At 68.2% G+C, this 55,472-nt stretch carries 58 protein-coding genes and 1 pseudogene (2 of these 59 only partly in view); 33 read left to right on the top strand and 26 right to left on the bottom strand.

Annotated elements, in window-relative coordinates; translation table 11 throughout:
• Positions 1-294, top strand: the 3' end of a protein-coding gene (locus NKJ07_RS12510) for an acetamidase/formamidase family protein (RefSeq protein WP_318567153.1). It extends 1,014 nt beyond the left edge of the window; 294 of the gene's 1,308 nt are visible here — the last part of the coding sequence; its start codon lies off the left edge, out of view; its stop codon occupies positions 292-294.
• Positions 295-333: 39 nt separating this feature from the next.
• Here the strand turns inward: NKJ07_RS12510 and NKJ07_RS24590 are convergent.
• From NKJ07_RS24590 to NKJ07_RS12495, 3 genes and pseudogenes are all read right to left on the bottom strand, one after another.
• A pseudogene (locus NKJ07_RS24590) lies at positions 334-1,346 on the bottom strand (DUF7972 family membrane protein).
• A gap of 60 nt (positions 1,347-1,406) precedes the next feature.
• Entirely contained in the window at positions 1,407-1,718 is a 312-nt protein-coding gene (locus tag NKJ07_RS12500) for a MoaD/ThiS family protein (RefSeq protein ID WP_318567151.1), read from the bottom strand.
• Between the two features lie 85 nt (positions 1,719-1,803).
• Complete coding sequence (locus tag NKJ07_RS12495; RefSeq protein ID WP_318567150.1) at positions 1,804-2,946, bottom strand: guanosine monophosphate reductase; 1,143 nt, start codon at positions 2,944-2,946, stop codon at positions 1,804-1,806.
• Between the two features lie 180 nt (positions 2,947-3,126).
• Here NKJ07_RS12495 and NKJ07_RS12490 point away from each other — a divergent pair, with 180 nt between their 5' ends.
• Entirely contained in the window at positions 3,127-4,716 is a 1,590-nt protein-coding gene (locus NKJ07_RS12490) for a methyl-accepting chemotaxis protein (protein ID WP_318567149.1), read from the top strand.
• A gap of 37 nt (positions 4,717-4,753) precedes the next feature.
• Here the strand turns inward: NKJ07_RS12490 and ubaA are convergent, their stop codons facing one another.
• Positions 4,754-5,563 (bottom strand): SAMP-activating enzyme E1, encoded by an 810-nt coding sequence (gene ubaA / locus NKJ07_RS12485; RefSeq protein WP_318567148.1) that lies wholly within the window; start codon positions 5,561-5,563, stop codon positions 4,754-4,756.
• Positions 5,564-5,608: 45 nt separating this feature from the next.
• Complete coding sequence (locus NKJ07_RS12480; protein WP_318567147.1) at positions 5,609-6,346, bottom strand: hypothetical protein; 738 nt, start codon at positions 6,344-6,346, stop codon at positions 5,609-5,611.
• A 423-nt stretch (positions 6,347-6,769) separates the two neighbouring features.
• Between NKJ07_RS12480 and dgoD the strand changes: the two genes are divergently transcribed.
• From dgoD to NKJ07_RS12465, 3 genes are all read left to right on the top strand, one after another.
• The gene (dgoD, locus tag NKJ07_RS12475; RefSeq protein WP_318567146.1) at positions 6,770-7,921 is read left to right on the top strand and encodes a galactonate dehydratase; all 1,152 of its coding nucleotides are present in this window, start codon (positions 6,770-6,772) and stop codon (positions 7,919-7,921) included.
• Positions 7,922-7,996: 75 nt separating this feature from the next.
• On the top strand, positions 7,997-8,749 hold the full coding sequence (locus NKJ07_RS12470) for an IclR family transcriptional regulator (protein WP_318567145.1): 753 nt from the start codon (positions 7,997-7,999) through the stop codon (positions 8,747-8,749).
• Between the two features lie 432 nt (positions 8,750-9,181).
• Positions 9,182-9,859, top strand: a complete 678-nt coding sequence (locus NKJ07_RS12465; RefSeq protein ID WP_318567144.1) for a class II aldolase/adducin family protein — start codon at positions 9,182-9,184, stop codon at positions 9,857-9,859.
• Between the two features lie 17 nt (positions 9,860-9,876).
• Here the strand turns inward: NKJ07_RS12465 and NKJ07_RS12460 are convergent, their stop codons facing one another.
• From NKJ07_RS12460 to NKJ07_RS12440, 5 genes are all read right to left on the bottom strand, one after another.
• Positions 9,877-11,457: a TCP-1/cpn60 chaperonin family protein gene (locus NKJ07_RS12460; RefSeq protein WP_318567143.1), complete on the bottom strand. Its 1,581-nt coding sequence runs from the start codon at positions 11,455-11,457 to the stop codon at positions 9,877-9,879.
• A gap of 83 nt (positions 11,458-11,540) precedes the next feature.
• Positions 11,541-12,398: an ABC transporter permease gene (locus NKJ07_RS12455; protein ID WP_318567142.1), complete on the bottom strand. Its 858-nt coding sequence runs from the start codon at positions 12,396-12,398 to the stop codon at positions 11,541-11,543.
• A 1-nt stretch (position 12,399) separates the two neighbouring features.
• Complete coding sequence (locus NKJ07_RS12450) at positions 12,400-13,191, bottom strand: ABC transporter ATP-binding protein (protein WP_318567141.1); 792 nt, start codon at positions 13,189-13,191, stop codon at positions 12,400-12,402.
• A 1-nt stretch (position 13,192) separates the two neighbouring features.
• A complete protein-coding gene (locus tag NKJ07_RS12445) occupies positions 13,193-14,014 on the bottom strand; it encodes an ABC transporter permease (RefSeq protein ID WP_318567140.1) in 822 nt (273 codons plus the stop codon).
• Position 14,015: 1 nt separating this feature from the next.
• Positions 14,016-15,311: a hypothetical protein gene (locus tag NKJ07_RS12440; RefSeq protein ID WP_318567139.1), complete on the bottom strand. Its 1,296-nt coding sequence runs from the start codon at positions 15,309-15,311 to the stop codon at positions 14,016-14,018.
• Between the two features lie 216 nt (positions 15,312-15,527).
• Between NKJ07_RS12440 and NKJ07_RS12435 the strand changes: the two genes are divergently transcribed.
• Positions 15,528-15,725: a hypothetical protein gene (locus NKJ07_RS12435; RefSeq protein WP_318567138.1), complete on the top strand. Its 198-nt coding sequence runs from the start codon at positions 15,528-15,530 to the stop codon at positions 15,723-15,725.
• A gap of 10 nt (positions 15,726-15,735) precedes the next feature.
• Here NKJ07_RS12435 and NKJ07_RS12430 read toward each other — a convergent pair whose 3' ends face one another.
• A complete protein-coding gene (locus NKJ07_RS12430) occupies positions 15,736-15,921 on the bottom strand; it encodes a hypothetical protein (protein WP_318567137.1) in 186 nt (61 codons plus the stop codon).
• 240 nt (positions 15,922-16,161) lie between these two features.
• On the opposite strand from NKJ07_RS12430, the gene NKJ07_RS12425 reads away from it, so the two are divergent.
• Entirely contained in the window at positions 16,162-16,893 is a 732-nt protein-coding gene (locus NKJ07_RS12425) for a fumarylacetoacetate hydrolase family protein (RefSeq protein ID WP_318567136.1), read from the top strand.
• A 570-nt stretch (positions 16,894-17,463) separates the two neighbouring features.
• Here NKJ07_RS12425 and NKJ07_RS12420 read toward each other — a convergent pair.
• The 3 genes from NKJ07_RS12420 to NKJ07_RS12410 all read right to left on the bottom strand — a co-directional run bounded on the left by NKJ07_RS12420 (position 17,464) and on the right by NKJ07_RS12410 (position 21,305).
• Positions 17,464-18,054, bottom strand: coding sequence for a 50S ribosomal protein L15e (locus NKJ07_RS12420; RefSeq protein ID WP_318567135.1), 591 nt, complete (start codon positions 18,052-18,054; stop codon positions 17,464-17,466).
• Between the two features lie 321 nt (positions 18,055-18,375).
• Positions 18,376-18,711, bottom strand: a complete 336-nt coding sequence (locus NKJ07_RS12415; RefSeq protein ID WP_318567134.1) for a DUF7344 domain-containing protein — start codon at positions 18,709-18,711, stop codon at positions 18,376-18,378.
• 53 nt (positions 18,712-18,764) lie between these two features.
• Complete coding sequence (locus NKJ07_RS12410; RefSeq protein ID WP_318567133.1) at positions 18,765-21,305, bottom strand: PAS domain S-box protein; 2,541 nt, start codon at positions 21,303-21,305, stop codon at positions 18,765-18,767.
• 92 nt (positions 21,306-21,397) lie between these two features.
• Between NKJ07_RS12410 and NKJ07_RS12405 the strand changes: the two genes are divergently transcribed.
• Entirely contained in the window at positions 21,398-22,324 is a 927-nt protein-coding gene (locus NKJ07_RS12405) for a DNA methyltransferase (protein ID WP_318567132.1), read from the top strand.
• A gap of 17 nt (positions 22,325-22,341) precedes the next feature.
• Here the strand turns inward: NKJ07_RS12405 and NKJ07_RS12400 are convergent, their stop codons facing one another.
• The 4 genes from NKJ07_RS12400 to NKJ07_RS12385 all read right to left on the bottom strand — a co-directional run bounded on the left by NKJ07_RS12400 (position 22,342) and on the right by NKJ07_RS12385 (position 26,029).
• Complete coding sequence (locus NKJ07_RS12400; protein WP_318567131.1) at positions 22,342-23,304, bottom strand: L-lactate dehydrogenase; 963 nt, start codon at positions 23,302-23,304, stop codon at positions 22,342-22,344.
• Positions 23,305-23,470: 166 nt separating this feature from the next.
• Complete coding sequence (locus NKJ07_RS12395) at positions 23,471-24,376, bottom strand: serine/threonine-protein kinase RIO2 (protein WP_318567130.1); 906 nt, start codon at positions 24,374-24,376, stop codon at positions 23,471-23,473.
• Positions 24,377-24,595: 219 nt separating this feature from the next.
• Positions 24,596-25,153: a sugar O-acetyltransferase gene (locus tag NKJ07_RS12390; protein ID WP_318567129.1), complete on the bottom strand. Its 558-nt coding sequence runs from the start codon at positions 25,151-25,153 to the stop codon at positions 24,596-24,598.
• Positions 25,154-25,366: 213 nt separating this feature from the next.
• The gene (locus NKJ07_RS12385; RefSeq protein WP_318567128.1) at positions 25,367-26,029 is read right to left on the bottom strand and encodes an AIM24 family protein; all 663 of its coding nucleotides are present in this window, start codon (positions 26,027-26,029) and stop codon (positions 25,367-25,369) included.
• Between the two features lie 169 nt (positions 26,030-26,198).
• On the opposite strand from NKJ07_RS12385, the gene NKJ07_RS12380 reads away from it, so the two are divergent.
• Positions 26,199-27,014, top strand: coding sequence for a lipoate--protein ligase family protein (locus NKJ07_RS12380; RefSeq protein WP_318567127.1), 816 nt, complete (start codon positions 26,199-26,201; stop codon positions 27,012-27,014).
• Positions 27,015-27,021: 7 nt separating this feature from the next.
• Here the strand turns inward: NKJ07_RS12380 and NKJ07_RS12375 are convergent, their stop codons facing one another.
• Positions 27,022-27,594, bottom strand: a complete 573-nt coding sequence (locus NKJ07_RS12375; protein WP_318567126.1) for a redoxin domain-containing protein — start codon at positions 27,592-27,594, stop codon at positions 27,022-27,024.
• Between the two features lie 131 nt (positions 27,595-27,725).
• On the opposite strand from NKJ07_RS12375, the gene NKJ07_RS12370 reads away from it, so the two are divergent.
• The 6 genes from NKJ07_RS12370 (at position 27,726) to NKJ07_RS12345 (ending at position 32,854) form a co-directional block, all read left to right on the top strand.
• A complete protein-coding gene (locus NKJ07_RS12370) occupies positions 27,726-28,595 on the top strand; it encodes a deoxyribonuclease IV (RefSeq protein WP_318567125.1) in 870 nt (289 codons plus the stop codon).
• Between the two features lie 133 nt (positions 28,596-28,728).
• Entirely contained in the window at positions 28,729-29,040 is a 312-nt protein-coding gene (locus NKJ07_RS12365) for a hypothetical protein (protein ID WP_318567124.1), read from the top strand.
• A 5-nt stretch (positions 29,041-29,045) separates the two neighbouring features.
• Positions 29,046-29,435, top strand: coding sequence for an IS200/IS605 family transposase (gene tnpA, locus NKJ07_RS12360; RefSeq protein WP_318567123.1), 390 nt, complete (start codon positions 29,046-29,048; stop codon positions 29,433-29,435).
• On the top strand, positions 29,432-30,667 hold the full coding sequence (locus tag NKJ07_RS12355; RefSeq protein ID WP_318567122.1) for an RNA-guided endonuclease InsQ/TnpB family protein: 1,236 nt from the start codon (positions 29,432-29,434) through the stop codon (positions 30,665-30,667). Before tnpA ends, NKJ07_RS12355 begins: the two co-directional genes overlap by 4 nt.
• 31 nt (positions 30,668-30,698) lie before the next feature.
• Entirely contained in the window at positions 30,699-31,991 is a 1,293-nt protein-coding gene (locus NKJ07_RS12350; protein WP_318567121.1) for an FAD-binding oxidoreductase, read from the top strand.
• A gap of 50 nt (positions 31,992-32,041) precedes the next feature.
• Positions 32,042-32,854, top strand: coding sequence for a class I SAM-dependent methyltransferase (locus NKJ07_RS12345; protein ID WP_318567120.1), 813 nt, complete (start codon positions 32,042-32,044; stop codon positions 32,852-32,854).
• A gap of 88 nt (positions 32,855-32,942) precedes the next feature.
• On the opposite strand, the gene NKJ07_RS12340 is transcribed toward NKJ07_RS12345, so the two are convergent.
• The gene (locus tag NKJ07_RS12340; RefSeq protein ID WP_318567119.1) at positions 32,943-33,164 is read right to left on the bottom strand and encodes a zinc ribbon domain-containing protein; all 222 of its coding nucleotides are present in this window, start codon (positions 33,162-33,164) and stop codon (positions 32,943-32,945) included.
• Positions 33,165-33,265: 101 nt separating this feature from the next.
• Between NKJ07_RS12340 and NKJ07_RS12335 the strand changes: the two genes are divergently transcribed.
• Positions 33,266-33,466 (top strand): DUF8143 family protein, encoded by a 201-nt coding sequence (locus NKJ07_RS12335; protein WP_318567118.1) that lies wholly within the window; start codon positions 33,266-33,268, stop codon positions 33,464-33,466.
• Positions 33,467-33,479: 13 nt separating this feature from the next.
• Here NKJ07_RS12335 and NKJ07_RS12330 read toward each other — a convergent pair whose 3' ends face one another.
• The gene (locus NKJ07_RS12330) at positions 33,480-34,127 is read right to left on the bottom strand and encodes a DUF7095 family protein (RefSeq protein ID WP_318567117.1); all 648 of its coding nucleotides are present in this window, start codon (positions 34,125-34,127) and stop codon (positions 33,480-33,482) included.
• Between the two features lie 365 nt (positions 34,128-34,492).
• Here NKJ07_RS12330 and ncsA point away from each other — a divergent pair, with 365 nt between their 5' ends.
• Positions 34,493-35,458 (top strand): tRNA 2-thiolation protein NcsA, encoded by a 966-nt coding sequence (ncsA, locus tag NKJ07_RS12325; protein WP_318567116.1) that lies wholly within the window; start codon positions 34,493-34,495, stop codon positions 35,456-35,458.
• 327 nt (positions 35,459-35,785) lie between these two features.
• Here the strand turns inward: ncsA and ftsZ are convergent, their stop codons facing one another.
• The 3 genes from ftsZ to NKJ07_RS12310 form a co-directional block, all read right to left on the bottom strand.
• A complete protein-coding gene (ftsZ, locus tag NKJ07_RS12320) occupies positions 35,786-36,994 on the bottom strand; it encodes a cell division protein FtsZ (RefSeq protein WP_318567115.1) in 1,209 nt (402 codons plus the stop codon).
• A 2-nt stretch (positions 36,995-36,996) separates the two neighbouring features.
• Complete coding sequence (locus NKJ07_RS12315) at positions 36,997-37,176, bottom strand: ribbon-helix-helix domain-containing protein (RefSeq protein ID WP_318567114.1); 180 nt, start codon at positions 37,174-37,176, stop codon at positions 36,997-36,999.
• A gap of 226 nt (positions 37,177-37,402) precedes the next feature.
• Positions 37,403-37,957, bottom strand: a complete 555-nt coding sequence (locus NKJ07_RS12310) for a double zinc ribbon domain-containing protein (protein ID WP_318567113.1) — start codon at positions 37,955-37,957, stop codon at positions 37,403-37,405.
• A gap of 141 nt (positions 37,958-38,098) precedes the next feature.
• Between NKJ07_RS12310 and NKJ07_RS12305 the strand changes: the two genes are divergently transcribed.
• The 15 genes from NKJ07_RS12305 (at position 38,099) to yqeC (ending at position 52,283) form a co-directional block, all read left to right on the top strand.
• The gene (locus NKJ07_RS12305) at positions 38,099-39,082 is read left to right on the top strand and encodes an aldo/keto reductase (RefSeq protein WP_318567112.1); all 984 of its coding nucleotides are present in this window, start codon (positions 38,099-38,101) and stop codon (positions 39,080-39,082) included.
• A gap of 87 nt (positions 39,083-39,169) precedes the next feature.
• Positions 39,170-39,865 (top strand): HAD family hydrolase, encoded by a 696-nt coding sequence (locus NKJ07_RS12300; protein ID WP_318567111.1) that lies wholly within the window; start codon positions 39,170-39,172, stop codon positions 39,863-39,865.
• A complete protein-coding gene (gene cbiB / locus NKJ07_RS12295) occupies positions 39,856-40,752 on the top strand; it encodes an adenosylcobinamide-phosphate synthase CbiB (RefSeq protein ID WP_318567110.1) in 897 nt (298 codons plus the stop codon). The genes NKJ07_RS12300 and cbiB overlap by 10 nt, the downstream gene beginning before the upstream one ends.
• Positions 40,743-41,504: an adenosylcobinamide-GDP ribazoletransferase gene (cobS, locus tag NKJ07_RS12290; RefSeq protein ID WP_318567109.1), complete on the top strand. Its 762-nt coding sequence runs from the start codon at positions 40,743-40,745 to the stop codon at positions 41,502-41,504. The genes cbiB and cobS overlap by 10 nt, the downstream gene beginning before the upstream one ends.
• Complete coding sequence (locus NKJ07_RS12285; protein ID WP_318567108.1) at positions 41,489-42,151, top strand: NTP transferase domain-containing protein; 663 nt, start codon at positions 41,489-41,491, stop codon at positions 42,149-42,151. Before cobS ends, NKJ07_RS12285 begins: the two co-directional genes overlap by 16 nt.
• The gene (locus NKJ07_RS12280) at positions 42,142-43,158 is read left to right on the top strand and encodes a nicotinate-nucleotide--dimethylbenzimidazole phosphoribosyltransferase family protein (protein WP_318567107.1); all 1,017 of its coding nucleotides are present in this window, start codon (positions 42,142-42,144) and stop codon (positions 43,156-43,158) included. The genes NKJ07_RS12285 and NKJ07_RS12280 overlap by 10 nt, the downstream gene beginning before the upstream one ends.
• A complete protein-coding gene (cobD, locus tag NKJ07_RS12275; RefSeq protein ID WP_318567106.1) occupies positions 43,148-44,152 on the top strand; it encodes a threonine-phosphate decarboxylase CobD in 1,005 nt (334 codons plus the stop codon). Before NKJ07_RS12280 ends, cobD begins: the two co-directional genes overlap by 11 nt.
• Positions 44,153-44,222: 70 nt before the next feature.
• Entirely contained in the window at positions 44,223-44,933 is a 711-nt protein-coding gene (locus NKJ07_RS12270) for an adenosylcobinamide amidohydrolase (RefSeq protein WP_318570454.1), read from the top strand.
• On the top strand, positions 44,930-46,249 hold the full coding sequence (locus NKJ07_RS12265) for a cobyrinic acid a,c-diamide synthase (protein WP_318567105.1): 1,320 nt from the start codon (positions 44,930-44,932) through the stop codon (positions 46,247-46,249). The genes NKJ07_RS12270 and NKJ07_RS12265 overlap by 4 nt, the downstream gene beginning before the upstream one ends.
• A gap of 64 nt (positions 46,250-46,313) precedes the next feature.
• The gene (locus NKJ07_RS12260) at positions 46,314-47,609 is read left to right on the top strand and encodes an MGH1-like glycoside hydrolase domain-containing protein (RefSeq protein WP_318567104.1); all 1,296 of its coding nucleotides are present in this window, start codon (positions 46,314-46,316) and stop codon (positions 47,607-47,609) included.
• 275 nt (positions 47,610-47,884) lie between these two features.
• A complete protein-coding gene (locus NKJ07_RS12255) occupies positions 47,885-48,508 on the top strand; it encodes a DUF7504 family protein (protein ID WP_318567103.1) in 624 nt (207 codons plus the stop codon).
• Between the two features lie 48 nt (positions 48,509-48,556).
• Positions 48,557-49,312: a cob(I)yrinic acid a,c-diamide adenosyltransferase gene (locus NKJ07_RS12250; protein ID WP_318567102.1), complete on the top strand. Its 756-nt coding sequence runs from the start codon at positions 48,557-48,559 to the stop codon at positions 49,310-49,312.
• Positions 49,313-49,385: 73 nt separating this feature from the next.
• The gene (locus tag NKJ07_RS12245; protein WP_318567101.1) at positions 49,386-49,715 is read left to right on the top strand and encodes a DUF7999 family protein; all 330 of its coding nucleotides are present in this window, start codon (positions 49,386-49,388) and stop codon (positions 49,713-49,715) included.
• A 154-nt stretch (positions 49,716-49,869) separates the two neighbouring features.
• Positions 49,870-51,417: a cobyric acid synthase gene (locus tag NKJ07_RS12240; RefSeq protein ID WP_318567100.1), complete on the top strand. Its 1,548-nt coding sequence runs from the start codon at positions 49,870-49,872 to the stop codon at positions 51,415-51,417.
• Positions 51,418-51,518: 101 nt separating this feature from the next.
• Complete coding sequence (gene yqeC / locus NKJ07_RS12235; RefSeq protein ID WP_318567099.1) at positions 51,519-52,283, top strand: selenium cofactor biosynthesis protein YqeC; 765 nt, start codon at positions 51,519-51,521, stop codon at positions 52,281-52,283.
• Between the two features lie 53 nt (positions 52,284-52,336).
• Here yqeC and NKJ07_RS12230 read toward each other — a convergent pair whose 3' ends face one another.
• Positions 52,337-52,960, bottom strand: coding sequence for a molybdenum cofactor guanylyltransferase (locus NKJ07_RS12230; RefSeq protein WP_318567098.1), 624 nt, complete (start codon positions 52,958-52,960; stop codon positions 52,337-52,339).
• Between the two features lie 180 nt (positions 52,961-53,140).
• On the opposite strand from NKJ07_RS12230, the gene NKJ07_RS12225 reads away from it, so the two are divergent.
• Positions 53,141-54,988 carry an aldehyde ferredoxin oxidoreductase family protein gene (locus tag NKJ07_RS12225; protein ID WP_318567097.1) on the top strand — a complete coding sequence of 616 codons (1,848 nt, stop codon included), beginning with the start codon at positions 53,141-53,143 and terminating at the stop codon, positions 54,986-54,988.
• Between the two features lie 81 nt (positions 54,989-55,069).
• On the opposite strand, the gene fdhF is transcribed toward NKJ07_RS12225, so the two are convergent.
• Positions 55,070-55,472, bottom strand: the 3' portion of a protein-coding gene (gene fdhF / locus NKJ07_RS12220) for a formate dehydrogenase subunit alpha (RefSeq protein ID WP_318567096.1). The gene runs 1,715 nt beyond the window's last position; 403 of the gene's 2,118 nt are visible here — the last part of the coding sequence; its start codon lies beyond the right edge, outside the window; it ends in the stop codon at positions 55,070-55,072.

The following is a 55,472-nucleotide window of genomic DNA, read 5'->3' as shown; positions in this document are numbered from 1 at the left end:
GCGGCGGGCCGGGCGCTCGCCGCGGAGTACGACGTCGACCTCGTCGAGGACGTGGGGCCGATCCAGGTGATCGGCAGCGGCGCGACGATCAACGACGCGACCGACAACGCCTTCGAGCGCGCCGGGGCGCTCTTGGACATGTCCGAGGGGGAGATCCGCGCCCGGTGTACGTTCACTGGTGGCGTCGAGATCGGCCGTCTGCCGGGGGTCGTCCAGCTCACGATGCTCGCGCCGATGGACCGACTGGACGCACGCGGTCTCGGCCACCTGGTCCGCGATCAGTACGGACGCTGACGGCCCGGCCGAGCCGACTACTCGCTGCCGTCCGCCGCCTCAGTCGAGCTGGTTCGTGAACGGGTACATCGAGGCGGTGCGCTTTGCGATCGTCGCGAGCCGGAGGATGTACGCCGCGAGCAGGATGATCGGGGCGAAGCCGACGGTCACGACCGTCGGGATGAGGAGCCGGTGCGTCGCGGGCGCGACGGCGGTGCCCGCCGGCGCGGTGAACAGGAGCATCAGGACGACGGTGCCGACCTGGACCGGGATCCCGATGTAGAGGAGGGTGCGCGAGAGCGCGGCGAGTTCGGACTGGATGAAGGCGGTCTTGAACATCCGCCTGGCGACGTCGACCTGTTCGAGGCCCTCGACGAGGCCGTCGAGCGCGTCGACGACCGCCTCGGGCAGGGCGTCGGCGTGTTCGGTTCGGAGCCGCCACGCGCCGTAGATGTACCGCTCGTACTCCGCGTTCAGCGTGGCGAACAGCGCGTAGTTGAGTCCAGTGTTCGGTCGGGTGAGGTGCGCGATCACGTACTCGACGTGTTCGTCGAGTCCCGCGACGAGCGCGTCGACCTCGGCCACGAGTCGCTCCGACTCGGGCGACGCCGCCTCGTCTGCGGCCAGTTCCGCCGAAAGCGCCTCACCTTTCGGGTCGATGCTGCGGAACAGCAGGAGCACGAACTCCGAGGGGGCGATCGGGACGACGCGCTGGTGGTCGTCGCGCCCACCTCCCGTCGGTACTGCACCATCTCGTCCATCTTCTCGCGGATCTCGCCCGGCGATTCGAGGTGGCGCGCGAGGACGAACTGACTGATCGAGATGACGATGGTGATGAGCGTGAAGTTCCCACTGATCAACGCGAACAGGAGGTAGAGGATCGGCGTCTGTCGTTCGAGCGGTGAGAGCCCCGTCGCGACGGCGGTCCAGACCGTCGCGGAGACGACGAGCAGGCCGAGGCCGGTGACGGCGAGTCGGCTGCCGCTGAGGAGGAACCACTCGCTCGGTCGGTACTTCAGGGCGTACCACTCGACGGCGAACTCGAACCGCGCGTCGTCCAGGCGCGTCGCCATTCGGCCGCCGGTTGGCGCCGTGGGTGGTAACTGGTGGCGGTTCGTTACCTCTCCCCACCCTCAGCCGCCGCGCATCGCGGGGAACAGCGAGACCTCACCCGTCACGCGCGCCGTGAGCGGCCGCCGTTCGCCGTCGCACAACACCCGGACGCTCGGCCGGACCGGCCCGTCGTCGGTGAGGAGTTGTCCCCGCGATCGCGGGTACCGCTCCACGAACGCCCGGACCACGTCGTCGACGGTCGGCGGGGTCGCGTCCCCGTCGCCGGTCTTCGTGTCGCCGGCCTCACGCTCGCCGGCCTCGACCGCCAGGTCGACGGTTTTCGTCCCCGTCACTCCCCGGAGCGGTCCGTAGAGCGTCACGCGTACGTCCATAACGGTGTGTGCGGCAGGGACGCTCTTGACCGTTGGTGGTCGTCGGCGAGCGCAGACTGCGCCCGAGTCGGCACGACGGCGTCGGTCACCGGTTCGCCGCCAGCCTGCCGTTGGTTCGCTGGGGCTCGCCGTCGGAGTCGTCGCTCGCGGTGTTCTCCGCCGGTCCGGTCACGCCGTCGTGTTCGCGTCCCCGGCTCTCGTCGACCCGGACGCCGTGGGCCCCCTCGCGCTCGACGGCGCTGGGGGAGACACGGACGAACACCGCGTCCGCGCGCGCCTCCGCGATGCTGTGGCCGCCGCAGTACGACAGCCCCGAGCGGATCCCCCACAGGAACTCGGTCGTCCGCGGTTCGAGCGGTCCGGTGTGGGGCGTCAGCGCCTCGACGCCCTCGTCCGCGCCCGGGCTGTTCTCCCGTTTGTCCGTCCGGGCCTCGTTGGCCGCGGTGGTCGACATCCCGCGGGATCGTTTGTACCGCTGGCCGTCGACGACGACCGCCTCCCCCGGAGCCTCGTCGGTGCCGGCGAAGAAACTCCCCAGCATCACCGTGTCGGCACCGGCGACGAGCGCCTTCACCGCGTCGCCGGACGTCCGGATCCCGCCGTCGGCGACGATACAGACGTCGAGATCCGCGGCCGCCTCGGCGCAGTCGTCCACGGCGGTCAACTGCGGCATCCCGGCGCCCGTGACCGTCCGCGTGGTGCAGTGCGATCCGGGGCCGACGCCGACTTTGACGCCATCGGCGCCGGCGGCGGCGAGGTCTTCGACGCCCGCGGGCGTGACGACGTTGCCCGCGACGATCTCCGCGTCGAACTCGTCGTCGATCCGCTCGACCGCGTCGAGACAGCGTTCCATGTGGCCGTGTGCGACGTCGACGACCACGCAGTCCGCGCCGGCGTCGAGGACGGCCGCCGCGCGCGTCAGGTAGTCCTCGTCGATACCGACGGCCGCGCCGACCCGCGCGCCGGCCTCGGTCGCCCCCCGAACCATCGCGGCCTGTTCGTCGACGCTCACGAAGCGGTGGATCGTCCCGAAGCCGCCGACGGCGTCGAGGGCGACCGCCGTCTCGGTCTCGGTGACGGTGTCCATCGGTGCGGACAGCACCGGGGCTGCCAGTTCGATATCCGGCGTGAGGTTCGTCGTCAGATCGACGTCGCTCCGACTGTCGACCGGCGAGCGCTGTGGAACGACGAGCACGTCGCCGTACGAGAGTCCCTCTCTGAGTTCCATTGTGTGACCTCGACAAGCGAGGCGATCGTGGAATATATATCTGTTGACATCGGGCCCGCACTCACGATCGCCGATCGAGCGCCTGTCGTGAGGGCCTGTCGGGCGTCTCGACCCGACTCGATTCTCAGAGTTGAGTACGGGCGGCGAGGACTTATGTTACCTATCCGTGTCCGCCTCGGTATGCTCGACGCACTCCTGGAACGGCTCAGACTGCCCTGGTTGGGGGACTCCGACGCCGTACCCGACGGCGGCGTCCAGACCGACGACCGGGCGACGGTCGCGGCCGGGATACGTGCGTTCGACGTCGCCCAACTGCTCGACGGGGTCGGCACGCCCCTCTTCGCGCTCGACGCCGACGGTCGCGTCGTCGTGTGGAACGCCGCGATCGAGCGGCTCACGGGCGTCCAGGCGGCGGACGCACTCGGGACCGAACACGTCAGCGAGGCGTTTTACCCCGACGGCCGGCGGGCGGAGACGCTCGCCGACAAGCTCGCCCACCCCGACGACGCCGACCGCGAGTTCGGCCTCGACCGCATGGATGGCGACTCGCGGCTCTACGTCGACAGCAGCGTCATGACGGACCGCCACGGCGTCGACCGACACATCACGTTCAACGCCATGCCGCTGTTCGACGGCGACGAACTCGTGGGCGTCGTCGAGGTGGTTCACGACCGGACCGACGCGGTCCAGAAGAGCCAACAGACGCAGGCACTCGTCGACGAACTCGGCCGGACCATCCGCTCGGTCGCCGCCGGCAACCTCGGCGACCGCGCGCGGTTCGATGACGAACACGACGTGCTCCCGGACGAACTTCTGGACATCCTCGACGAGTTCAACGAGATGACCGCACGGTTCGAGACGCTCACTGCCGAGGTGGACCAGACCGCCGGCACGCTGAGCGACGCGATCGATCACGCCGCCGACGCGGCCGGCGAGATCGAATCACAGGTCCACGACCAGAACGACCTCCTCGCGCGCGGGGCCGAGGAGATGCAGGACCTCTCGGCGTCGATGGAGGAGATCGCCGCCACCTCCGACGAGGTCGCCTCGGCGGCCGAGCAGGCACGCACCGCCGCCGACGAGGGGCAGGCTGCGGGCGAGAGCGTGCGCGAAGCGACCGACGCCGTCATCGACATCTCCGACGACCTGCTCGAAAGCGTCGTCGAACTCCAAGATCGGATGGGGGCGATCGAGGAGGTCGTCGAGGTGATCGCGGAGGTCGCAGACCGAACGAACCTCCTCGCGCTCAACGCCAACATCGAGGCCGCCCGCGCGGGCGAGGCCGGCGACGGCTTCTCGGTCGTCGCCGACGAGGTGAAACAGCTGGCGAACCAGACGCACGAACACACGGAGGAGATCGCCTCGAGCATCGAGGAGATCCAGGCACAGGCCGACGAGACGGTCGCGGCGAGCGAGGCCTCCCACGACCAGATCGAGGTCGCCTCGGGGGAGATAAGCGAGGTCCTCGGGTCGCTGACCGAGATCGGCGAGGCGGCCGACGCCGCCGCCAACGGCGTACAGGAGGTCGCCCGTGCGACCGACGGGCAGGCGACGAACATCGAGGAGGTGACGACGACGATCCAGACGGTCCGCGAGCGGGCCGACGAGACGGAGGCCGCCTCGACGCGGATCACCGACGCGACCAGTCACCAGACGGTCGCCATCGAGGACCTGCAGGCGAAAGTCGACCGACTCCGTGGACGGGAGGACGCGGCCGGCGAGACAGCGGGTGCGACTGCGCGCGCGGACGGTGGGCCGTTCGGACGCTGAGGGCCGCGCTCGTCGTCTTGGCGCACGCTCCGCCGCGTCAGTGGCCGCCCACGGTACACCCACCGGTGTACTCGACGTCCGCGACGCTCTCGATGGGGTCGTCCCCGCAGACGGGGCAGTCGGGGTTTCTTCGGTACGGGACCGTCTCGAACGTCATGTCCATCGCGTCGTAAAACAGCAGTCGACCGTCGAGCGTCTCGCCCGCTTCGAGGAGGAGTTTGACCGTTTCGGTCGCCTGGATACAGCCGACCGTCCCCGGGAGGACGCCGAGGACGCCGGTCGTCGCGCAGTCGGGCACCGTCCCCGGTTCGGGTGCCTCCGGGAACAGACAGCGATAACACGGCCCGCCCGGGAGGATCGTGGTCGCCTGGCCCTCGAACTTGTAGATCGAGCCGTGGACGAGCGGCGTCTCCGTGAGTTGACAGTAGTCGTTCACCAGGTAGCGCGTCGGGAAGTTGTCGGAGGCGTCGACGACGAGGTCGTACTCGTCGACGACTTCCACGTTCGCGCTGTCGAGCCGCGTCTCGTACGTCTCGACCGTGACGTCGGGGTTGAGCCGTTCGATGAACCGCCGCGCGCTCTCGACTTTCGGGACGCCCACGTCGGCGTCGGCGTGGATGACCTGCCGCTGGAGGTTCGACCGCTCGACGACGTCGTCGTCGACGACGCCCAGTCGGCCGACGCCGGCGGCCGCGAGATACTGAATGACCGGCGCACCGAGCCCGCCCGCTCCGACGACCAGGACGCTCCCGTCGAGGAGCCGTTTCTGTCCCTCCGGCCCCACCTCGTCCATGATGATGTGTCGCGAGTAGCGGTCCAACTGTGTCGCGTCGAGAGAGAGGCTCATGCAGGACGGTTCGTCGCGGGCGGATATAAGTCTCCGGCGGCCGGGTCAGATCGTCGCGGCGAGCGCCCACAGGAGGCTCGCGACCGCGTGGGCGACCACGGCTGCGGCGAGGTCGTACCGCCAGTAGAGCAGCCCGAACACCACGCCGCCGACGAACGGCACGGCGGCGGCGATGGCGACGCCGGCCGGGCCGACTCCGTCGGCGATCGCCACGGGGACCGCCGCACAGCCGCCCAGGGCGGCCGCGACCAGCACCCCCGCCCAGGCGCTCGTCGGTGTCACGCTCCGATCGATCGCCGGCCGGTACGTCCACGCGGTCCAGACCACGAACGTCATGACGCCGAACCGGAGGACGAGTTCGGCGACGGTCCCGCCGGCGACGCTCGCGACGACGGCGAACGAGCCGTCTCCGACCCACCGGCTCGGCGGACCCGGATCGACACCGACGGCGACCGCGACGGCGTGGATGCCGAGCGTGACGACGGCAACCGCGACGCCGACGACCGCCGGCAGTCGGTACGCGCGCAGGCCCGTCCCGGGGAGGCGGTCGGTCCCGAGCGCTCGGAAGCCGATGTCGCGCGCGAGGACGGAGCCGACCGCGGCCGCGACGCCGACACCGACGACCCCGACGGTGATGACGACTACTACGACCAGCCACCGCGGTGCAGCCGCGAGCGGCTCCAGCGCCGTGACGGCCGGCAACGCCCCGAGCACGGCCAACACCCCGACGGCGAACGGCGGCCCGGCCCGGCGCGGTTCGACGAGACCCGGCTCTAACGCCATACCGGGATTCATGTGAGGGTGCCTAAAAAGCCTCTCACGTGCGACGCCGTGCGGCGTCGACGTCTGTCATCGTCCCGGGAGAGATATTGTCACGCCCCGGCGAAACCCACCCGCTCACCACCGAGCGCTATTACAATTAAATACGTAAAATAGGTTTCCTTTCTATAAGAGAAAGATGGCAAAATTAGTATTGAGGCGATAATAGAACAAAAAAAAGCTATTATAGTGAGAATAAAGAAAAATACATAAATTATAAACAAAAATAAACGAGTAGCAAAAAAATAGGCACAATTAATATTGGATTCTTTCTCGCTCGTCCAGAAGCTCGATCGCATCATATTACAGAAGTACACATGTAACGCCTTTTGTGGTCGATCGCGGTCGCTCCCAAGGCTTATACTGTTGGTTCGGCATCGTCGGAGTATGAAGGTAACTGGGTACGAACTGTTCCGGGTTCCGCCGCGGTGGCTGTTCCTCAGACTCGAAACGGACGAGGGTGTAGTCGGGTGGGGTGAACCAGCCACCGAGGGGCGGGAACAGACCGTCTGTGCGGCGGTCGGCGACCTGCTCGACACGTACGTCCTGGGCGAGGATCCGCGCCGGATCGAGCGCCTCTGGCAGCGGATGTACCACGGCGAACACTCCCGTGGCGGGCCGATCCTGATGGGGGCGATCGCCTGTATCGACCAGGCGCTGTGGGACATCAACGGGCGGTACGAGGGCGTCCCGGTTTACGAGCTGCTCGGTGGCCCCGTCCGCGAGAAGATCCACGCGTACAAGTGGCTCAGCGGCGACCGCCCCGCCGAACTCGCGGATTCGGCGGCCGAGGCGGCCGAACTGGGCTTTAGCGTTGTCGAGCTGATGATCAACGTTCGACCGGCGCGGATCGAGACCCGCCACGTCCGCAAGTCGGCCGACGAACGCCTCCGCCGCGTTCGCGAGGCAGTGGGGGACGACATCGACATCGCCGTCGACTTCCGTGGGCGCGTCAGCAAACCTGTCGCTCGCCAACTCGCGGCGGTGCTGGACGACCACGATCTGATGTTCATCGAGGAGCCACTCCTCCCGGAGTACGACGACGCGCTCGGCCAACTCCGTCACCAGACGCGAACCTCGATCGCGACCGGCCAGCGGCGGTACTCACGCTGGGACTTCAAACAGGTCCTCACGGCCGGCGTCGCCGACATCGTCCAGCCGGCGATCACTCACGCGGGCGGGATCACGGAGATCCGGAAGATCGCGGACATGGCCGAGGCGTTCGATGTCCCGGTCATGCCGAAGTGCTCCGTCGGCCCGGTCGCTTTCGCCGCCGCACTCCACCTCCACATGGCCTCACAGAACCTCGTCTCGCAGGAACTGCACAACGAACTCCAGAACAGGGCGGACAACAGCTTCTACCGCTACCTCTCGAACCCCGACTACTTCGAACTCGCCGACGGGTACCTGACCGTCTCGGACACCCCCGGGCTGGGGATCGAGGTGGACGAAGCGACCGTCCGTGCGGAGGCCACGGAGGACCTCTCGTGGCACAGCCCGCTCTGGCACCACGAGGACGGAAGCGTCGCGCACTGGTAGTCGGGAACCCGGCACAAACTATTTGGAAAGATCAAACAGATTTATGAGCCGGGCGCACGTCGCCCCGAGTGTCACATGATGCCAACTGCGAAGAACCCAGTCGGAACGACGAAGAAGAGCTTCCGGGTTCTCGAACTGCTCGTGGAACTGGACGGCGCGGGTGTCTCGGAGGTCGCCGACGCGCTCTCGCTCTCGAAGGCGACGACGCATCACCACCTCACGACCCTCGAAGAGATGGGCTACGTCGTTCGATGGGACGACAAGTACCACGTCGGCTCACGGTTTCTCGCCCTCGCGGGGGCTGCACGCCGTCGGATCGGGCTGGACGACTCGGCCGTCGATATCGTCGACGAACTGGCGGCGACGACGGGTGAACGGGTCACCGTTGCTGCCTTCGAGTGTGGCTACGCCGTCGTTCTCTACACCGCCACCGGCGACCGTCCGGCCCACGATGACCTCTCCCCGGGCGACCGGCTCCCGCTTCACACCACCGCCGCGGGTAAGGCGATCTTCGCCCAACTCGACGCCGACAGCGTCGAGTCGATCTACCGGGCGTACGGGACGGAGTCGTTCACCGAGAAGACCATCACCGACCGGGACGCCCTCGGCGACGAACTCAGGATGATCCGACAGCAGGGGCTCGCGTTCACCCGTGGCGAGCACCACCCGGACCACTACGGCGTGGCGGCCCCCATCACGGCCGACGACCGACTCGTGGCCTCCCTCACGGTGTCGGGGCCGAAGGAGCGGATCGGCGGGAAGGGGCTCCAACAGGACGTCGCCGGACTGATCGTCAGCGCCGCCAAGCGGGTCCGTCACGAGCTCTGACGCCGTGTTTTGACATTTCCAAACGCTACTCGGAGAGGATCGGTCCCGACGCGACACGACGGAGTCGTGTCGTCTTCGAACGTCAGCCGATCGGCGACCTTCCTCTACGATCTTTCAATATAATGGACGAAAATGTCATACGTTCGCTCGCTTTCGTGACCCCGAACCGTTCGTCCCCCCGTTCCGGACGCGGTCGCGGAATCGACTCGACGTTCCGGCACCTGCGACCGTCTCCTCCCGATATCGTTTCACGATATCAAATATCTGCGGAACCTCGGACACGACCGACCCACAGCGATCCAGCCCTGGTTCCGTGCAGTCGATGTCTCCGACGTGACCTGAGCCTTTTCACGCCCCGGGTTCGCTCGCCTCGATTGTCGGTGGCGACCGGGACGGCAAAGTTTATTCGACGGGGTACGAATACAACGATCGATGGTTGTCCAAACCAAGCAGGAGCTCGTTCTCGGTTGCCGACTACTCGACAAGGCCGGTCTCTTCGACGAACACGGTCACCTGAGCGCGCGGCGTGACGACCCCGACCGGGTCTGGATCAACGCGTTCGCCAGCCCGGGGACGACGACGATGCGCGACTACATCGAGGTCGACCTGACGTCCACCGACTACCCCGAGAGCGCGCCCGGAGAGACGCCGATCCACACACAAGCGTTCCGGAATCGGCCCGACGTCGAGGCCGTCTGTCACCACCACGCGCCATACATGACGCTCCTCTCCAGCCTCGGGATCCCACAGCGCCCCGTCCACCCGAACGGGGTGGTGCAGGCCGACGCGTTCTCGGTCTTCGAGGACTATCACGATGAGGGCGGCATGCTGGTCACGACCGAAGCCGAGGCCCAGGATCTCGCCGACGCGCTCGGCGACGACGACGTCGTGTTGCTCCGCGGCCACGGCGCGGTCGTCGTCGGCGAGAGCGTCTCCGAGGTCGTCGCGAAATGTCTCAAGGCGGAGTACAACGCGGAACTGCTCTACAAGCAGGCGACGGTCGGCGAGCCGTGGTATCTGCCCGAACACCTCGTCGAACGGAACGTCGACAACATGCTCAGCGAGTCACAGATCGTCAAGACGCTCGACTACTACTTCACCAAACTCTAACCGCCGGCCGACCGCCGTTACGTCGTCGGCTCGATCTCTTTCGCCTCGACGATGCCGTCGATACGCAGCAGCGTCCGCACCGCCTCGACGGCGTGGGTCACCGCGTACCGCTTGACGACGAACGGCTCCCGCACGCCGGCCGCGGCCGTGTCCCCGACGGCTCCCGTCTCTACGTCGACGCCCGCCGTCTCCTGACCCGTGGCGTGTGCCGATCGGAGCGACAGGAGGACGTCCGTGGCGTCGAACCCGGCGTTGGTCGCGATCGACCGCGGGACGGTTTCGAGCGCGTCGGCGAACGCCAACGCGGCGAGCTGTTCGCGCCCGTCGACGCCGGTCGCGTCCGACCGCACGCGGGTCGCCATCGCCATCTCGGGCGCACCGCCGCCGGCCAGTATCCGGCCGTCGCTCGCAACCCGGGCGACGACCTCGATCGCGTCTGAGACGGTGTTGTCGATCTCGTCGAGGTACGCCTCGGTCTGCCCGAACAGCTGGACGGTCACGGCCCCGGGATCGGTCGTCGTCAGCGTCGTTCGGCCGTTCGCGCGGTCGTACGCGACGACGGCCTCGCTGACGGCGTCGGGGTCGAGGTCGTCGACGCTCGTCCGCGGGGGGAGTCCGAGCGCCCGCGAGAGGAACCGCATATCCGGGCCGCTCACGGTCGAGAGGCAGGTTGTCTCGCGCTTCGCGAGTCGCGACCGGACCGCGTCGTCGACGCCGCCGGTGCAGACGAGGAGATCGACTCCCAGCGCGCTGATCGCGTCGGCCAGCCCGGCCGTCCGGCTCCGCTCGGCGTCGACGAACGCCGAGAGAGTCTCGGCGTCCTCGGCGGCGATCGAGACGTCGCGGCTGGCCTCGTTCGGTGTCACCTCGTCGTCGAGCAGCGCCAGCGTGACCGCCCCGGTCGGGTGGTCGGCAGGCTCGCCCGCCGGGGCCCCCTCGATGGTCCCACCCTCGACGAGGTGCGAGTCGGCCAGGTCCCGGCCGAGCGCCGTCCGGAGCCGGATCGCGTCGAGGTCTACGTCGTAGCCGTCGGTGACTCGCTCGACGGCGTCGACGGCGAGTTCGGCGAGCGGTCCGTGCAGTTGGGTGGCGTTCGTCCCGCGGAGCGTCGTCTCGGCGACGTCGAGCGCCACCGAACGGTCGGCGATGTCGTGCGTCGTCGCGACCGCCCGCAGTCGGTCGAGCGCGACGTCGCTCGCGTGTTCGTACCCTCGGATGATCGTCGTGGGGTGGAGGCCACGCTCGCCGAGGTCAGCCGCGCGGTCGAGGAGCGCGCCGGCAAACAGGATCGTCGTCGTCGTCCCGTCGCCGGCGTTGAAGATCTGGCTGTTCGCCAGGTCGCCGATCACGCGCGCGACGGGATCGGTTAGGTGGAGGTTCCGGAGGATCGTCGCCGCGTCGTTGGTCACGGAGACGTTCCCGCCGTTGTTGACGATGAGCTTGTCTCGGCCGTACGGACCGATAGTCGTCCCGACGACGTCGACGACGTCCTGGACGCTCCGGAACACGCGGCTCCTGGCGCGATCGTCGAACCGCGCGGTGACCTCCTCGTTGAGGATCGATTCAACCGGGGATCGGGTGGATGAGTCGCTGGACATGGCTTCGAGTGGGAGCGGATCGCAAATAAGGGTATGTTTCGAGTGTCGGAACGGGTCGGTGCGCAGCGGGCGGGCTCGCCGCCTCACCGCCCTCCGATGTTGCTGAGTTCGACGTCGGTCCGCCACGCGAACGCGCGCCGTTCGATCGGCTTGAACACGCCGTACTCGATGAGCACGATGATGATGAGGAACAGCGCCGCCCACGCCCAGGCCTCCTCGTACTGGTAGACCTGGTAGGCGTGTTCGAGCTTGAATCCGATGCCGGCCGACCCGGCGAACAGTTCGGCGATGATGGTGACCTTCCAGCCGATCGCGAGCCCGAACCGGATCGCAGAGAAGATCTGCGGCGCGATGTTCGGGAGGATGATCCGCCAGAGCATCCGTGGACGCGAGATCGAGAACGCGTCGGCCATCCGGAGGAGGTCGTGGTCGATGTTCTCGACGCCCTTCCAGATGTTGATCGCGATGTAGGGGAACACGGTCAACGTCGCCGCGAGCACGGGCGTAAAGCGCAGGGTCCCGAGCGCCGTCGCGGAGTAGGTGAACACCAAGAACGTGGTCGCCGCCCACGCAAGCCCGGGGATCGACAGCCCGATGTTGACGTACGGGGTGAAGAAGTTCTGACTGTAGCTATTGATGCCCATCAGGATCCCGAGCGTCCCGCCGAGGAGCATCGCGAAGGTGAACGCCCAGAACAGCGACTGGAACGTCGTGGCGATGTGTATCCACCCGGTCCCGTCGGCGACCAGTCCCCACGCCAGAAGCAGCGTCTCCGAGGGCGTCGGCAGTAGCTCGCGCGGGAACTGCATCGCGAGCACGGACCAGAGCGCGAACCCGACCGCAATGCCGATCACTCGCGCGAAGCCGCCGGTCAGCAGCGACTCGAGGTCGCCGGAGAGGATCTGAACGTTGAACCGGCCGAGTTTCGACTTGCTCGCCATCTTACTCCTCGTCGATCGAGTGGAACGTGTCGATCGCCTTCTGGCGGAACCGGAGGAACTCGTCGGTGTCGACACGCCGCGGCCGTTCGAGCGGTACTTCGAGGTCGCCGTAGATCCGCCCCTCGCCGAGCATCAACAGCCGGTCGGCGAGCTGGATCGCCTCCGTCATGTCGTGGGTGACGAAGAAGACCGTCTTGTTGAGCTCCGACCAGATGCTGATGAGCTCCGTCCGGAGCTCCTCGGCGGTGATCTCGTCGAGGTTGCTGAACGGCTCGTCCATCAGCAGCACCTCGGGGTCCACGCTCAGCGCCCGCGCGATACCGACCCGTTGCTGCTGGCCGCCGGAGAGCTGCCCCGGGAACTTGTTGTAGTGGCCCGACAGCCCGACGAGGTCGAGGTACTTCCGCCCGGCGTCGTCGTCGTAGTCGGGGTTCCCCTCGTTGACGAACTCGATGTTCTGGAGGTTCGTGTCCCACGGCATCAGCCGCGGCGACTGGAAGACGTGACCGAGCGTGACGTCTCCGGTGCCGTCGGCCGTCTCGAACCGGACCTGTCCGGCCGTGGGTTCGAGGATCCCGCTGACGATGTTCAGCATCGTCGACTTCCCGCTCCCCGACTTCCCGAGGAGGCAGACGAAACTGCTCGGTTCGATGTCGACGTTGATGTCCTCGAAGACCAGCTCGCGGCCCTCCGAGGTGTCGAACTCCTTGGTCAGGCCCTCGATGTGAATCGAGCCTGCTGTCTCCGATGTGATTGTGCCGTCGACCGTCGTATCGATCGTTTCTGAACTCATGTTAGGACCACCCGATGGAGTTGTCCTGCCGCCAGGCGAAGACGCGTTTCTCGATCTGTGCGAGTACCCCGTACTCCAAGAAGAGCAGGAAGATGGTGAAGAAGACGACCCACGACATGACGCCGGCGAGGTCGAGCACCCGCATCTCGAACCGGATCATAAAGCCGATCCCCTCCTCCGCGGCAATGTACTCGGCGAGGCTGGCGATCTTCCAGCTCAGCGCCAGCGCGTACCGAATGCCGGCGAACCAGTCGGGAAGCACCGACTGGACGATGACACGGCGGATCACGCGCAACCGCGACACGCCAAAGGCACTGGACATCGCCAGCAGGTCATTGTCGATGTTGTTGATGCCGCCGTACACGTTCATCGCGAGATAGGGCGTCGCAACGATCGCGGCCGCTGCCGCGGGCGTCGTCGACCCCAGCCCGAACCACATCGCCGAGAAGATCGCCACGAACAGCGAGGGGATGGCGATCCCGATCGTGAGGTAGTCCTGGAACGCCTTCTCCCAGAAGTCCCACCAGCCGACGACGATGCCGAGCACCGTCCCGGCGACGAGCGCGATCCCGAAGCCGTAGGCGACGTGGGTGAGGCTGGCGATCCAGTGTTCGACCCACACCATGCTCACGAGCAGTTCGTACGTCGCAGCGACGACCTCGCCGGGGGAGACGAACGCCTCGGCGAACGTCGGGAGCGCGGCGTACAGCAGTTGCCAGACCAACACGAGCACGAAGATGGACTCGAGGAATACCACCCCTCGATGTTCCAGCAGCACGTCTGGCACGACGTTGACGACGCGATTCGGTGTCTGTGTACTCATGCTACTCGGCTGTGATCTGGCGGTACTCGAGGTTCTCCTCCCAGCCCTCCGTCAGGAACCCGACGTCCTGGGCCGTGCGGAGGAAGTTCTTGTCCTCCTCGACGAACTGATCCGTGAGCTCGATGTCCTCGTAGACGACCGGGAGTTCGTTGTCCAGCGAGAGGTTGATCCCCCAGTCGAGGACGTACTGGGCCTGATCCATGTTCTCGAGGCCCAGCTGGTTGAGGTGTTCGTCGTCGCCCTCGATCCGTCCGATCGGGTCCTCGTACAGCCACGTGAGTCCGTCGCTGAACGCTCGGACGATCCCCCGCGGCGAGCCGGGGTACTGCGAGGCGTAGTCCTGCGAGCAGGTCCAGGAGTTGAGCTGTGGCGCGTTGAACCCTTCGAGATCCGCGACGATGCTCCCGCAGCCGTAGAGACTGGTCACCGTCGGCTCCTCGTCGTTGTACTCCGCCGGTGCCATGAACGGCGACGCGCCGTGGATCGGGGAACTCGTCCCCATGGCCACGTCGCCGTTCTCGACGAGCGGGGGAACGGCCGAGTACTCGGCCGTTCTGATGTTCTCGAAGTCGCTCGACTCGTCGTCGGTGAACGTGTAGCCGAACGCCTCCTGGACGACCATCGGCATCATGATTCCGGTGCCGCCACCCCAGCCACCGAGCGCGAAGACGTCCTGTTGTTCGGCCAGCCGATCCATCGACGCCTGCGGGCTCCCGGAGTTCGCCGGGTCGTACGGCCCGCCCTTCTCGCCGACCACCTGCATGATCTGGGGCGCGAGGTTCGCGTTGACCGCAAGCGGGATGTCCCGCTCGCCGGCAAGCTTCGCGGCCTCCAGCGACCCGAACGTCTCGAAGTCCGCCCCGCCGGAGGTGAAGATGGCCGCACCCTCCCAGCTCCGGGAGACCTCTACCTCGAGGTCCTCGTCGGAGAAGTAGTCGCTGAGGATCTCGGTGTCGTTCGCCAGGTAGTCCATGATGATCCCCTGGAAGCCGGTCGGCGCGAGCAGCAACCGGACCGTCGTCCGTGACTCCTGGCTCCCACTGGAGTCGCCACCGTTCCCGCCGTCACCGCCGCTGCCGCCGTCACCGCCGCTGCCGCCGTCACCGCTCCCGCCGTCGCCACCGCTGTCGGGGCTGCTCGTACATCCGGCCGCCGCCCCGAGAACCCCTGCACTGGCCACCGCGCCCGCCTTCATCAGCTTCCGTCGCTTCCAGCTCTCGTTCGCGTCGCCGTCGACTGTCTCGTTCGATTCGGTCAGAGAGGCCTCACTGCCGCGTGGGCTGTCACTATCTGCCATACAAGGACTCACACTCACTATCATTACATAAAACTTGGTATAATGTACGCCCTGTTCTGCCCCAATCGGGCCGCTGGAACCCGCTACGCGTAACTCTGACTCGCTCCCGAGTAACTACTCTCGCCACCCGGTCGCGAGCGGGCGTGTCGGGTCCGACACTGCCGGCGTGAGCGGAACATTTATCAACGGTCGTACGTAGCATTGCCACACGCCATCATGCTACGCACAGTGCTCAACCTCGGCATCATCCTACTCGTCGGCGTCGTGTTGTTCGTCGCCTTCCAGCAGGCGTACACGCCGAACACCGCGAAGATCATCGCGTTCGGCTACTTCCTGCTCACGCTCAGACTGTACGAACTCCTCGACGACCTCTGGGAGCGCTTCTCGGGGCCGTCGGCGGCGCTGCCGAACTGATCGGTCACTTTCACTCGGTCGTTCTCGCGACGACGTACGCGATGGCCGGCGAGACGACGAATAGTCCGAACGCTACCAGCGGCTCGGAAACCCCGAACGGGAGCGCCTCGCTGTAGGCCCCCGCGAGGATGAGGAGGTCGAGGAAGACGGTCGTCACGAGGAACCGGCCCGAGGAGAGTCGGTCGTTCATCGGCATCGGCCGTTTCGATGTCGCTCGCGCACCGGTGATGCGTCCGTTCTGTGTGTTTCGGCCCGCATACCCTCATCTGGCGACTCCGTTGATTAATAGTTGTGGTCCGCGGATCGATCCTTCGCAACCGGGTGCCGGTCCGGCAGGTCACGGCGCCGATCGAGCCCGGACTGGCCCGGTGCTGTGAAACCAGCAACCGTTTCTGAATACACCGCATTTATATACTGTAAACGAATCGAGAGTGGTATGCGACGCGTGAGATTCAGAGACGAGGCTGGCTCAAATCGGGTTGGAACACTGACCGAAGACGGAATCGAGTTCGGTGGCCAACTGTACAACCCCGAGGACGTGACGTATCTGCCCCCGACCGAGCCGAGCAAGATCGTCTGCGTGGGATGGAACTACCTCGAACACGCCGCGGAGAAAGACGTTGAACTCCCCGATAGACCGTCGCTGTTTCTGAAACCGCCGAACGCCCTCGCCGCTCACGGCGACACGGTAACCCTTCCCTCCGGCAAGGACCTCGTCGAGTACGAGGCGGAACTGGGTGTGATCATCGACCGACACTGCCGGAACGTCGCCGAGGAGGACGCGATGGACGTCATCAGAGGGTTCACCTGTGTGAACGACATCTCGAACCGCGACGACCAGAACGTCGAGCAGAACTGGGTCCGCGGCAAGGCGTTCGACAACTCCGCACCCATGGGGCCCGTCATGGCAACGCCGGAGCACGTGCCTGACGATGCACGCGTCACCTCACGAGTCAACGGCGAGACGCGGCAGGACTCGTCGATCGAACACCTGATCTTCTCGATCCCCGAACTCGTCGCGGAGATCACCTCGTACGTGACGCTCGAACCGGGCGACGTCGTTTCGACGGGCACCCCGGAAGGTGTCGGGCCGCTCTCCGACGGCGACCACGTCGAGATCGAGGTCGAGGGTGTCGGCACGCTCGAACACGACATCCGTGTCGTCTGAGCGGTCGATTCGACCGTACACGGCCCTGGTCTCGTCTCGGTCCGCCCTCACCCGAGGCTAGAGGCTCCACCGTCAGCAGTAGTGCTCCCGATCGTCGGCGACGTGTGACGGGCCGAGTGAGTCGGTTGCGAGCCTCTGATTCCGTAGTCCGAACTAAAGTAATTAGACAACTCGTTCCCGTGGTGCCGTCGATCGCTGTGTTCGAATTCCGACGCTCAACCCGCCGAGAGTCGACATATTGTCGCTCTCTACTGAACCGAGCTGCTCGTTCGAACTATTTTTCTTCGCTACGGAAACGGCACAGTCAAATAAACAAAGACATAAAAACGGATTAAAAATTTCTCTTTTTGACGACCGATATCGTTCTGGTTATGCGACTTCAATCATCCACTGTTGTCATCATCGAATAGTGTAACTGATTATGTCGAAATGGTTCTTTCGAGTCCGGTTCGAGGCGCATCCCTGCTGCACCGGCGGTGCACCCGCTCACGACGGGAAAGTGAGTCCGTCCTGACTTCGATCAAAACAGTAATTGACGGCCGTTGGGTGCCGCGGCGTGGGTTCGTGGGGTTACTTGCCGCGGCGTCGGCTCGCGCCCTGGCTCGGGCGCACGTGCTCCGTGCCTTTCCCGCGGTTGGTGAGCCCGCGGTTGGCTTTGCCGGCGTTGGTCAGTCCGCGGAAGGCGCGGCCTCGGTGGCTGTCGTCGCAGATCCAGTTGAGGTCCGCGTCGTTCTCGATCGCGGGGTGTTCGGGATCCACGAGGATGATCTCGTGCCACTTCTGTGAGCCGTCCTCACCGACCCAGTAGGAGTTGAGCACGCGCATGTTGGGGTGTTTGCGCGCGGCGCGCTCCTCGGCGATCCGCTGGATGTTCTTGCGGCGGCCGATGCGGTTGACGCCCTGGCGCTTCGAGCGGCGGCCGGCCTTGTGTCGCTGTTTGCGGGCGTTCCCTTTGCGGACGGCGACGCGTACGACTGTGATGCCCTGCTTGGCCTTGTAGCCGAGTTCGCGCGCTTTGTCCAGTCTGGTAGGGCGGTCGATGCGGACGATCGCACCCTGGTCGCGCCACTCCTGTTTTCGCTGCCACTGTAGCTCGGCGAGTTTCCCCTCCTTCGGGGTCCGCCAGGCTTCCTTGATGTGTGAGTAGAAGCTTCGTGCCATGTTGTCACCGCGGGCGCTTGCGATTCGACGTCGGCTCTCGCCTCCCGGAGACGTGGTGTCTCCCCCGTCACATTTCGTCCCGTGCCGCGTTCGGGCGGTCGCGGGTGCCCACTGGCGTCCCGCAGACCAGCGAGTTACCGTGAGTTCCGTGGTGACGGTGTTAAGAACTTCGAAACCGCCGCTCGGCGCGCTTGCTACCGTGTCTCTCGGGACCACGGCCGCGTCACTCTCGTCGCGACCGCGGCAAAGGGAGACACTGCACGACCCGGCACGGAGGGGGGAGGCGTCAGCGGGCCCGCGGCGTGTCGTCGGGCAGACGCGTCAGCGGGGTGCGACGGACTCGAGCCACTCGGTGACCGACCGGCCGCCGTCCGTGAGGGTGACGCCACCGCCATCGGAGAGACGAACGAGGTCAGCCTGGTCGAGCCTCGGGAGCACCAGGTGGTGCAACTCGACCGCGGTTCGGCGCTCGCTCTCGTCGTCGTCGGTGATCGTCGCCGCGAGCGACTCGCAATCGGTCGCTCCGTCCCGTCCGTGGAGCGCGTGGAGCACGCGGCGGCGCTGACGCTCCGTGAGCACGCCGAACAGTTCGCCGGGCGTCAGGCCCGTCTCGGCTGTCGGAAGCGGCGTGTGTGACGGCGGGGCATTGGAGGACATAGTGACTCTCACTCGATCGGTACGGTCCGGATCAGCATGAACGAACGGGTAAACTAGTTAGCCTTTCCCGTCCCGTACAGCACGTCGAGCACCTGTCGTTCCGCGAGACCGAGGTGTTTGTGGAACGTCGGCGGCGTGATGTCCATCGTCGACGACAGCGCCTCGCCGTCGGTCGTCCGGGGCCACTCGAAGTAGCCGCCGAAGTACGCGAGTTCGAGCGCGGTCCGTTGCCGTTCGGTGAGGCGCTCTTGGACCGTCGAGCCGAACGTCGCCGGGGATCGCGTGTCGCGGTTCGTCGTCCGCTGGGCACGCAGATCGAGGTCGGGATGGGTCGTCGTGACCGCCCCGACGGCCTCGCGGACGTTCCCCGGCGGCAGGTCGACCGTACAGCGCAACTCACCGCCGTCGAGCGAGAGCGATCGAACCCGCCCGTCGAACCGCCTGAACTGCGGCCCGAGCGCCGACTCCGTGGTCTGTAGCTCCACGCGGTAGCCGTCGCTGTGGCTGTCGAGCACCCGGGCGCGCTCGACGGCCGGGAACGACTCCGCCGCCTCGACGAACGCCTCCGACGGGACTCCCTCGACGCTGTAGTGGCTGACGTACGTGTCGTCGCCGACGGGCACGACGTTGTCGGCGACGAACTCGAACGACGCGTCGGGACCGACGGCGCGCGTGAACGGCTCGGCGAGCGCCCCCGAGCCGAACTCGAGCGTCGCCACGCTGTCGTTGACGAGGACGTCCTTTCGCTCGACGGCGCTGACCGCGAGTCCGACCGCGTTCCCGAACTCGACGAGCAGCGACTGTTCGCGCCCCTCGAACCCGTCTTCGCGGTCGGTCCGGAGGACGAGCGCGCCAAAGCTCCGCTCGTCGTAGACCAGTTCGACGGCCGCCGTGGCCCCCTCGACGGCGACGCTCCGCTCGCCGCTCGTCGCCTCGGCCACGAGTTCCGGGACGCCCGCGCGCCAGCCGCCGGCCGTCCACGTGTCGCCGTCGGGCGTCGTGACCGCGTCGGCGTCCCAGCGCACCGGCCCGAGCGCGGCCGTCCGGTACGGCTCGCCGTCGCTGAGCCGGTCGCAGACCGCCCGTTCGATGCCGTCACGCGTCTCTGCGCGGATGACGCCGCGGAGGGCGTCGAACACCCGGAGCGCGCTCCGGGTGAAGCGTTCGAACCGGTCGCGTTGCTCCTGTAGGATCGCCTCGTGTCGCTTCCGCTCGGTGACGTCGCGGACGACCGCGACGCGTTCGTACTCGTCGTCGGCCTCCAGCAGGGCGAACGTCGCCTCCGCCGGGAACGCGTCCCCGTCGCCGCCCGTCAACTCCGCCTCCAGCGTGGCCTGGTCGCACTCGCCGCTCACGAGCGCCCTCTCGAGTTCCTTCGCGGCCGTCCGGACGTCGTCGTCGACGAGGCGAGAGACGTGCGAGCCGAGCAGTTCCGCGCGGGGAACGCCCGTCATCCGGACGTACGCCTCGTTCACGAGGGTCAGCTCCCCGTCGGGGTCGACTGCGTAGACGCCGTCGCTGAGCGTCTCGAACACCGTCTCGTACCGTTCCAGCTCGCGTTCGCGCTCGCGTCGGTCGACAGCGCTCGCCAGCAGCGCGGCGACGCTGCGGACGAAGTCGGCGTCCCGCTCGGTGAACTCCCGCGCGACCGTGTCGTGCGCCCCCAGAATCCCCCACGGCTCTGCCGGCGAGCCGATGATCACGCTGATCCCGCTTTCGACGCCGTGGTCCGTGAGCAGGGCGGGCCCGGTGAAGCGCGTCTCGGTCGACAGCTCCGCGACGCGGACCGGTTCGCGTCGTTGCAGTGTGTACCCCGCCTGCGAGTTCGTGTCCGACGGGACGGTCGCCGTGCCGACGACGCCGTCGTCCCAGCCGACGCCCGCCCGCAGGTGGAGTCGGTCCGCCGTCGGATCGAGGTCGAGCACCTTGGAGTAGGCGGTGTCGAGGGTGTCGGCGACCGTCTCGCAGACGTGGCACATGAACCCGTCGACGTCGGTGGTGGCTAATGCGCGCTGGCCGAGTTGCGCCACGACCCGTTGCTGGTGGATCCGGTCGCGGAGCTCCCGTTCGCGACGGATCCGCTCCGTGACGTCTCGGAAGTACACGGAGAGCCCCGTCTCGGAGGGGTACGCTTCGACGGCGAAACTGGTGTCCAGCGGGGGGTAGTGCTCCTCGAACGACACGGACGTCTGCGTCCGCATCGCGCGACGGTACTCCCCCTCGAAGGTGGAGTCGACCGCCTCGGGGAACTGCTCCCACACCGACTCGCCGACGAGCTCGTTCGCCGCCCGCCCGAGGAGCTGTTCGGCCTGTTCGTTGAGGTAGGTGAACTGCCAGTCGGTGTCGACGGCGAAGAACGCGTCCGTGATCCGCTGGTACACCTCCTCGCTCGCTTTCGGAGCCCACCAGATCCTGGCACGCGCGCCGACCTTCTTCGTCTCCACGGCGCCGGACTCGGCCAACGACGTGAGGTGTTTGTGGGCGGTTCGCCGCACGCAGCCGACCGTCTCGGCGACTTCGCTCGCGGTCATCGGTTCGCCACGGCTCGCACGGAGACACTGGAGGGCCGCCTCAGTGGCGCTGTCGCCGTCCATACTAGCGTGGTGAACCGACGCGACCTAAGTGTTCCCTCGAAGGAACGAGGTCGGTCGGGGCGCTTATTCGGCTCGCCGCGGTAGTGAGTCGGATGACAGATAGTCCGTCCGACGGTGCGCCCGCGGACGACGCGTCCGACGACCTGAAACCCCACCAACGGCGCGTCGACGGCCGCGGGGTCTACGACGAGCGCAACCGCGTCAACGACCTCACCGGCCGGGAGTGGAAGTACGCGACCAAATCCGTCATCGCCGAGTCGTATCCGCCCGACGTGCAACACGACCTCCGAAGCGAACACGGCGGACAGAAGCCGCCCAGGCTCTGTATGGATCTCATCGAGCGGTTCAGCAAGGCGGGCGACCGCGTCCTAGACCCCTTCGCCGGCGTCGGCGGGACGCTGCTCGGGGCGAGCCTCGCCGCCTACGAGAGCACCGGCCGCCGGGAAGCGATCGGCTTCGAGCGCGTGGGCCGATGGGTCGACCTCTACCACGACGTGCTGGACCGCGAGAACCGCGAGCGCCGCGGCGCCGGGAAGGGGACGCTCGCCACCCAGGAGTTGCGCCACGGGGACTGTGCCGAACTCGTCGATTACCTCGACGCCGACAGCGTCGACCTCCTGCTGACCGACGTTCCGTACTGGTCGATGGACACGGTCGAACAGACGCGCAACCCCGACCGGACGAGAGAGAGCAAACTCGGACAGTTCGACGCCGACGCTGCCGCCGACCCCACGTCGAAGGACGAGTGGCTCGCGGATATGGCCTCGAAGTTCGAAACGTTTCGGCGAGTGCTCCGCGAGGGCGCGTACGTGCTCGTCTTCATCGGTGACATGTACCGCGACTCCTCATTTCACTTCCTCGCCGCCGATCTCGCGCGGGAACTCGAATCGACGGGGCTCACGCTGAAGGCCGACCTGATCTGGTACGATCCCGCCAAGTCGCTCCACGTCTACGGCTACCCGTTCGCGTTCGTCCCGTCGATGGTCCACCAGCACGTCCTCGTCCTCCGCGAGGAGTAACCCCTCGGTGGCCGCGGCTACTGGCGGTGACCGAGTTCGTCCAGGTTCTCCGCGAGGACGCCCGCCGACTCCACGAACGCCGCCCGTTCGTCCGCCGAGAGGTCGTGCTCGACGACGTTCCGGACACCGTCGCGGTTGACCACACAGGGGACGCTCGCGTACACGTCGTCGACACCGTACTCCCCGTCGAGGTGGGTCGAGACGGTCAGGATCGAGTTCTCGTCGCGGAGGATCGCCTCGACGATCTCGGTCGTGGCCAGCGCGATGGCGTAGTTCGTCGCCCCCTTCCGCTCGATGATCTCGTACGCGGCCTCCCTGACCTCTCGCTCCATCTCCGCTTTGTCGACCTCCGAGAGGCCCCCACAGTGGGCCTCGGCGTACGTCTCGAACGGCACGCCCGCCACGTTCGTCGAGTCCCAGAGCATCACTTCGCTGTCGCCGTGCTCCCCGACGACGTAGCCGTGGACGTTCTTCGGATCGACGTCACACACCCTGCTCATGACGTGTCTGAACCGCGACGTGTCGAGGACCGTCCCCGACCCGATGACGCGTTCCGTCGGCAGGTCCGACACGGTCCACGAGACGTACGACAGCACGTCGACGGGGTTCGTCACGATCAGGAGGATACTGTCGTCGGCGAGTTCCGCCGTGATCTGCGGGATCATCTCCTCGAAGATGCCCGCGTTGCGCTCCAGCAGGTCGAGGCGACTCTCGCCCGGGCGCTGGTTCGTCCCTGCCGTGACGACCACCACGTCGGCATCCCGGCAGTCGTCGTAGTCCCCGGTCGTGATGTCCACCGGGGGAGTGAAGTACGCCCCGTGGCTGAGGTCCATCCGCTCGCCTTCGGCCTTCTCCTCGTCGATGTCGACGAGCACGAGTTCGCTCGCGACGCCGCTGCTCATCAGCGAGAACGCGGTCGCCGCGCCGACGCTTCCGACGCCCACTACTGCGACTTTTCCGCGCGTCCGTCTGGTCGACATACTGTTACTCGCCTTCGAGTAAACATATACCTTGGGACAGCGGCGGAGCCCGCGACACCGCGCTGTTCGGCCTGGGACCTCAGCTCGGTAGATTTCGTATCGCGGCATTCGGTTTATCGACCGTGTCTGGGAACCGCTCGTCGAGCACGACGCACGAAAGACCTGTTCAGGCGTCCGTCCGGACGGATTCGAACGCGCCGCGTGCGATCCGGTCGGTCACACTCGCGGCGTCGATCTCGGGGACCGTTCCCGGGTATTTGCGGCGGAAGAAGCCGACCACGTTGCGCACGTCGCGCGCGAGCAGCTCCCGTGCGTTGTCGTGGTCGGTCGGGACGGCCTGCGGCCAGTCGAACACGGTGATCCCCTCCGAGGAGACGGCGACGTTGTACTCCGACATGTCGGCGTGGACGTAGCCCGCCTCGTACGCCGTCGCCAACTCACTCAAGACGAGATCGAGCACGCCGACGGCCTGGGACGACTCGAGCTTCGCGCGCCCGAGTTCGACGCCGGCGAACTTCTCCATCACGATGGCGTGACGGTTGTGGTCGACCGGGCGCGGCACCCTGACGTCGGGGTACAGTTCGGTGAGGACCTCGTGTTCGCGCTCGGCGGCCTTACGGGCGGTGTAGAGCCACGAGACGTGGTGGTGGTCGGCCGTGTACTCCCGCTCCTTGTTGACCTCCCGGAAGTTCGTGTACCCCTCCCGGTGGAACTTCAACGCGAGGGGTTTGTACGACTGTACCTCGAGCACGTCGCTCTCCTTGCCCACTCCCAGCGGAGCGCCGACCCCCTGGATGGTGTCGCGCTGGGCGAACGTCCGCAGCGCCAGGGCGTCGTACCCCTCGAAGGTGAGCTGGTACCCCTCGTACTGGATCGTCTTTCGCTGGACGAGATCGCGACTCATACACCGGTCGAGCCGGTAATCGACGTTCTCGGGCGTCAGGTTCGCGTACTCCGGGAGCTTCCCGCGGTCGACCCACTCGGAAAACCGCATCCCCTGCTCGACGCCCGAGAGGAGATAGAAGTCCTCGGGTTCGAGTTCGGCGATCAGCCCAGCGACGTTCCGCACCATGTGCGAGCCTGGGCGACGACGCGGTAAAAGCCCCGCGTGTCGGCCGTCGGGAGTTCACTCAGCACCGTGCCGTCGAATCGGACGACTCGAGACGGGTGGCCTCGACGCGCGTCCCGTGCGTCGTTTCGGGCGGCAAACCTCATACCGCTATACAGAATCTGTGGACGCGAGCGACTCGGCTCGCCGAACGGAGCTCACGGATCGGACGGGTTGGGAGCGTTATTCGATCTCTCTTACTACTGTTGCCGGGTTCCCTTGGACGACGACGCCGGCCGGCACGTCGTCGGTGACGACGGCCCCCGATCCGACGACGGCCTCGTCGCCGACGGTCACCCCCGGGTTGATCACGGCACGCCCCCCGATCCAGACGTCGTCACCGATCGTCACCGGTTTGCCGTACTCCGGATCCTTGGCCCCCTCCTCCCGTCGGAGTGGGTGTGACGCGGCGTAGATATGCACGCCCGGACCGACCAGACAGTTCCGCCCGATCTCCACCGGGCAGACGTCCAGCACGACGCAGTCGAAGTTCGCGTAGAAGTTCTCGCCGACGTGGACGTTGGAGCCGTAGTCGCACCGAAACGGCGGCTCGACGACGCAGTCGTCGCCGAGCGACCCGAACAGCGCTTCGAGCAGTTCCCGCCGTCGCTCGCGGTCGCCCGCCCGCGTCTCGTTGTACCGCCGGGTGAGGTCGTTCGCCCACTCGCGCTCGGCGACGAGTTCGGGGTCGCCCGCGTCGTACAGTTCGCCGTCGAGCATCTTCTCTTTCTCCGAGGGCATAACGAGCGGTACACGCCGACGTATGAGACACCCATCGCGTGCGAGCCGTGTCGAGCGGCCGGTGGGCGGTGGAGACGAGAAGACGCGACGAGCAGGTTCGTTCTCACCTGTCGAGTCGGTCCCCGCCCAGTCAGCCCTCGCCCGACCGTCGTCCTCAGCGACGTGACTCCGTGACGCGAGGCCGTCCGTCTCGAAAAAAGCGGATTCAGTCGTTCACTGGGCGGGCGTTCGTTCTTCGAACGGCTGGACGATGACGAACCCGCCGTCCTGGGAGAAGTCCAGTTGGAACGTCTCGCCCGAGGATTTCCCGATGAAGCTCTTGAGGTTGAGGTCGCGCTTCGTGCTGGGGGAGACGTTACCGCTCCAGGCGACGGTCGCCTGCGGATCCGTCCGGACGGGCGTCGGAACGACGAGCGGTTTGCCGTGGGTCGTGATGGCGATGTAGCCCGGCCCTTCGAGATAGACGTTGAACATCCCGCCTGAGGACGATCCGGCGATGCTGTCCATCATCTTGATGTCCCAGTTGACGCTGCTCTCGAACGCCAGGATGTCGTTGCCGTTGACGCTGATCTGTTCGCCCGGGTCCAGTTCGATGATCTGGACGTCCTTGCCCTGGTCGGCGAGGTAGAGGTGGCCCGTCCCCGACGCCTGCATCATCACGGCTCCCTCGCCGGTCACTTTCTTCTTGAGCATGCCGGTCACGCCGCCTTCGGTCTTCCGCTCGAACGAGATGTCGCCCGTGTACGACACCATCGAGCCGGCCTTGGCCATGACGCTCCCGTCGAGGGCGACGTCGAGCAGTTTCGAGTTTTCGAGCTGGAAACCGTCTCCACCCTCCTGCGGTGCGTTCTCGCTGACGAATTGATCGAGATCCATTGGTTGATTCTCCGAGCCACCCGCGGTAGCTCGGTTGCTTCTCTCTCCGCAGGAATATAATACAGTACTGCTGACTGTTACCTTCCCACATATCTCTCGGACGCTGTCACGACCGATCGGTCGGCCCCTGGCCGGAACCCATTTGACCGGGACGCGCTATCGCTCCGACATGGATACCGCCGACCGCGAGTGGCGCGTGATTCGAGAGGAGTCGCGCCCGGGACCGATGCAGATGGCGCTCGACGAGGTCGCCGCCGAGACGGCCGCCGCGGGCGGTCCCCGGACCGTTCGGCTCTACCGCTGGGAGCCGTCGTGTCTCTCGCTCGGCTACCACCAAGCGCCCGACACCGTCGACTGGGAGTGGTGTGCGCGCGAGGGGGTCGACGTCACCCGCCGCCCCACCGGCGGCGGCGGCATCTACCACGATTCGGTCGGCGACCTCTCGTACTCGATCACCGCCCCGCGCGAGGAACTTCCTGGGGGGCTCATGGACTGTTACCACGCGCTCCTCGACCCGGTGCTCGACGGCTTCTCCCGCGTCGGCGTCCCGGTCGAGTTCGTCTCCAGCGAGGCCCCCGCTCTGTACGAACCGGCGTGTTACCTCCGCGCACTGAACCCCGCCCACGACCTCGTCGTCGCCGGCGACGGCCGAAAGGTGAGCGGCAATGCCCAGTACCGCCAACGCGATGCGGTCGTCCAACACGGCTCGATCACGTACTCGGCCCTGGCCGACCGCCACCTGTCGGCGTTCGCCGATCCAGGGCGCTCGGCCGCCGAGTTCGCCGACCGCGTCACCGGCCTCGACGAACACACCGACGCCGATCGGGACGCGGTCGTCGCGGCGTTCGAGGACGCGCTCGCGGCGTGGTGTGACGCGGACGAGGGGGAGTGGACCGACGACGAGATCTCGCGCGCACGCGAGCGCGTGAACGAAAAATACGCGTCCGACGAGTGGGTCCACCGCCGCCCGCGTGCCCGCTCGTGAGCTGACTTCAGAAACCGAAGTCGTCGACCTCGGGGCCGAACTCCTCGACGATCGTCTCGTGGATCTCCGAAACGGGCGGGAGGTCACGGGTCGGATCGAGCCAGTGATCGGAGAGCCAGCGGTAGCGGACCGTCCCGGCGGAGTCGACGAGGAAACACGACCGCCGCGAGCGCTTCGTCAGCCCGAACGTGCGGTAGGTGACGCCGAACGCGTCGGAAAGCGCGAGGTCGGTGTCGGCGTAGAGCGGGAAGCCGATCTCGAACCGGCTGATGAACTCGCGGTGAAGTCGGACGCCGGACCGACTGACGCCGACGACCTGGACGTGATCTCCGCTCGCGAACCAGTCGAAGTCCCGGAAGGAACACCACTGCTTGACACAGTCGGGACTGAAGTCCATCGTGTAGAAACAGAGGAGGACGGGTCGGTCGTCGGTGAGCTCCGACAGCGCGACCGACGAGACCGAACCGTCGGTATCGACCAAGTCGGCGCGCACCGCGGGCGGCCGCGCCCCGACCGCAAGCGGCTCGTCTCCGACGCTCGTCGCGCGTGACTCCTCCCCGGACTGGTGTCCTCCGGCCATCGTTCGACGGGTCGCTTCCCGGGGGTAATAACCTTACAGCTCGACTATCATTGTTGATTCCCGAGCCGGTTACGCGACCGCGACGGCGACGCTCCGAAGCGCCTTTCTCCCGGCGTTCCCTGCCATCGAACATGCGAGTAGGCGCACACGTCTCTATCTCCAAAGGCTCACATCCGAACGACGACGAGAAGCCTCCGTACGGCGACCTCCGAAATGCGGTCCACCGGCAGGTCACCTTCGGTGGCAACTGCGGGCAGATCTTCACCCACTCCCCACAGGTCTGGCAGGACCCCGGCATCGACAGTGACGAGGCCGAGAAGTTCCGGTCGGCGTCGGCCGAACGACTCGACGGCCCCTGGGTCATCCACTCGTCGTACCTCGTGAACCTCTGCACCCCCAAGGACGGCCTCCGCGAGAAGTCGCTCGACTCGATGCAGAAGGAGATCGACGCCGCGTCCCAGTTAGGCATCGAGTACGTCAACGTCCACCTCGGCGCCCACACCGGGGCAGGCGTCGACCGGGGCCTCGACAACGCCATCTCCGTCCTCGACGACCTCTCGATCCCCGAGGCGGTGACCGTCCTCATCGAGAGCGACGCGGGGTCGGGGACGAAACTCGGTGGCGACTTCGAGCACCTCGCCACCGTGGTCGAGGGGTCCGAACAGGACCTTGACGTCTGTGTCGACACCGCCCACGCGTTCGCCGCGGGGTACGACCTCTCCACGGCAGCGGCGGTCGACTCCGTCGTGGCCGAGTTCGACGACATCGTGGGCTTAGAGCATCTCAAGTGCATCCACCTCAACGACTCCAAACACGCCTGCGGGACGAACAAGGACGAACACGCCCACATCGGCGAGGGCCACATCGGCGTCGAGGGGATGCGCCGGATCGTCAGCCACCCCGCGCTCGAAGACGTCCCGCTCGTTCTGGAGACTCCCACGGAAGACGGCCGCGGCTTCGCGTGGAACATCGCCCGCGTGCGCGAACTCGCCGCCGAGTAGCTATGGCCTGAACCGCCGGTGATTCCCGAGGACAGCCCTCAAGACTGTTCATGGTTCGGCTCTGTCCCGTTCCGAGGCATGTGTGTGAGCAGTTAACTCCCCACATGATGCAGTACACAGTTGGTGGCATGAATTGTCAACACAACAAGGTATAGGGGAGAGAACAGTCGAGGAGTTCACCGCGGGCTTCCGCGGTGAGGTCTTCGAACCGGAAACGGAGGAGTACGACGAGGCGCGGAGCATCTGGAACGCGATGATCGACAAGCGGCCAGCACTCATCGCGCAGTGTGCGGGCGTCGCGGACGTGATACATAGTGCGAGCGCATACCCGCGTCTTCAGGCGCGGGTCAAGCGGACAATAGCGTACATCTCCACCGACGATGGTACGGCAGGATTTCCCACCGTGTACGATAGTTCTAACACACCACAGAGGCATAGTGTGTAGTACGGATGAAGACCACACGGCACGCAACATACAACCTCAACTACCACATAGTGTGGGTACCGAAGTACCGCCAATCGGTACTCGTCGGTGACGTTGCAACCCGTGTGCGAGACATCCTCCACGAAATAGCCGACGAGAAAGGGTTGGAGATTATCGACCTTACCGTCCAACCCGACCACATCCACCTGTTCGTCAGTAGCCCGCCGAAACACGCCCCCTCGCTTCTCGCCAACTGGTTCAAAGGCATCAGTTCTCGGAAGTACAACCACCGCCACGCCGATCATGACGGCGAGAAAATCAAGTGGGCACGCGGCTACTACGCGGGTACAGCGGGTCACGTTTCGAGTGAGACTGTCGAGAAGTACATCCAGCGCCACGAGGAGGACGAACAGTGACCGAACTCACCGAGACGCTGGAACTCAAGCTTGCGGAGCCGAACGCCCACAAGCACCGCAAACTCTGTGAGACGAAACGAGCGTACCAAGACGCGCTCGAAGCCGCGTTCACCGCCAACTGCACCACACAGTCAGCGGCCAACGACGTAGTGGTCAACTACAACCTGAGCGGCTACGCGAAGAACGCGCTCAAGAAGTACGTCCCACAGCTCTGTGGCGGAAGCTACGACGCGAAAGAACTTCACGACGATCACCCTGTCCGATTCACGAACGAAGGCCCGAAGCTTGACCACAAGCCACAGAACGCAATCGAGTGGTACGTCAAAATCCCGCACCACGACGACTACAACCTCTGGTTGCCCGCGCAACCGAATCCCGAACAGCGGGAGTGGTTGGAAGCGTTACACGCGGGAGACGCGGAGATGGGTGAGTGTCGGTTGTTCGACCGTGACGGTAAGTGGTACTTCCACATCGTCGCTACGCGAGACGTGGAAGAACGAGAAACCAGTTCGGCGGAGACGCCGATTGGGGTAGACATCGGGGAAGCCTCTTTGTTAACGGTGTGTCACCGTGACGAGCGCGGCTCCCCGACTGCTCCCAACCTCTGGAACGCAGAAGGCAAGCGAGTCAGGCAACTCCGTGAGACGTACTTCACGGCGACTCGACGCCTTCAGAAACGCGGAAGTGAACGAATCGCTGAGTCCTACGGTGACGAGTTGTGGCGACACATCGACCATATCCTTCACACGGTCACGTCGGAGGTCGTCGCCTACGCCGACCAATTCGAGAATTCCGTGCTGGTGTTGGAAGACTTGACGCACATCCGTGAGAACATGGACTACGGCGCGTTCATGAACCGGCGGCTTCACGGGTGGGGGTTCGCCAAGATGCACGCTCAGATTCGATATAAAGCGGCTGAGAAAGGCATTCGTGTGGAGACGGTGAATCCTGCGTACACCTCGAAGACGTGCCACTGCTGCGGAGAACAGGGCTACCGTCCGAAGCAGGCGACGTTCAAGTGTTCCAACTCGGGGTGTTGGGTTTCAGAGTACCAAGCAGACGTTAACGCCGCGCTCAATATTGCAGACCGCTACCTCAGCGGAGAGAGTCACTCAAGAGAATACACGAGTGGCGATGACTCGGCTGAGGAAGGGGGACGTTTGACCATCCCACAAGACAGCCAAGCCGATGCTGACACCCAGCAAGAGACGCTTGGAACGTATGCGTCTTGAAACCTTAGGGCCGCGCTCGGCCTGAAATCCCATGGTGGGATTCCCGCGACTTTACGCGCGGGAGGAGGTCAATCGGTCCGTCAACTTCGCACGCGACACGGGGATGGACCTCGCGGTCAAGGGGGCCGGTCACAACATCGCGGGCAACGCGCTCTGTGACGACGGCATCGTCGTCGAGCACGACCTCTCGGCGATGCGCTCTGTCCACGTCGATCCGGAGGCGAAGACGGCGCGTGTCGAACCGGGCGTGACGCTCGCCGACCTCGACCACGAGACACAGGCGTTCGGTCTGGCGACACCGGTCGGATACAACTCGACGACGGGCATCGCCGGTCTGACACTCGGTGGGGGATTCGGCTGGCTCTCGCGGAAGCACGGCCTCACGGCGGACAGCCTCCTGTCGGCCGACGTGGTCACGGCCGACGGCGAACTCGTCCACGCGAGCGAGACGGAGAACGAGGACCTCTTCTGGGGTCTCAGGGGAGGCGGTGGAAACTTCGGCATCGTGACGTCGTTCGAGTTCCAACTTCACGAGTTCGGCCCGGATATCCTCTCCGGACTCCTCGTCTACCCGGTCGAAGACGCCGCCGACGTCCTGCGGGAGTACCGGACGCTCGCGGACGACGCACCGGACGACGTCGTCGTCTGGTGTGTGCTCCGGTACGCCCCGCCACTTCCGTTCCTGCCCGAGGAGTGGCACGGTAAGAAGGTCATCGTCCTCGCGGCGTTCTACGCCGGTGAGATGGAGGACGGCGAAGAAGCGCTCCAGCCGTTCCGCGACATCGGCTCGCCCATCGTCGACGTCGTCTCGCCGCACGTCTACGAGGAGTGGCAGCAAGCGTTTGACGGTCTCCTCGAACCGGGCGCGCGCAACTACTGGAAGTCACACAACTTCGTCGAGTTCACCGACGGGATGATCGAGAATTTCGTCGAGTACATCGAGACGATGCCGACACCGCTCAGTGAGATCGCCATCGCACAGTTGTGTGGGGCGATCAACGACGTCCCGTCGACCGAGACGGCGTATCCACACCGCGACATCAAGTACCTGATGAACCTCCACACTCGCTGGGAGGACCCAGCACAGGACGAAGCGTGCATGGCGTGGGCACGCGAACTGTACGACGCCATGACGCCACACGCGACCGGTGGCGTCTACGTCAACTTCATCCCCGAACGCGACGGTGCGGAGAAGTTGGCCTACGGCGACAACTTCGCACGGCTGGTCGAGGTGAAAACCCGGTACGACCCGGAGAACCTCTTCAGCGTGAACCAGAACGTGCAGCCGACCGGCGCGGATGCGGGCACCGCTGCGGACGACTGATCCCACACCGGAATCCAGCGGTTTTTTTCCCTCTACCGAGTACGCGACGTGTGCGCAGGTTCACCGCCGAGTACCTCCGACGGACACGCGAGGGGATGTGGGACGACTCGCGCGAGGCGCTCGCGGACCTCGACCTCTCGACGCGAACGCGGATACTCGACGTCGGCGCCGGGACGGGCGAACTCTCCCGCGTGCTGGCGGCGGCGTCCGACGCCGAGGTGGTCTGTCTCGACGCCGACCGCTCGCTCCTGTCCGTCGCCCGGGCCGACACCGGCCTTTCGGCTGTCGCCGGCGACGCCACGCGACTCCCTTTCGTCGACGACGCGTTCGACCTCGTGGTGTGTCAGGCGCTCCTGGTGAACCTCCCGGACCCCGCCCAGGTACTCCGCGAGTTCGGCCGTGTTTCATCGGAGTTGGTGGCTGCGGTCGAACCGGACAACGCCGCGGTCGGCGTCGACTCCACCGTCGAGGCGGAGGTCGAGCTCGAACGGCGCGTCCGCGAGGCGTACCTCGACGGCGTCGAGACCGACGTCGCGCTCGGCGACCGACTCCCGGCGCTGTTTTCGGCGGCCGGCCTGTCCGACGTTCGGACCAGCCGGTACCACCACGACAAGTCCGTCGCGCCGCCCTACAGTGAGGCCGACCTCGAGGACGCGAAGCGGAAGGCCACCGGCGAGGGACTCGCCGCCCACGAGACGGAGCTCCGGCGGGCACTCTCGGGGGAGACGTACGACGTCCTCAGGCGCGACTGGCGCGAGATGGGACGGACGGTCGTCGAGCAGATGCGCGAGCGCGAGTACCGCCGCGCCGAGGTGGTGCCGTTCGACGTGGTCGTCGGACGGGTCGGGCCGTCGCTCTCGTGATCACGAACACGACCGCGGCCACGGCCACGACGCGGCACGACCGCAGCTGACGGCCGTGGCCCGACGGGGCGCTCCCGCGCGGCCGTCGTCAGCCGAGGAACAGGTCGACGAGGTCGCCGCTGGACTGGCCTCGGTAGAGTTCGGAGTAGCCGCAGTTGGTGCACGTCACTACAGTAAAGGTCCGGTTCTGGATATCGAACATCTTCGAGAGGCCGGTGCCGGACGTGGCGATGTCGTCGATCTCGGTGCCGGTGTGACCGCACTTCGGACAGCCCGACTCGTCGCCGCGGTGATCGGATGGAGGGCTCATCGGGCCGAAATCGCGTCCACGGGCTCAAAAAGCCGTCGCTGACTTCGAACGCGCCCGTGGCGAGTCCAACGCTTATCTCGCCGGCGCGACGACTGCCGTCCATGGCCGAAGCCGCCCTCTTCGCCCTCGTGCTCCTCGTCGGCGTCGGCGGGACGCTCCTCCTCTTCTTGCTCATCGACGGCGAGACGAGCGGCTCGGAGACGATGGAGCGCGCCGATGCCGAGGCGTACGCGCGACGACGATCGGCCGAACGGTACGCCGACGACGCGCCGGCGGAGGACACCCGCGACGACCGCGCGTGAGACGCCGGAGCCGTCAGACCACGTCGCCGCGGACGCTCGTCCCGGTCTGTGCGGCCCGGTACTGGCTCATCGCGTCGCTCGCCGTCTCGGCCTCGTCGGCGTCGAGTCCGAGCATCTCCAGCGCCGCCGGGAGCGTCGGGAACGGGAGTTCGCCCTCTCGAACCCGAGCCAGCGCTTCCTCGTCGCGGCGGCCGTCGACCCACAGCTGGACGCCGCGGGGGTCGAGAATCTCCTCGTAGGCGTCGCGGGCGACCGCGCCCTTCAGCCGCTGGGTGACGTTGTCGTCGAAGCTCGCGTTGCACACCTCGAGGTGGATCTCGCCGTCGACCTCGTCTAAGAGGTGGGCGGCGAGGCACTTCTCGGGGGCGGCGTAGCCGTTGTCGTTCGTGTGGAGGAACTCGGGGTGGGTCTCGGCCCACGACGCTCTCACCGACGAACCGACGCCTTTGACGCCGTACTCCGCCTCGAACGCCTCCGCCTGGGAGCGGTCGCCGCGCATGAGCATGTCCTTCGTGAGGTAGACGTCGAGGCGGTCGATGGGGTCGAGGCCGAGCGCGACGTCACCGTACACCCACAGCTCCCGGACGGGGACGGGCATTTCCTCGGTGTCGACCGTCTCGATGATCCGTTCCACGTGAGCGAGCGCGACGGCACGGTCCATTCTCGATCGGGTGTGGGTGTCGAGCGGACAAAACGGTGCGGGTCGGAGCTCGTCCAGAAGCGCCATCGCGTTCGATTCGGGGCTAGAGCGAGGGGGAGATGAATCGGTACGTCAGGTTGGCGACGCCGGTCGCCTCGCCGCGCGAGGGATGAGCGAGCGCGTGAACGAGTGAGCGAATCGGCTGGGGAGGACGTGGCTGTACCCGCCCTGCCGACCGCGCGACCCGGTCGCGCCCGACGTTCTCTGTCGTGTCTTCTGGGTTCCCCGTCGCGTACGTCGATCGATCCAACACGTCCAGTCTCTCGCCCCGGCGTCACGGGTTCGAGACGAAACCCACATGACCGCCCCCCGACAACCCCCGGCAGATGGAGTGCGACAAGTGCGGGCGCGAGGCGGTCATGCACGCGGCGTACTCGGGGCTGCACCTGTGTGAGCGCCACTTTTGCGGTTCGGTCGACAAGCGCGTCCGCCGCCGGATCCGCGAGGATGGCCTGCTCTCGCCCGAGGCGACCCCCGACGACCCCGAGACGTGGGTGATCGGGCTCTCTGGCGGGAAGGACTCCGTCGTCCTCACGCATATCCTCGCCGAGACCTTCGGGCGGGATCCGCGGGTCGAGCTGGTCGCTCTGTCGATCCACGAGGGGATCGAGGGCTACCGCGACGCCTCTCTTGACGCGAGCGAGGAACTCACCGCCGAACTCGACATCGACCACGAGATCGTCACCTACGCCGAGGAGTTCGACCTCCGGATGGACGACGTCGCCGCGTCGGACCCCGAGGGGATGGCCCCCTGTGCGTACTGCGGCGTCTTCCGCCGAGACGTCCTCGAACGCTACGCCGAGGCGCTGGACGCGGACAAACTCCTCACGGGCCACAACCTCGACGACGAGGCCCAGACTGCGCTGATGAACTTCTTCTCTGGGGATCTCAAGCAGATGGCCAAACACTTCGACGCCTCGCTCGGACCGTTCCCCGATCGCGCGGAGAGCGATCGGTTCGTTCCGCGCGCGAAGCCCCTGCGCGACGTCCCCGAGAAGGAGGTCGCGCTGTACGCCCACCTGAACGATCTGCCGGCGCACATCACCGAGTGTCCCCACGCGAGCGAGGCCTACCGCGGGGAGATCCAGCGGTTACTCCTCGACGTCGAGGAGTCCCATCCGGGCACGCGCCACTCGATCCTCGCGGGCTACGAGGAACTCGCCGAACTCGCGGCGATCCGGTACCGCGACGACGACGGAGAGGAGTTCGGGGAGTGCGATCGGTGCGGCGCGCCTACGGCGCGCGACCTCTGCCGGAAGTGTTACCTCGTCGAGGCCGTCCACGAGGCCTGACTCGCCTGGGACACGAGCGGTCCCGGTCCTCACTCCTTCGATCGTCGACGCCGCGGACCGGAGGACGCTCCGGGTGAGCGGCCACGACCTGTCGAACCTCCGTCTCCACACCGTAAACGGACGAGAGAAGCGTTCTTCCGGGTGTTATCTGTGTCTCGACCGCTGACGACCCTCGACGAACTATTCTATATATTCTATAGAGTGCAGATGCTCGTCATACGCCATTTACTCTATAGTCTATATATTTTATTGAGATATGCGCGCGCGGATACATAAAGAAAGAGCGGACGGACCGAGAACGACGACGGACGCGAAAACGCCCGCGTCTCAGCGGATGACGTCGAGGCCGTTGTTCTTCTCGACCTCGTTGTGACCGCCGTCGGACTGCCAGCCGGCTTCGGCGTTCTGTCGGGCGTCGAACTGCTGGCCCTGGCCGTTCGCCTGCCCCGACTGCGACTGTCCAGCGGACTGGGCGTTGATGCTCTGTCGCGAGCGGTCGGCCTGCTTCTGCGTGGTCGGGCCGAGCACCTGTGCGGACTGGACGCCGGTCATGATGGCCATGACGCGGACCTTGCCCTTGTACTCGTCCTGGATGCGAGCGCCCCAGATGACGTTCGCGCTGGCTTCGAGCCGTTCGGTGATGTTGTTCGCGATGCCCTCGGCCTCTTTGAGCGTGAGGTCGGGGCCGCCTGTGATGTGGACCAGTCCACCGCTCGCGCCGCGGTAGTCCACGTCCAGCAGGGGATGATTCATCGCGTCGTTCACCACTTCCTGGGTCTTGTTCTTGTCCTGGGTCTCGCCGACGAGCATCACCGCGACGCCGCCCTGGTTCATGATCGTGGACATGTCCGCGTAGTCCAGGTTGATCAGCGAGGGCTGGGTGATGGTCTCGGAGATGCCCTTGACCGTCTCGGCGATGATCTGGTCCATCACGGAGAAGGCCTTGCCGATGGGCAGGTTCGGGACGTAGTCGAGCAGGCGGTTGTTGTCGAGGACGATGATGGAGTCCGCCTCGTTGCGGAGTTTCTCCAGGCCTTCCTCGGCTTTCACCGTCCGCGCACGCTCGACGTTGAACGGGGTCGACACCATGCCAACGACGATCGCGCCCTGTTCTTTGGCGATCTTCGAGACGACGGGAGCCGCACCGGTCCCGGTGCCGCCGCCCATCCCGGCCGTCACGAACACCAGGTCCGCGTTGCCGAGTACCTCCTTGATTGTTCCCTGCGCCATCTCCGTGGCACGCTCGCCCATCGAGGGGTCGCCGCCGGCACCGAGCCCCTGCGTGAGCGACTTGCCCACGAGGATCTTGGTGTCGGCCTCGATCATCTTCAGGTGCTGTTTGTCGGTATTGATGGCGACGGTGTCGGCCCCGTCGACGCCGATGTTGTACAGGCGGTTGATAGTGTTGTTGCCGGCGCCGCCACAGCCGACGATGACGATCCGTGGATCGCCGAACGTGTCGTCGTCGGTCGACTCGGCTTTGGCTTTGCGTTCGGCCTCGTCGCGCTGCATGGCCTCCTGCACGATGTCCTGCATCGTTAGACCCTCGCCCAGCTGCGCTTGCCCGACGTCGACTCGCGGGTGTCGCCCTGTTCGTTAATCATGTCGCGAACGGCCGACCGGATCGCCTCGCTCCGGTTCGGGAACTCTCCCGTTTCGACCATTCGTTCGACTTCTTCGATCTGCTGCTTCGGAATCCGTAGTGTCACACGCTCCATGGTTGTTGCATTCCCCCGGTAAGACGGCTCGGATGTCGGCCCGTGTTATCGTCTTACACGCTCGAACCGAACACCGGCGGCACACCGTGCCACCGTCCGGGAACGCTGTAAGACGACCGTCTTACGCGATCGTATGGTATTCCGCTTGTATTATAAATCTACCGGCGACCGTAAGACAAAAACGTAAGTCGGACGTTTCGAGGACTGTTAGTACGCATTTCGGCGTTTACGGTCGGTCGAGAACGTCCGCAGCGGGCGTTCGTCGGCCGCAACCGGGGCAGAACGCCCAGTCCGATCGGAGCTCGTCGCCGCACTCACAGAACGCGAGCTGTGACGTCTTCTCCCCGCAGTTCGGGCAGTATACGTGGTCAGGAGCGACGGTTTCGCCACACTGGCTACACGGCGCGCCGTCCGTTTGCAACTCGTCGTCCGCGCGCACCCCAGGTGTCTTACGATCGTCTGCACTCGCGTCCGCGTCGGACTCCCCGTTTACGCGGGGTTCGGGCGCGACGCCGTCGACGGAGATGTTGACGTTGACCTCCTGTGGGTCTCTGCGGGCCGCTCGCCCGTGTAAACGCTCGTCTAGCCGCTCTGTGATCAGAGAGTCCACCCGCGCGGCCAGGGCGTCGTCGACGCTGTCTCCCGGCGTCTGCGACGTCTCACGTCCCGTCCCGTCGAGGTACGCGCGGAGCGCCTCGCGCATGACCTCGCTTTTCGACGCGTCGAACTCCTCGAGGCGTCTGACGAGGTCATCGTCGGCACGGAAAGTGATCTTACTCATCATCTGCCCGATGTACGTCGGAGTACTTGAACGTTTACACCGTGTCGGACGTTTGTCCGTCGGCTGTCTTCCAGCCGACGCGAGCCGGCACTCTCTGCCTGCGCACACGCACTTAGGGGCGCGGCCTCGCTACGAGTACGTATGCAAACGCGCCAACTCGGCCCGTACGAGGTAGGGGAGATCGGTCTCGGCACGTGGAACATCGGCTCCGACTGGGGAGACGTGTCCGACGAGGCGGGGCGCGAGGCGGTCCGCACCGCGCTCGACGCCGGCGTGGACTTCCTCGACACGGCCGACGTCTACGGCGACGGCCGAAGCGAACGTCACATCCGAGCAGTGCTCGACGAACGCGACGCGTCCGACGACGTGGTCGTCGCGACCAAGGCCGGCCGCCGGCTCGATCCCCACGTCGCCGCCGACTACGACTACGACCACCTCTCGTCGTTCGTCGACCGCTCCCGGGAGAACCTCGGCGTCGACTCGCTCGACCTCCTGCAGTTGCACTGTCCCCCGACCGACGCCTACTACCAGCCCGAGACGTTCGACGCCCTGTCTCGGCTGAAAGACGAGGGCCGGATCGACGCCTACGGCGTCAGCGTCGAGAAGTGCGAGGAGGCGCTGAAGGCCATCGAGTACCCCGGCGTCGAGACGGTCCAGATCATCTTCAACCCGTTCCGCCAGCGCCCGTCGGAGCTGTTCTTCCGTGAGGCGTATCGAGAGAACGTCGGCGTCATCGTCCGCGTCCCGCTCGCGTCGGGGCTCCTGACGGGTGCGATCGACCGCGAGACGACGTTCCCCGAGAACGACCACCGCAACTTCAACCGCGACGGCGAGGCGTTCGACGTCGGCGAGACGTTCGCGGGCGTCCCGCTCGACGCGGGGCTCGACGCAGTCGACGACCTCGAACGAGCCGTCCCCGAGGAGATGACGCTCGCGGGGTTCACCCTGCGGTGGATCCTCGACCACGACGCGGTCAGCACCGTCATTCCCGGCTCGACCACGCCCGAGCACATCGAGGGGAACGTCGCCGCGGCGGACCACCCACCCCTCTCGCACGAACGACACGGCATCGTCTCCGACGTCTACGACGCCCACGTCCGCGAACACGTCCACCACCGCTGGTAGGCGGAACCAACGCCGTCAGCCCGGTGCTTCCGGCGGTGGCTCGCGACACCCGTCATCTTCAAGTTCACTTTCACCGATCCACGCGTAGTGGCAGTCTCGTTCGACCTCTTCGGAACCCTCGTCGACGTCGACCGACCGGACGACCCCGCGGCCGCCGTCGCAGCGGAACTCCGAGCCCGCGACGTGGCCGTCCCCGCCGACTTCGGCGAGGCCTACCGGGAGCCGCAGATCGACGCCCCCGACGGCGCCGAGATCCCGCTGCCGGCACACGTCGGGAGCGTTCTTCGCTCGCGGGGCGTGACCGCGTCGGACAACGCCGTCAGACGGGCGATCGTCTCGGCGTTCGACCCCCAGGTTCGAACGCGCCCGGGTGCGGTCGCGGCCGTCGACGCCGCCCGCGACCGCGGCCCAGTCGGCCTGCTCTCGAACTGTAGCGTCCCCGAACTCGTCGGGCGGACGCTCGTCCGCTCGGACCTCTCTCGGAAGCGATTCGACAGCGTCGTCACGAGCGTCGGCTGTGGCTGGCGCAAGCCCGCACCCGCCGCCTTCGAGACCGTCGCCGCCGCGCTCGACAGTTCAGTCGAGACGCTCGTCCACGTCGGCGACTCTCGGGCGACCGACGGCGGGATCGACCGGCTCGGCGGCACCTTCGTCGACGTCCGCGAGGTCCCGCTCGCCGAGTTCCCCGCGTGGCTCGCCGACCGGACGGCGGAGGGCGACGGGACGCGGACCGACGGCGGCCGCGAGACGCGTGAGCGGGACACGAGGTGTGGATGCCTGTGACGGCGACCGCCGCGGTCGGCCTCGCCGCGCTCCTCGACCGGCTGGTGGCCGAACCGCCCGCGAGCGTCCACCCGGTGGCGCTGTTCGGCCGACTCGTCGCCCCCGCGGACCGGGCGTGGCCCGCGCCGACGCTCGTCGGAAGCGTCGTCGCCGTTTCCCTCCCGCTTCTCGCCAGCGGTGCCGTCTTCGCGCTGATCCGTGGACTCGGCTTCTCGACCGCGCTCGCAGCCCTCACGACGGGACTCGTCCTGTTTTCGACCACGAGCCTCCGCCTGCTCACCGACGAGGCCCGGCGGGTGGTGACGCTCTCGAACGACGATCTCCCGGCCGCCCGGACGGCCCTCCGGTCGCTCGCCGGCCGCGACGCGAGCGCGCTGTCGGGGTCGGAGGTCAGAAGCGCCGCGGTCGAGAGCCTCGGGGAGAACCTCGCCGACGGCCTCGTCGCCCCGCTCGCGGCGTTCGCGCTCGTCGCCCCCCTCTCGCTGGCGGGTGCCGCGGCCGCCGCGACCTGGGTCAAGGCGGTCAACACCCTCGACTCCATGCTCGGCTACCCGCACAAGCCTCACGGCACCGCCAGCGCCCGCCTCGACGATCTGACGATGTGGCTTCCCGCGCGCCTGACGGCCGTACTGATCGCCGCCGTCGCGCTTGACCCCGGTGCACTCTCGCGGGCGCGCAAGCAGGCACGGAACCCGCCGTCGCCGAACTCCGGCTGGCCGATGGCGACGCTCGCGGCGGTGTTGGGTGTCGCGCTCGAAAAACCGGGTGTGTACGTCCTCGACTTCGGCTCGGCCCCGAGCGTCGCCGACGCCCGCCGCGCCGGCGCGCTGGTCACCCGCGCCGGCCTGCTCGCGTTCGCCCTCGCGGGGGTGGTCGCGTGGTTCTGAGGGCGCTGCAGGGCGCGTTGGCGTTCCTGACGCGGCTCCCCGTCGGCGGCGACGAGCGGGCCTGGGACGCCTTTCGGCGGACGCCGGTGGCGTTCGTCCTCGCGGGCTACGTCGTCGGCGGCTTCGCCGCGCTCCCGCTCGCCCTCCCGTTGCCGCTTTCGACCACCGCCGCGCTCTACCTCGTGACGCTCTACCTGCTGACGGGCGTCACCCACGCCGACGGCCTCGCCGACGTCGCCGACGCCGCCGCCGTCCACGACGACTCGACGGATCGAGAGCGTCGCCGGGCGGCCCTGAAGGACGCTGACACCGGCGTCGGCGGGACGCTCGCTGTCGTGTTGACGCTCGCGGCGCTGACGCTCGGCGCGCTCGGAATGGCCGGATCGGGCCCGCGCGTCGCCGCGACCATCGCGCTCGCGGCCGAGATCGGGGCCAAGACGGGGATGGCGACGCTCGTCTGTCTCGGCGACGCCGCCCACGAGGGACTCGGCTCCGCCCTCGCCGACGAGGCGGACGCCGCGGCGCTTCTTCCCACGCTCGTCGCCGCCGTCCCCGTCCTCGCGCTCGCCCCGCCCCTGGGCACGCCGGCGGTCGTCGCGGCGCTCCTCGGCGGCCCGGTCGTCGCGGTCTTGCTGCTGCGCTGGGCACGGGGGGCACTGGGCGGTGTCAGCGGTGACGTCTTCGGCGCGGCGAACGAACTCGGCCGCGCCGTCGGCGTCCACGCGGGGGTGGTCGCGTGGGCGCTTCTGTAACCCTCCCGGCGCTCGTCCTGTGCGGTGGGGCGGGGACGCGGCTGGAGGGAGGAGAAGAGAAACCGCTCGTCACCGTCTGCGGGGAGCCGATGCTCGACCGCGTCGTCCGCGCGCTCCGCGCGAGCGCCGTCTCGACCGTCCACGCCGTGCCCTCGCCGCGGACGCCAGAGACGCGTGCCCGCGCCCGCGAACTCGGGCTCGCCGTCGTCGACGCGCCCGGCGACGGCTACGTCGCGGACCTCCGCCACGCGCTCGACGCCGTCGGCTCGCCCGTGCTCACCGTCGTCGCCGACCTCCCGCATCTCGCGCCCGACCACGTCGACCGCGCGCTCGCCGACGCACGGAGCGCGGAGGGCGTGGCGTCGCTCACGGTCTGTGTCCCCGTCGCCCTGAAGTGCTCGCTCGGTGTGAGCGTCGACACCCAGTTCGACCACGACGGCCGCGCGGTCGCGCCGACGGGGTTGAACGTCGTCGGCGTCGACGCCGAAGAGGCCGAAGAGGCCGAAGAGGCCGAAGAGGCCGAAGAGGCCGAAGAGGCCGAAGAGACCGAAGAGATCGAAAGCGTGTCTGTCGTCGACGACGAACGGCTGGCCGTGAACGTCAACCATCCCACCGACCTGGAGGTGGCCGAGTCGCGATGCGACTGATGCTCGTCGCGGGGACGACCCGCACGGCGGCCGTCGACGGCATCAGCGCGGCGGGAGCCACTCCCGAACTGCGCTGGCACACGCCGAGCGCCGACGCCGAACTCGTCCGGTACGGCCGCCTCGTCCGCTCCTCGTTCGTCCCCGTGAGTCCGACCGGCTGTCCGACGCCCGCGCTGGTGACGCGGGCCGTCGTCGAACTGCTCGGTCTGGACGTCGTCGTCTGCGACGGCGGACTGGCGAAGCCGACGGGTGCGCCGACGGTCGGCTTCGGCGCGAAGCCCGGCCACGACGTCCGCGACCCCGACCCGGTCCCCACCGCACCGGGCGCGTTCGCCGCGGCGAAGGCGTTCGCCGAGCGGCTGAACGAGGACCACCTCGTGGTCGGCGAGACGATCCCCGGCGGGACGACGACCGCGCTGGCCACGATGCGGGCGCTCGGCGAGCCGTACCCGGTGTCGTCGTCGCTCTCCGACAACCCGCTCGCCCGGAAGGAGGAACTCGCCGAGGCGGCGCTCGCGGCGTCAGATCTCGCCCCCGGCGAGTCGGCACACCATCCCGAACTCGCCGTCCGGTTCGCCGGTGATCCGGTGCTCGCGGTCGTTTCCGGCCTCGCCGTCGGTGCGCTCGAATCGGGAACGCGCGTCACGCTCGCCGGGGGCACCCAGATGGTCGCGGCGAGCGCGCTCGTCCGCCACGCGGGCTCGGTCGCCCCGCTCGAACTCGCCACCACGTCGTACGTCGCCGACCACGTCGACCTCGCGCCCGCCGCGCGCGACCTCGATCTCGACCGGACGGTGACCGACCCCGGCTTCGCCGACGAGCGCCTCTCGGAGTACGCCACGGTCGGGCGCGAGGGGGCGGCGATGGGCGGGGCGCTGGCGCTCGCCCAGCGCGCCGGCGCACTCGACGCGGTCGAAGGCCGCGCGCTCGCGCTGCTCGACAGTCTCGTTGGGGACGGCGTCTCGGGCGACACGGACGGTGACCGGGAGGGGACCCGTGGACCCTGACTCGGTCGCCGAGGTGGGCCGGGCCGTCCACGGCGGGTCGACCGCGCCGCTCGACTTCAGCGCCAACACCAACCCCGAACGTCCCCCGGGCGTCGAGGCGGCCTACGACGAGGCGTTCGCGGCCGCGACCCGCTACCCCGACGACTCCTACGCTGACTACCGCGAGGCCGCCGCCGACTACGTCGACTGTGCCCCGTCCGAGGTCGTGCCGACGGCGGGCGGGACGGAGGCGATCCGCCTGGCGCTCGCCACGCACGTCTCGCCCGGCGAGAGCGTTCTCGTCCCGACGCCGAGCTTCGGCGAGTACGCCCGAGAGGTCCGTCTGCAGGGGGCCACGCCTGCGTTCGCCCCACACGACGAGGTGCTCGACGCCCCCGTCGCGGACCACGCCGTCGCGGTCGTCTGCACGCCGAACAACCCCACCGGCGATCTCCCTGCGCCCGACGACCTCGACCGGTTCGTCGCCCGCTGCCGGGACGAAGAAACGCTCCTCGTCGTCGACGAGGCGTTCCTCGATTTCACCCCGGCCGACTCGCTCGCCGGGGTCGACGGCGTCGTCGTCTGCCGGTCGCTGACCAAGATGTTCGGCCTCCCCGGCCTCCGGATGGGTTTCGCGTGTGCGACCGGCGACGCGTTCGACCGGATCGAGACCGCCCGCCCCACGTGGAACCTCTCGGCCCCCGCGGCCGCGGTCGGGGCACACTGCCTCCGGCAGGACGCGTTCGTCTCGCGCACGCGAGAACGGGTCGCCAGCGAACGCGAGCGCATGCGAGATCGCCTCGTGAGCGAGGGATACGACCCACACCCCTCCGACGCCCCCTTTTTGCTCCTCGGCGTCGGCGCGCGCACGGTCGCGGCGATCACAGACGGCCTCGCGAGCCAGGGGATCGCCGTCCGCGACTGCGAGAGCTTCGGGCTCGACTCACACGTCCGCGTCGCGGTCAAACACCGTGAAGAAAACGACCGACTGCTGGAGGCGCTCGCCCGTGTCTGACCTGCCGTCCGACGCCCCCGCCGACGCCGATGGGACCGTCGAGACCGACCGTACCGACGCCCCAGTCGAGGTGTTCGAGACGACCGTCCACGCGGGCGTCTGCCGGTTCCTTCGTCCCCGGACGCGGTGGCTCTCGACCGGCTGGAACGGCGGGGAGTCTCGCGGGCCGGCGGCGTACAACGTGACCGTCCCCGACGGCTGGCCCGAGACCGACCTCGCCGCTTACGTCGAGTCGCGGCGGACCGACGCCGGGTTCGATGCCGCGGGACCGACGCTCCTGACCGGCGTCTCCCAGGCGCACGCCCGGCGCGCACGGCTCGACGGCGTCGAGGCGGTCGTCACCGCGGGCGTCTCGAACCCGGCGGCGCTGCCGGTGACCGACGGCGAGGCGTCCGACGCCGGCTCCGACTCCGCGACCGATCGCCCCGCCGAACACCCCGGGACGGTCAACGTCGTCGTCGGTACCACCCGCGCGCTCGCACCCGGCGCGCTCGCGAACCTCCTCACCGTCGCCGCGGAGGCGAAGGCCGCCACGCTCCTCGCCCGCACGGGCGTCCCCGGCACGACCACGGACGCGGTCGTCGCGGCCTGCGATCCAGCGGGACCTCGGGCCCGGTTTTCGGGGAGCGCCACGCCCGTCGGCCGGGCCGCGCGGGCGTGCGTCCGCGACGCCCTGCTCGCCAGCCTCGACTCGCGGTACGCCGACGGCGAGATCCCGACCGTCGCGGACGCCCCGTACGGCGTCGTCACCGACACTCGGGCGGTGGTGACGCGGCTGTGAAGGGGCTCGTCGTCGCCGGCACCGCCTCGGGCGTCGGCAAGACCGTCACGACGCTCGCGCTCTGTCGGGCGCTGATCGACGGTGGTCGGACGGTTCAGCCGGCGAAAGCCGGCCCGGACTTCATCGACCCGAGCCACCACGCGGTCGTCTGCGACCGACCGTCGCGGACGCTCGACCCGTGGCTCCAGGGGAAGGCGGGGACGCGGCGGAACTACGCTCGCGGCGACGGCGACGTCTGCGTCGTCGAGGGGATGATGGGGCTGTACGACGGCGACACGTCCACCGCGGCGGTCGCCGCGGGCCTCGGGCTCCCCGTGGTGCTCGTCGTCGACGCCGCCGCGGGGATGGAGAGCGTCGCCGCGACCGCCCTCGGCTTTCGCGCGTACGCCGCCGAGTCCGGCCACGACGTGGACGTCGTCGGCGTCGTGGCCGCACGCGCCCACGGCGGACGACACGCGGCGGGCATCCGCGACGCGCTCCCCGACGGCCTCGCGTATCTCGGCCGGACGCCCCCGCGCGACGACCTGTCGATACCGGAGCGTCACCTCGGGCTCCACATGGGCCGGGAGTCGCCGCCCGACGACGCGGCGCTCGCCGCCGCGGCCGACTGTCTCGACGCCGACCGGGCGCTCGAACTGGCGCGCGAGCCGCCCTGGTTTCCGGTCGAGACGGATCCGATCCCGGAGCACGGCTCGGCCGACCCGCCCCCGACCGTCGCCGTCGCCCGCGACGACGCGTTCTGTTTCGTCTACCCGGCCACGGTCGAACGGCTCCGCGAGCGGGCGACGGTCGTCACGTTCTCGCCCGTCGCGGGCGACGACCTCCCGTCGTGCGATGCCGTCTACCTGCCCGGCGGCTACCCCGAACGATTCGCGGCCGATCTCGCCGGCGGGCCGACGCTCGACCAGGTCGCGGACGTGGCGGCCGACGGCGTCCCCGTCTGGGGCGAGTGCGGCGGGCTCATGGCGCTCGCGGAGACGCTGACGGTCGACGGTCGCGACCACCGGATGGCGGGCGTCCTTCCGGCGGTGGTCCGGCTGTCCGGCGAGCTCCAGGCGCTCGATCACGTCGACCTCCGCGCCGAGCGCGGGACGCTCACCGCCCGCGCGGGCGAGACACGGCGCGGCCACGAGTTCCACTACTCGACGGCCGACGCCGCGAGCGACGCCCGGTTCGCCTTCGACGTCGTGCGCGGGCAGGGGATCGACGGCCGCGACGGGCTCGTCGCCTACGAGACGCTCGGGACGTACGCCCACCTCCACGCCGAGAGCGGCGCGGTCGACCGGTTCCTCGCTGCCGCCGCGGCGACGCGCTGAGGGGGCTCGGCCGGCGTCGACCGAAGCGAAACCCACATTCGCACGCTCCGCGTCGGCTCGTCTCATGAGCGATCACGACGATTCCGACCCCGACCTCGGTTCCGGCGGCTCGCGGGCCGATCGGCGGGCCGAAGCGACCGATGTCCTGGCGTCGAACCGCCGGGACGGCTACACGATCCCGTCCGCGACGCTCTACCCCTTCCAGTGGAACTGGGACTCGGCCTTCATCGCCGTCGGGCTCGCGGGCGTCGACCCCGCCGCCGCGAAAGCCGAGATCGAGACGCTGCTGTCGGCGCAGTGGTCGAACGGGATGCTCCCCCAGATCGCCTTCTGGACCGGCGCCGAGGGTTACTTCCCGGGCCCCGACGAGTGGGACGCCGGCACCGACACGGTCGCAACCAGCGGCATCTCCCAGCCGCCGGTCGTCGTCCCCGCCGCCCGGCGCGTCTCCGAGGCGACGGGGGACGACGCGTTCCGCGACCGCGTGCTCGCGCCGCTGGCCGAGCACCTCTCGTGGTGGCGTCGCGAGCGGTCGACCGACGGCGTCGTCTACACGCGACACCCCTGGGAGACCGGGATGGACGACTCGCCCGCGTGGCGACCGGTGCTCGAACGGTTCGATCCCGACGCGGTCGAGTACGAGCGCGCCGACCGCAAGTCCGCGGAGCTCGCCGCCCAGCGCCCGACGGACTGGGACTACGACCGGTACGTCGCGCTCGTCAGGCAGGGCCGAGAGGCGGGCTGGGACGAGGACCGCCTGCGCGAGCGCTGTCCGTTCCGGGTCGAGGACGTGCTCACGAACAGCGTCTTCGTCCGCGCGTGCGAGGACCTCGCGACGCTGTTCGAGCGCAGCGGGGACGAAGACGCCGCAGCGACGTGGCGCGCGCAGGCCGACGAGACGCGGGCGGTGATGCGCGACCGGCTCTGGTCCGCGGAGCTGGGACTGTTCGTTCCGTACGATCGGGTCGCCGACGAGCCCCTGGCGGTGCCGACGGTCGCGGGACTGCTCCCGACGTACGGCGGCGTGCCGACCGACGCGCAGTTCGAGCGGCTCCGTCGCACGCTCGACGAGTCGTTCTTCGCGTTCGACTACGCCGCCCCGACGTACGTGGGCGACGACCTCGACCCCGACCGCTACTGGCGCGGCCCGGTCTGGACGAACACCAACTGGCTCCTCGAACGCGGCCTCCGACGGTACGGGGCGGACGCGGCGGCCGACCGCGTTCGCGCGGACAGCCTCGCGCTGCTCGAACGCGAGGGCTTTCGCGAATACTTCAACCCACACACCGGCACGGGCCGCGGGAGCGACGACTTCGCCTGGAGCGCGGCGCTGTATCTCGACTGGACCGACGAGCGCTGATCGGGACTGTTGCGAGCCACCACCGGTTGGTCGTCGCACCGACGTGGCGAGGCACCGGTACACAGCCGCCACAGTCCCTCCGAGCCCGCCGCGGCCGGTTCGGCTCCCCGGCTCCACAACTGACCGGTCACCTCCTTTCTCTCACGTCCGTCATCTCGCGTTTCTCACGTTCTCTCGGCACCGATCGCGGCGTCTTCGTTCCCGTGAGCCGTCGACTCGCTCCCGAGAAGTACACGATATCTTTAATGTATGTCGGGAGAGACATTACAGTAGTCGTGGGGGACCAGGGAGACTCCGGCCGCTCGGGGGGAGGCCACGCCTTGCCGAGCGTCGCGCTCGGCGAGGCCTCGAACGTGCTTCTCCTGGGCTCGCCGATGGACGCGCGAACGCTCGAAACCGGACTCGCGCTCGCCGGCGGCGACCGACCGGCCGGCGCGAGCGTGGTGTGGGTGACGATGCTCAACAGCCCGCGGGAGGTTCTGGACATCTGGGACGAGCACTTCCCGACGCGGTCGGCCCGACTTCGGGTCGTCCTCGTCGGCGATGGCCTCCCCGACACCGCCGGTGCGTCGGTGGTCGAGACCGACAGCATCGCCGACCCGACCGACCTCGTCACGCTCGGCGTTCGACTGCTGGAGACGGTGTCGACGTGGGAGAGCGAGGGGGCCGAGGTGCGGCTCCGGTTCGACTCCCTCACCCCGCTGTTGCAGTACGTCGATCCTCGCTCGCTCGCCCAGTTCCTCCACGTGCTGACGAACAGGCTCGCCGCCGCCGGCGTGACGGCGCACTTCCATCTCGACCCGATGGCCCACGACAGCCAGACCGTCCACGCGCTCGGCTCGATCTGTGACGCACAGGTCACCGTCGACGGCGACGGCGTCTCGGTCGTCCAGCGGTGAGTCGCGGACCTCCGGGTTTTTTGCTCTCACGCCACCCCGTACGGCCTGATGAGCGATCCGTCCACGACCGACACCGCCCCGGAGGCCGGAGCCGAAGCGGAGTCCGACACCACGTCCGGTTCCGGCGCCGACCCCGAAACGGTTCGTCGCAACACCCCCGGACGTGGGGTCAGCCCCGAGGCACGGCGCGTCGCCCCGGACGCACCCGAGGAGTTCGGACTGGTCCAGGTCTGGTGGGGCGACGGCAAGGGCAAGACGACCGCGGCGCTCGGCATGGCGTTCCGGGCCGCGGGCCACGGCTTCCGGGTCCACGTCCTCCAGTTCATGAAAGGGGGCGCGGACTCCGTCGAGGCGGTCCGCGGGGAGTACAACGCGATCGCGGCGGTGCCCGGTCTCTCCTACGAGAACCGCGGCCACTACGGCTGGGCCGGCATGGCCGACGGGAGCGACGACGCGGACCACGCCGCGGCGGCGCGGGCCGGGTTCGACCGTGCCCGCGAACTGGTCGACGCCGCGGCCGCGGCTGACCGCTCGACGCCGTTCGATCCCGACGCGCCACCGGAAGAGGGCGTCCACATGCTCGTCCTCGACGAGATCCTCTACGCCGTCGCGATGGAGCTCCTCGACGCCGACGACGTCCTCGCGCTCGTCGACGCCGCGCCCGACGACCTCGAACTCGTGCTGACGGGGAGCCACGAGGAACCGACCTATCTGCTGGATCGAGCCGATCTCGTCACAGAGGTTCGAAAGTCGAAGCATCCTATGGACGCCGGACAGCGGGCTCGCCGCGGGACCGAGTACTGACGGTCCGAGGGCTCCCGACGCGCTCCAAATCACAAGCACCACTCCGGTACGGCTGGAGAGGGACGCTCGAGGCGTGCCGAGCCACCGGCGTGCCGTCACCCGTGACGCTCGCACGACCGTCACGACCCGGCGGGCAGTAAACGAGCACGGGACGGTGATCGTCGAGGGACGAGGATCGAACGAACAGCGCCACGTCGTCGAGTACGCGACGGGGGTCCGCGAGGTGTTCGCGCCGCTCCCCGAGGGGACGACGCTGCCGGTGGAGATGGACCGGCTCCACAGTCGGGGGAACTGCTGGCGGCTGACCGCCGTCGGGCCGACGAGCCGCGGTGCGGCCCACGACGACGCGGCCGAGACGACCCGTCGCACCGAGCGCGAGCGGCGGCCGCTCGCGACGCAGTAGGGGGCCGGGTTCGGCTCCCGAGCGGCCGTCGTCGTGACCGTGGCGCGCGGTCCCGGTCGGTCGGCGTCACCGGTCCACGTTGTCAGATCCGTCTTCGCGCTCCGCGCGAGGCGACAGCACCACGGCTATGTGTGACGGCCCCCTGCCGAACGGTATGCCGACGCTCTTGGTCGCGGGGACCGCCAGCCACGTCGGGAAGTCCACCGTCGCGGCCGGGTTCTGTCGACTCCTCGCCGACCGCGGCGTCGACGTCGCCCCGTTCAAGGCCCAGAACATGAGCACGAACGCCCGTGCCGTCCCGCGCGCCGCGGGGGACGGCTTCGGCGAGGTTGGGGTCTCGCAGTACGTCCAGGCGCGCGCCGCCCGCGTCGCCCCGACGACCGACCACAATCCGGTCCTGTTGAAGCCGCAGGGCGACGGGGAGTCGCAACTCGTGATCGACGGACGGGTCGCCGCGTCGGTCGCCGCCGGCGGCTACTACGACGACCACTGGGAGCGCGCTCGCTCGGCCGCCGCGGCCGCCCACGCTCGCCTCGCCGCCGCACACGACCTCGTCGTGGCCGAGGGTGCCGGCTCGATCGCCGAGATCAACCTCCACCATCGCGACCTCGCCAACGTCGAGACGGCGCGTTTTGCGGCCCGGGGTGTGGGGAACGCGGCGGGCGACGAGACTGCTATTCTCCTCGTCGCCGACATCGAACGCGGCGGGGTGTTCGCCGCGATCGTCGGCACGCTCGAACTCGTCCCCGAGGACCTCCGTGATCTGGTCTGTGGGGTCGTCGTCACCAAGTTCCGCGGCGAACGCTCCCTGCTCGATCCGGGACTGCGCGAGATCGAGGCGCGGACCGGCGTGCCCGTGCTCGGCGTCCTCCCGTACGACGATCCCGGCCTCCCCGAGGAGGACAGCGTCGCCGTCCCACGGTCGGGGACGGTTCGCGGCGCGTCCGACGGGACGGTCGGAGGCGACGGTGTCACGGTCGTCGTCCCACGGCTCCCTCACATCGCCAACTACACCGACCTCGGCCCGCTCGAAGCCGAACCGGGCGTCCGCGTCGCCTACCGGGCGCTCGATGCGGACTTCGCCGACGCCGACGCGGTCGTCCTGCCGGGGACGAAAAACACCGTCGACGACCTGCTGGCGCTCCACGCGGCCGACTACGGCGCGCGACTGCGGGCGTTCTCGGGGCCGGTCGTCGGCCTCTGCGGCGGCTACCAACTCCTCGGCGAGCGGCTCACGAACGCCGCGGTCGAGGGCACCGGGGACGACGACGTCGTCGACGGTCTCGGGCTGTTGCCCGTTGAGACGCGCTTTTCGCCCGAGAAACGGGTCGTCGCCACCACGCTCCGACTCGACGCCGACGCCGGTCCGTTTGCCGGCGTGGACGGTCCCGTCTCGGGCTACGAGATCCACCAGGGACGGACTCGGGCGACGGGACCGGTCGACACGCCGTTTGCCCCGTCCGACGGCGACGCCACCGCAGGGCTCGGTGCCGCCCGTGACCGGGTCGTCGGCACGTATCTTCACGGCCTCTTCGAGAACCCCACGGTCCGCGACGTGTTCATCGATTCGCTCTTCGAAGCGAAGGAATCGGCCCGTCCGGGAACCGGGTCGGAGGCGGAGACGCCGCACGACCGGGCCGCGACGCTCGTCGAGGGACTGGCAGTCGAGACCGTGCTCGATGCGGTCGGCGTCGGCGGCTGAGCGGTCGTCGGCGTGGTGCGGCCACGCTCGCTCCTCACCGCTCGGTCGGTTCGACGCATCAGTCCACACGTTCTTTTATCCCGGCGGTCGAGAGTCGAACGATGCGTCTCGCTTCGGCTCTCGCGGCGGACGAAGGACAGTGTGTCGCCGTGGTCGGCGCGGGCGGCAAGAAGACGACGCTCTACCTGCTCGGCTCGCTGCTCGACCGCGCGGTGGTGACCGCGACGGTCCGGATCCCGATCTTCGACGACCAGGTCGCGCGAGTCGTCGTGACCGCGGATCCGGTCGGCGCGCTCGCCGACGTTGACGTCGACGTCGACGACGCCGACGACGCCGAGGAACGATGGCCGCTCGGTCTCGTTCCCGAACGCGACCGTGCGGACCGCTACCGCGGCTACGACCCCGCGGTCGTCGACGACCTCGCGGCCGCCCACGACGGACCCCTCCTGGTGAAGGCCGACGGCGCGCGCAACCGCCTCCTGAAGGCACCCAGCGACCGCGAGCCACAAGTCCCGACGAGCGCCGACACGGTCCTCCCGATCGCGAGCGCCCGCGCCGTCGGCAAGCCGCTCACCGACGAGTGGGTCCACCACCCCGAACGCGTCGCGGCGGTCACCGGACTCGACGTCGGCGACGAGATCGACGCCGAGGCCGTCGGTCGGCTCCTCGCGAGCCCCGACGGGGGGCTGAAAGACCTCCCGGACGGCGCACAGGTCGTGGCCGTCGTAAACATGGTCGACGACGAGACGCACCGCGCGGCCGGAGAGCGAGCCGCCGCCGCGGCGCTCGCCCACACCGACCGGATCGACCGGGTCGTCCTCACGCGACTGATCGACCCCGACCCAGTCGTCGACGTGTTCGCCTGACGGCGCCGCTCGCCGTCGCTCGCCGTCGCTTTGCCGGCCGCTTCGCCGTGCCGTCACTCCTTCGCGAGTCGCGCGGCCGCCGCGCGGAGTTCCTCGACCGTGTTGAGGTTCTCGAACGTGTCGTCGGTCGCGCGGTCGGCGATCTCTTCGGCGGAGACGACGGCGTAGTCGATCTCGAAGACCGGCGCGAGGATCCTGGGTTCGCCCTCCTCGCTCGCCGCGAGCGCGGCGTCGCAGGCGTCGGCCATCGTCTCCGCGCGGTAGACGGCCTGCATCGGCTGGTACCACTCCCCGGGCCGGGGGACGGCGGCGTCGTGACCCGCGGCGCGGTCGAACAGGTACCCGACGAACCCCGGGTCGACGAACGGCATGTCACCGGCGACCACCACGGCGTACTCGGTTTCGACCGCCCGGAGCCCCGTCCGAATGCCGGCGACGGGTCCGTGGTCGGGGTCGGGATCGAGGGCGAACGAGACCGGGACCGCGAGGCCGTCGAGCGCCGTGGCGACGGCGGCTCGCTGGTCCGCCCGGCAGTTGATGACGACGCGGTCGCAGACGCCCGCGAGCCGGTCGGCGACCCGGCGGATCATGGGAGTGCCAGCGAGGTCGGCGACGATCTTGTCGCGGTCGCCGAAGCGGGTCGATCGGCCGCCGGCGACGATGACGGCGGTTGGCATACTCGTCGTAGCGCGCCCCCGGACAAGAGCCTACGGCTCCCGGACGGGGGATCACGCCGTGTGGATCCGAGCGAGCGCTCGTCCGGTCGCGGGCGACCCTCCGCCTCGCCGGCGTTTGTATAAATACCACCGCACAGTGACCGCGGCTTTATTTCCGCTCCGAGTCGTAGTAGTGCGACGATGAGCCGTCGTCCCCCGACTCGACTCCTCCGCGTCGACCTCGACACCGGCACGGCCAGAAGCGAGCCGGTTCCCGAGGCGGACCGCCGTCGGTTCCTCGGCGGCAAAGGGATCGGGGCCAAGGTCCTGTACGACGATCTCCGTGCGGGGACGGACCCGCTCTCCAGCGCGAACAGCCTCTGCTTCGCCGTCGGTCCGCTCAGCGGCTCGCTCCCGGGCGAGCCGCGGTGTGCGGTCGTCACGAAGTCACCCCTGTCGGGGACGTTCGTCGACTCGTACGTCGGCGGCTCGTTCGCCGCGCGCCTCCCGAACGCGCTCGACCGGCACCTCGCGCTCGTCGTCACGGGCCGTGCGGACGAACCCTGCGTCCTCCGGCTCTCGGGCGGGGGGGCGACGCTGTCGCCGACGGAACAGTGGGGGAAGACCATCCCGGCGACCGACGCGGCGCTCGCCGACGGCGACAGTGACGGCGACGTCGCGGTCGCCTGTATCGGCCCGGCGGGCGAACACCGGGTGCGGTACGCGACGATCGGGACCGACGGCGGCGACCACCAGGCGGGCCGTGGCGGCGTCGGAGCGGTCATGGGGTCGAAACGACTCAAGGCGGTCGTCGTCGAGGGCGACTCCCCCGACCTGTCGGCGTTGCCGGAGGCGGCCGCGGCCGTCCGGGAACAGTACACCGACCATTACCACGACAGCGACACCGGTCGGTGGATCGACGCCGGCGGCACGGTCGAGACGCTCGACTTCGCCAACGAGGTCGGCATTCTCCCGACCCGCGGCTGGCAGGCCGATCGGTTCGAGGGGGCCGAGAACGTCGGCGTCGAGGCGGTCCGCGCGGCAGCACACGCCCGGGAGGCCGACGGCGATTTCCGCGTCGCGACGGCCGACGCCGCCGGGACCCACCCGGACTCCGACGGCTCCGCCGACGCCGCCGAGACGGTCCCGCGAGGGGCGACACCGATGGTGCTCGGCGCGGGACTCGGCATCGACGACTTCGACGCCGTCGCCACACTCGGCGGCCTCTGCGACCGGCTCGGACTGGACGTCATCAGCGCCGGCAACGCCGTCGCCTGGGCGGTTCGAGCCGCCGACGAGGGGTACCTGTCGGAGGCGGTCGACCCCGACGCCACCGACCTCGCCTTCGGGGACGCGGAGGGGGTACGACGGCTCCTGTCGGCGATCGCCCGTCGGGAGGGGCCGCTCGCCGACGCACTCGCCGACGGGGTCACCGCCGCGGCCACCCGCTTCGGTGGTGACGACCTCGTTCCGACGGTGAAGTCCGTCGCGCTCCCCTCGTACGATCCCCGCGGGTCGCTGGCGATGGCACTGGCGTACGCCACGAGCGACCGCGGTGCCTGCCACCGGCGGGCACGACCGGCCGTCACCGAGGTGTTCGCCACCGAGGAGTGGTCGAACGAGCGCCGGGCGCGAACCGTCGCGGCCGAGCAGGACCTCCGCTCGCTCCTCTGGTGTCTCGTCGCCGACGACTTCGTCGGCGAGACCCTCCCCGACCACGGCGCGGCACTGCTCGCGGCGCTGGGGTTCGACTACACCGAGGAGGAACTGCTCGCGGTCGGCGAGCGCGTGTGGACGCTCACCCGGCTGTTCAACGTCCGCGAGGGGTTCGACCACGCGGACGACGGCCTCCCGGCGGCCGTCCGACGGCCCTCGACCGACGCCGTCCGCGAGGGGGCCGATCCGGCGGCGTTCGACGATCTCCTTTCGGCGTACTACGACGTCCGGGGCTGGGACGCCGAGGGGCGACCGACCCGGGCGCTCGTCGAACGACTCGACCTCGGCGATGTCGTCGACGACGCGACGCCGGTCGCCCCGGGCGACAGCTGACGGACACGCTGTCGCGCGAACCAGCGGAAAGAATCGAACGGTGGGCCGCGATCCCGGTCGGGCGGTGCCGGGCCGCCGTCGTCAGTCGTCGGCGGGCGCGTCGACGTCGGGGCTCGGCTCGATGCCGACCTCGATCTCGGCGGCTGCGGCCTTGTACTCGGGGATCTTCGCCCGCTCGTCGAGCACGTCGTTCGTGAGGCGGTTGCCCGCGGAGTCGGCGAAGTGCGGGGTCGTCCACACCGTCCCTTCCTTGATGTCCTCGGTGACGCGGGCCTGGACTTCGATCTCTCCGCGCCGGGACTTGAGCTTCACGTAGTCGCCGTCCTCGATGCCGTAGTTCGCGGCGTCGTTCGGGTGCACGTCGACGAAGTTCTCCGGTTCGACGCGGGTGAGCGTGTCGGACCGGCGGCTCATCGTCCCCGTGTTGTAGTGTTCGATGATGCGGCCCGTGGTGAGGATCAGGGGGTACTCCTCGTCGGGGACC

Origin of the sequence: Salinigranum marinum, from assembly GCF_024228675.1 — an archaeon.
Taxonomy (GTDB): Archaea; Halobacteriota; Halobacteria; order Halobacteriales; family Haloferacaceae; genus Salinigranum; species Salinigranum marinum.
This window is presented reverse-complemented; position numbering and strand designations above follow the sequence as displayed.

Excerpts from the sequence above, each read along its gene's own strand:
- NKJ07_RS12465 (WP_318567144.1), top strand. The coding sequence starts at position 9,182 with ATGGTTGTCCAAACCAAGCAGGAGCTCGTTCTCGGTTGCCGACTACTC.
- yqeC (WP_318567099.1), top strand. The coding sequence starts at position 51,519 with ATGCGTCTCGCTTCGGCTCTCGCGGCGGACGAAGGACAGTGTGTCGCC.
- NKJ07_RS12460 (WP_318567143.1), bottom strand. The coding sequence starts at position 11,457 with ATGTCCAGCGACTCATCCACCCGATCCCCGGTTGAATCGATCCTCAAC.
- NKJ07_RS12375 (WP_318567126.1), bottom strand. The coding sequence starts at position 27,594 with ATGGCCGGAGGACACCAGTCCGGGGAGGAGTCACGCGCGACGAGCGTC.
- NKJ07_RS12495 (WP_318567150.1), bottom strand. The coding sequence starts at position 2,946 with ATGGAACTCAGAGAGGGACTCTCGTACGGCGACGTGCTCGTCGTTCCA.
- NKJ07_RS12480 (WP_318567147.1), bottom strand. The coding sequence starts at position 6,346 with ATGGCGTTAGAGCCGGGTCTCGTCGAACCGCGCCGGGCCGGGCCGCCG.
- ftsZ (WP_318567115.1), bottom strand. The coding sequence starts at position 36,994 with ATGCAGGACATCGTGCAGGAGGCCATGCAGCGCGACGAGGCCGAACGC.
- NKJ07_RS12420 (WP_318567135.1), bottom strand. The coding sequence starts at position 18,054 with ATGGCACGAAGCTTCTACTCACACATCAAGGAAGCCTGGCGGACCCCG.
- tnpA (WP_318567123.1), top strand. The coding sequence starts at position 29,046 with ATGAAGACCACACGGCACGCAACATACAACCTCAACTACCACATAGTG.
- NKJ07_RS12455 (WP_318567142.1), bottom strand. The coding sequence starts at position 12,398 with ATGGCGAGCAAGTCGAAACTCGGCCGGTTCAACGTTCAGATCCTCTCC.
- NKJ07_RS12335 (WP_318567118.1), top strand. The coding sequence starts at position 33,266 with ATGGCCGAAGCCGCCCTCTTCGCCCTCGTGCTCCTCGTCGGCGTCGGC.
- NKJ07_RS12415 (WP_318567134.1), bottom strand. The coding sequence starts at position 18,711 with ATGTCCTCCAATGCCCCGCCGTCACACACGCCGCTTCCGACAGCCGAG.
- ubaA (WP_318567148.1), bottom strand. The coding sequence starts at position 5,563 with ATGAGCCTCTCTCTCGACGCGACACAGTTGGACCGCTACTCGCGACAC.
- NKJ07_RS12380 (WP_318567127.1), top strand. The coding sequence starts at position 26,199 with ATGGATACCGCCGACCGCGAGTGGCGCGTGATTCGAGAGGAGTCGCGC.
- NKJ07_RS12405 (WP_318567132.1), top strand. The coding sequence starts at position 21,398 with ATGACAGATAGTCCGTCCGACGGTGCGCCCGCGGACGACGCGTCCGAC.
- NKJ07_RS12440 (WP_318567139.1), bottom strand. The coding sequence starts at position 15,311 with ATGGCAGATAGTGACAGCCCACGCGGCAGTGAGGCCTCTCTGACCGAA.
- NKJ07_RS12410 (WP_318567133.1), bottom strand. The coding sequence starts at position 21,305 with ATGGACGGCGACAGCGCCACTGAGGCGGCCCTCCAGTGTCTCCGTGCG.
- NKJ07_RS12370 (WP_318567125.1), top strand. The coding sequence starts at position 27,726 with ATGCGAGTAGGCGCACACGTCTCTATCTCCAAAGGCTCACATCCGAAC.
- NKJ07_RS12470 (WP_318567145.1), top strand. The coding sequence starts at position 7,997 with ATGATGCCAACTGCGAAGAACCCAGTCGGAACGACGAAGAAGAGCTTC.
- NKJ07_RS12340 (WP_318567119.1), bottom strand. The coding sequence starts at position 33,164 with ATGAGCCCTCCATCCGATCACCGCGGCGACGAGTCGGGCTGTCCGAAG.
- dgoD (WP_318567146.1), top strand. The coding sequence starts at position 6,770 with ATGAAGGTAACTGGGTACGAACTGTTCCGGGTTCCGCCGCGGTGGCTG.
- NKJ07_RS12315 (WP_318567114.1), bottom strand. The coding sequence starts at position 37,176 with ATGGAGCGTGTGACACTACGGATTCCGAAGCAGCAGATCGAAGAAGTC.
- NKJ07_RS12305 (WP_318567112.1), top strand. The coding sequence starts at position 38,099 with ATGCAAACGCGCCAACTCGGCCCGTACGAGGTAGGGGAGATCGGTCTC.
- NKJ07_RS12425 (WP_318567136.1), top strand. The coding sequence starts at position 16,162 with ATGCGACGCGTGAGATTCAGAGACGAGGCTGGCTCAAATCGGGTTGGA.
- NKJ07_RS12240 (WP_318567100.1), top strand. The coding sequence starts at position 49,870 with ATGCCGACGCTCTTGGTCGCGGGGACCGCCAGCCACGTCGGGAAGTCC.
- NKJ07_RS12280 (WP_318567107.1), top strand. The coding sequence starts at position 42,142 with ATGCGACTGATGCTCGTCGCGGGGACGACCCGCACGGCGGCCGTCGAC.
- NKJ07_RS12225 (WP_318567097.1), top strand. The coding sequence starts at position 53,141 with ATGAGCCGTCGTCCCCCGACTCGACTCCTCCGCGTCGACCTCGACACC.
- NKJ07_RS12490 (WP_318567149.1), top strand. The coding sequence starts at position 3,127 with ATGCTCGACGCACTCCTGGAACGGCTCAGACTGCCCTGGTTGGGGGAC.
- NKJ07_RS12330 (WP_318567117.1), bottom strand. The coding sequence starts at position 34,127 with ATGGACCGTGCCGTCGCGCTCGCTCACGTGGAACGGATCATCGAGACG.
- NKJ07_RS12400 (WP_318567131.1), bottom strand. The coding sequence starts at position 23,304 with ATGTCGACCAGACGGACGCGCGGAAAAGTCGCAGTAGTGGGCGTCGGA.
- NKJ07_RS12250 (WP_318567102.1), top strand. The coding sequence starts at position 48,557 with ATGAGCGATCCGTCCACGACCGACACCGCCCCGGAGGCCGGAGCCGAA.
- cbiB (WP_318567110.1), top strand. The coding sequence starts at position 39,856 with ATGCCTGTGACGGCGACCGCCGCGGTCGGCCTCGCCGCGCTCCTCGAC.
- NKJ07_RS12435 (WP_318567138.1), top strand. The coding sequence starts at position 15,528 with ATGCTACGCACAGTGCTCAACCTCGGCATCATCCTACTCGTCGGCGTC.
- NKJ07_RS12500 (WP_318567151.1), bottom strand. The coding sequence starts at position 1,718 with ATGGACGTACGCGTGACGCTCTACGGACCGCTCCGGGGAGTGACGGGG.
- NKJ07_RS12450 (WP_318567141.1), bottom strand. The coding sequence starts at position 13,191 with ATGAGTTCAGAAACGATCGATACGACGGTCGACGGCACAATCACATCG.
- NKJ07_RS12390 (WP_318567129.1), bottom strand. The coding sequence starts at position 25,153 with ATGCCCTCGGAGAAAGAGAAGATGCTCGACGGCGAACTGTACGACGCG.
- NKJ07_RS12230 (WP_318567098.1), bottom strand. The coding sequence starts at position 52,960 with ATGCCAACCGCCGTCATCGTCGCCGGCGGCCGATCGACCCGCTTCGGC.
- ncsA (WP_318567116.1), top strand. The coding sequence starts at position 34,493 with ATGGAGTGCGACAAGTGCGGGCGCGAGGCGGTCATGCACGCGGCGTAC.
- NKJ07_RS12310 (WP_318567113.1), bottom strand. The coding sequence starts at position 37,957 with ATGAGTAAGATCACTTTCCGTGCCGACGATGACCTCGTCAGACGCCTC.
- NKJ07_RS12395 (WP_318567130.1), bottom strand. The coding sequence starts at position 24,376 with ATGGTGCGGAACGTCGCTGGGCTGATCGCCGAACTCGAACCCGAGGAC.
- NKJ07_RS12445 (WP_318567140.1), bottom strand. The coding sequence starts at position 14,014 with ATGAGTACACAGACACCGAATCGCGTCGTCAACGTCGTGCCAGACGTG.
- NKJ07_RS12430 (WP_318567137.1), bottom strand. The coding sequence starts at position 15,921 with ATGCCGATGAACGACCGACTCTCCTCGGGCCGGTTCCTCGTGACGACC.
- NKJ07_RS12385 (WP_318567128.1), bottom strand. The coding sequence starts at position 26,029 with ATGGATCTCGATCAATTCGTCAGCGAGAACGCACCGCAGGAGGGTGGA.
- NKJ07_RS12350 (WP_318567121.1), top strand. The coding sequence starts at position 30,699 with ATGGTGGGATTCCCGCGACTTTACGCGCGGGAGGAGGTCAATCGGTCC.
- NKJ07_RS12260 (WP_318567104.1), top strand. The coding sequence starts at position 46,314 with ATGAGCGATCACGACGATTCCGACCCCGACCTCGGTTCCGGCGGCTCG.